General features: G+C 64.4%; 31 protein-coding genes and 2 pseudogenes. 12 read left to right on the top strand and 21 right to left on the bottom strand.

The window, feature by feature from the left end; translation table 11 throughout:
• Positions 1–51: 51 nt before the first annotated feature.
• A complete protein-coding gene (locus IVA82_RS26520; RefSeq protein WP_247385248.1) occupies positions 52–231 on the bottom strand; it encodes a hypothetical protein in 180 nt (59 codons plus the stop codon).
• Positions 232–411: 180 nt separating this feature from the next.
• Positions 412–1,926, bottom strand: coding sequence for a caspase family protein (locus IVA82_RS26525; RefSeq protein WP_247387442.1), 1,515 nt, complete (start codon positions 1,924–1,926; stop codon positions 412–414).
• A gap of 559 nt (positions 1,927–2,485) precedes the next feature.
• Here IVA82_RS26525 and IVA82_RS26530 point away from each other — a divergent pair.
• The 3 genes and pseudogenes from IVA82_RS26530 (at position 2,486) to fabA (ending at position 6,002) form a co-directional block, all read left to right on the top strand.
• On the top strand, positions 2,486–4,033 hold the full coding sequence (locus IVA82_RS26530; protein ID WP_247387443.1) for a DEAD/DEAH box helicase: 1,548 nt from the start codon (positions 2,486–2,488) through the stop codon (positions 4,031–4,033).
• 112 nt (positions 4,034–4,145) lie between these two features.
• Complete coding sequence (locus IVA82_RS26535; protein ID WP_247387444.1) at positions 4,146–5,213, top strand: GGDEF domain-containing protein; 1,068 nt, start codon at positions 4,146–4,148, stop codon at positions 5,211–5,213.
• Positions 5,214–5,475: 262 nt separating this feature from the next.
• Positions 5,476–6,002, top strand: a pseudogene (fabA, locus tag IVA82_RS26540) (bifunctional 3-hydroxydecanoyl-ACP dehydratase/trans-2-decenoyl-ACP isomerase).
• 2 nt (positions 6,003–6,004) lie between these two features.
• On the opposite strand, the gene IVA82_RS26545 reads toward fabA, so the two are convergent.
• The 9 genes from IVA82_RS26545 to IVA82_RS26585 all read right to left on the bottom strand — a co-directional run bounded on the left by IVA82_RS26545 (position 6,005) and on the right by IVA82_RS26585 (position 14,850).
• Positions 6,005–6,472 carry a TfoX/Sxy family protein gene (locus IVA82_RS26545; protein ID WP_247387445.1) on the bottom strand — a complete coding sequence of 156 codons (468 nt, stop codon included), beginning with the start codon at positions 6,470–6,472 and terminating at the stop codon, positions 6,005–6,007.
• 103 nt (positions 6,473–6,575) lie between these two features.
• On the bottom strand, positions 6,576–6,917 hold the full coding sequence (locus IVA82_RS26550; protein WP_247387470.1) for an iron-sulfur cluster assembly accessory protein: 342 nt from the start codon (positions 6,915–6,917) through the stop codon (positions 6,576–6,578).
• Between the two features lie 125 nt (positions 6,918–7,042).
• The gene (locus IVA82_RS26555) at positions 7,043–7,414 is read right to left on the bottom strand and encodes an SUF system Fe-S cluster assembly protein (protein WP_008558582.1); all 372 of its coding nucleotides are present in this window, start codon (positions 7,412–7,414) and stop codon (positions 7,043–7,045) included.
• On the bottom strand, positions 7,411–8,658 hold the full coding sequence (locus tag IVA82_RS26560; protein ID WP_247387446.1) for a cysteine desulfurase: 1,248 nt from the start codon (positions 8,656–8,658) through the stop codon (positions 7,411–7,413). Before IVA82_RS26560 ends, IVA82_RS26555 begins: the two co-directional genes overlap by 4 nt.
• Positions 8,655–9,959 (bottom strand): Fe-S cluster assembly protein SufD, encoded by a 1,305-nt coding sequence (gene sufD / locus IVA82_RS26565; RefSeq protein ID WP_247387447.1) that lies wholly within the window; start codon positions 9,957–9,959, stop codon positions 8,655–8,657. The genes IVA82_RS26560 and sufD overlap by 4 nt, the downstream gene beginning before the upstream one ends.
• An 11-nt stretch (positions 9,960–9,970) precedes the next feature.
• Positions 9,971–10,723: a Fe-S cluster assembly ATPase SufC gene (gene sufC / locus IVA82_RS26570; RefSeq protein ID WP_247387448.1), complete on the bottom strand. Its 753-nt coding sequence runs from the start codon at positions 10,721–10,723 to the stop codon at positions 9,971–9,973.
• Between the two features lie 131 nt (positions 10,724–10,854).
• Positions 10,855–12,351: a Fe-S cluster assembly protein SufB gene (gene sufB / locus IVA82_RS26575; protein ID WP_247387449.1), complete on the bottom strand. Its 1,497-nt coding sequence runs from the start codon at positions 12,349–12,351 to the stop codon at positions 10,855–10,857.
• A 116-nt stretch (positions 12,352–12,467) separates the two neighbouring features.
• Positions 12,468–13,607, bottom strand: coding sequence for a cysteine desulfurase family protein (locus IVA82_RS26580; protein ID WP_247387450.1), 1,140 nt, complete (start codon positions 13,605–13,607; stop codon positions 12,468–12,470).
• Between the two features lie 52 nt (positions 13,608–13,659).
• The gene (locus tag IVA82_RS26585) at positions 13,660–14,850 is read right to left on the bottom strand and encodes an acyltransferase family protein (RefSeq protein WP_247387451.1); all 1,191 of its coding nucleotides are present in this window, start codon (positions 14,848–14,850) and stop codon (positions 13,660–13,662) included.
• Positions 14,851–15,029: 179 nt separating this feature from the next.
• On the opposite strand from IVA82_RS26585, the gene IVA82_RS26590 reads away from it, so the two are divergent.
• Together IVA82_RS26590 and IVA82_RS26595 are read left to right on the top strand one after the other, a co-directional pair.
• Entirely contained in the window at positions 15,030–15,881 is an 852-nt protein-coding gene (locus IVA82_RS26590) for a LytTR family DNA-binding domain-containing protein (protein WP_247387452.1), read from the top strand.
• Between the two features lie 316 nt (positions 15,882–16,197).
• Positions 16,198–16,845 (top strand): alpha/beta hydrolase, encoded by a 648-nt coding sequence (locus IVA82_RS26595; protein WP_014495555.1) that lies wholly within the window; start codon positions 16,198–16,200, stop codon positions 16,843–16,845.
• 123 nt (positions 16,846–16,968) lie between these two features.
• Here IVA82_RS26595 and IVA82_RS26600 read toward each other — a convergent pair whose 3' ends face one another.
• The 3 genes from IVA82_RS26600 to IVA82_RS26610 all read right to left on the bottom strand — a co-directional run bounded on the left by IVA82_RS26600 (position 16,969) and on the right by IVA82_RS26610 (position 19,192).
• A complete protein-coding gene (locus tag IVA82_RS26600; protein WP_247387453.1) occupies positions 16,969–17,292 on the bottom strand; it encodes a multidrug efflux SMR transporter in 324 nt (107 codons plus the stop codon).
• Between the two features lie 10 nt (positions 17,293–17,302).
• Entirely contained in the window at positions 17,303–17,977 is a 675-nt protein-coding gene (locus IVA82_RS26605; protein ID WP_247387454.1) for a glutathione S-transferase family protein, read from the bottom strand.
• Positions 17,978–18,088: 111 nt separating this feature from the next.
• Positions 18,089–19,192 (bottom strand): anhydro-N-acetylmuramic acid kinase, encoded by a 1,104-nt coding sequence (locus IVA82_RS26610; RefSeq protein WP_247387455.1) that lies wholly within the window; start codon positions 19,190–19,192, stop codon positions 18,089–18,091.
• 167 nt (positions 19,193–19,359) lie between these two features.
• Here IVA82_RS26610 and tyrS point away from each other — a divergent pair, with 167 nt between their 5' ends.
• The 4 genes and pseudogenes from tyrS to IVA82_RS48820 all read left to right on the top strand — a co-directional run bounded on the left by tyrS (position 19,360) and on the right by IVA82_RS48820 (position 24,640).
• Positions 19,360–20,613, top strand: a complete 1,254-nt coding sequence (gene tyrS / locus IVA82_RS26615) for a tyrosine--tRNA ligase (RefSeq protein WP_247387456.1) — start codon at positions 19,360–19,362, stop codon at positions 20,611–20,613.
• 57 nt (positions 20,614–20,670) lie between these two features.
• Entirely contained in the window at positions 20,671–21,930 is a 1,260-nt protein-coding gene (locus IVA82_RS26620) for an MFS transporter (RefSeq protein ID WP_247387457.1), read from the top strand.
• A gap of 219 nt (positions 21,931–22,149) precedes the next feature.
• Positions 22,150–22,587 (top strand): DoxX family protein, encoded by a 438-nt coding sequence (locus tag IVA82_RS26625; protein WP_247387458.1) that lies wholly within the window; start codon positions 22,150–22,152, stop codon positions 22,585–22,587.
• A gap of 364 nt (positions 22,588–22,951) precedes the next feature.
• A pseudogene (locus IVA82_RS48820) lies at positions 22,952–24,640 on the top strand (methyl-accepting chemotaxis protein).
• A gap of 270 nt (positions 24,641–24,910) precedes the next feature.
• On the opposite strand, the gene IVA82_RS26645 reads toward IVA82_RS48820, so the two are convergent.
• Positions 24,911–28,720: a DUF3971 domain-containing protein gene (locus IVA82_RS26645; RefSeq protein ID WP_247387460.1), complete on the bottom strand. Its 3,810-nt coding sequence runs from the start codon at positions 28,718–28,720 to the stop codon at positions 24,911–24,913.
• Positions 28,721–28,915: 195 nt separating this feature from the next.
• On the opposite strand from IVA82_RS26645, the gene IVA82_RS26650 reads away from it, so the two are divergent.
• Both IVA82_RS26650 and IVA82_RS26655 read left to right on the top strand, forming a co-directional pair.
• Positions 28,916–29,605, top strand: coding sequence for a peroxiredoxin (locus IVA82_RS26650; protein ID WP_247387461.1), 690 nt, complete (start codon positions 28,916–28,918; stop codon positions 29,603–29,605).
• A 111-nt stretch (positions 29,606–29,716) separates the two neighbouring features.
• Positions 29,717–31,084 carry a M23 family metallopeptidase gene (locus IVA82_RS26655; RefSeq protein WP_247387462.1) on the top strand — a complete coding sequence of 456 codons (1,368 nt, stop codon included), beginning with the start codon at positions 29,717–29,719 and terminating at the stop codon, positions 31,082–31,084.
• Between the two features lie 72 nt (positions 31,085–31,156).
• Here IVA82_RS26655 and IVA82_RS26660 read toward each other — a convergent pair whose 3' ends face one another.
• The 6 genes from IVA82_RS26660 to IVA82_RS26685 form a co-directional block, all read right to left on the bottom strand.
• Positions 31,157–32,392, bottom strand: coding sequence for an ABC transporter substrate-binding protein (locus IVA82_RS26660; RefSeq protein ID WP_247387463.1), 1,236 nt, complete (start codon positions 32,390–32,392; stop codon positions 31,157–31,159).
• Positions 32,393–32,500: 108 nt separating this feature from the next.
• Positions 32,501–33,412 (bottom strand): DMT family transporter, encoded by a 912-nt coding sequence (locus tag IVA82_RS26665; RefSeq protein WP_247387464.1) that lies wholly within the window; start codon positions 33,410–33,412, stop codon positions 32,501–32,503.
• A 133-nt stretch (positions 33,413–33,545) separates the two neighbouring features.
• The gene (locus tag IVA82_RS26670) at positions 33,546–34,427 is read right to left on the bottom strand and encodes an NAD(P)-dependent oxidoreductase (RefSeq protein ID WP_247387465.1); all 882 of its coding nucleotides are present in this window, start codon (positions 34,425–34,427) and stop codon (positions 33,546–33,548) included.
• A 1-nt stretch (position 34,428) separates the two neighbouring features.
• Positions 34,429–35,560, bottom strand: a protein-coding gene (prfB, locus tag IVA82_RS26675) for a peptide chain release factor 2 (protein WP_247387466.1) whose coding sequence is annotated in 2 segments (ribosomal slippage) — positions 34,429–35,490 and positions 35,492–35,560 — 1,131 coding nt in all. Because the reading frame shifts where the segments join, the coding sequence is not laid out codon by codon here.
• 108 nt (positions 35,561–35,668) lie between these two features.
• Entirely contained in the window at positions 35,669–38,167 is a 2,499-nt protein-coding gene (locus IVA82_RS26680) for a penicillin-binding protein 1A (protein ID WP_247387467.1), read from the bottom strand.
• Between the two features lie 244 nt (positions 38,168–38,411).
• Positions 38,412–39,704, bottom strand: coding sequence for an N-acetylmuramoyl-L-alanine amidase (locus IVA82_RS26685; protein ID WP_247387468.1), 1,293 nt, complete (start codon positions 39,702–39,704; stop codon positions 38,412–38,414).
• Between the two features lie 702 nt (positions 39,705–40,406).
• Between IVA82_RS26685 and IVA82_RS26690 the strand changes: the two genes are divergently transcribed.
• Positions 40,407–43,508 carry a ribonuclease E/G gene (locus IVA82_RS26690; protein ID WP_247387469.1) on the top strand — a complete coding sequence of 1,034 codons (3,102 nt, stop codon included), beginning with the start codon at positions 40,407–40,409 and terminating at the stop codon, positions 43,506–43,508.
• The last annotated feature ends 633 nt before the right edge of the window (positions 43,509–44,141 follow it).

Here is a 44,141-nt window from a genome sequence, read left to right on the forward strand (position 1 = left end):
TCACCTCGATGCTGGAGGGATCGATTTCATGGTTGATGACACTTTGTCCCATCAGCCATCGATGCAGCCAGTGGCCGTCGAGACCCGCCTCGTAGCACGTACCGGCCGGCCATCTGCGGCCGCCTTCTTGCGCATGTCGGCAAGCCGGGCCGTCAAGGCGGCCAGGTCGCCGCCACCGATCGTATAGCGGCTCAGCTTCTGCGATCCCGGCAGCAACACGCCGAGTTCCATTTCGCTTGGCTCAGTTCAAAAGCCAGGCGCCGGAGCGTAGCGGAGGCCTCGAAGGATGGACGGCCCAGCTGCATCCGGGCGTGCATCCTTCGAGGCTCCCTGCACGATGCTTCGCACCGCGCAGCTCGCGCCTCAGGATGACGGATTGAGAGTGTACACGCTGGATCGCCGCGCGCTTCGTCAATTGTTGCTGCGGTTCGCGGTGCGGAAACTCTTGATCTCCGACACGCTGCCGTCGCGATAGGTCAGCTCCACCGAGATGAACTGCGTTGCCGGTGCAAGCTTCATATAGAGCGGCATGCCCGCGCTGATCGCACTGGGGTCGCGCATGTCACAGCCCGGCATCTTCAAGAGCTGGTTGGGAACGGCGGTATCGATGCCGATGTGCACCTCGCGAATGGCGCAGCGGTACGACACCAGATGCGTGTAGTAGACCAGCAGCCCGTTGAACTCGCGGAACGACAGCCAGCTTGTCGCGGTCATGTCGAGGATCTTGCGCTGGTCGCGAACGAGCGCGGCCTCGGGATCGAACCTGATCGGGAACGGGCCCTGCATGTCGCCGGATTGATCGACATAGCGAACCTCGATCGTGCCGGCCGCAGCGTCGGGCGGCAGTTCGATCGACGGGTTCGGCATCCGCTTGCGGGTGCGCGGATCGAGCGTATCGATGAAGCCTGTCTCGCGGAAATCACCATTGCCCGCCATGCGCCAGGAAATTCCAAGCGTTGGGTCGGCGAAGGAGAACACCACGCTCCAGCCGCCGTTGTGGCGCGAGAAGCTCGCGATCGGCGCATTGGTCGTCTCCTCCTTCGGCACGCGCGGCACCGAGACCGGCGGCGGCGCCGCGACCTTCTGCGGCGGCGGATCGGCCGGTCGCGCCGCGGCGTCCTTTGCGATGCCGCTGAGAAAGACGTCATCGACCATCTGGTCGAAATAGACCGGCACCTGCCTGTGCTTGACAGTGTCGGCCATTTCGCTAACGAGACGACGGGTGCGTTGTGCCACTTGCACCAGGTTCTCGCCGGGCTGCAACAGCTCTTTGGCAAAGGTCCGCGTGAACACCGAATTGGGATCGGCGTCGTCATTGGAGAGGCGATCGAGCGCGGTCTGGCGCGGACCTGCCGAGAACACCGAGAACACGCCTTCGGGCAATTGCACCATCGGGGCAAGCCCGCCCCCGCCGGCCACCGCGCGGGTGCCCTTGCGCTCGAACGGGTTGTTGCGGCAGGCGTCGAACACCAGGATCGAGGTCCGTGCCTTCTTGTTCTGTAGCCGCTCGACGATACGGTCGGCCAAAACGGACGCGTCGCGCACCAGCTCTTCCTGGCCTTCCGTCGCAGCCGGCACGTCGATCGGCAGCAGGTAGTTCTGTCCGGCGATCTCGAAACCGTGGCCGGCATAGAAGAAGAAGGCCGTGTCGCCGGGCTCGATTGCCCTGTCGAAGGCGAGCAGCGCTTCGGAGAACTGCTGACGGTTCTGGTTCTCCGCGACCATCACCGAGAAGCCGAGCTGCTTCAGCGTGTCACCCATGGTGCGGGCATCGTTCACGGCCTTGAGCAGCTTTGGGACATTCTTGTAGTCGTTGTTGCCGACGACGAGCGCGACGCGCTTTTCGGCATAGGCGGGAGCCGCGAAACCGGTCAGGCCCGCCGCAAGGCCAAGGGCGGCCAGTATTCTGAAAAGCCGACGCGTCATCGAAAAAATCCCGTTGCAGAACGGCTTCCTTGCCGGCGCCCTAGAACAGCTCGTTGGCGAGCTTCGGCCGTTGTTGTCATAGTCGGTCCAGAGATACCGGCGGTTCAACCGGCCGTGGCGGCCGGCTCCATCGTTTAGCCTATGGCAGGACCAATTCGGCGAATTCTCGCTGCACCAACTCTGCGGCGCCGGGCCGCCTGGCGACCGGGTGTTCAGCGCCGCCGATGGCAAGCCCCCGGTGATTTCCGGGCCTGGGCTGCGAAAGCGGGTAGCGGCCCCAAGGCCGGACGGCCGGCCAGCCGGAAAAGCCAAGCCGAGCCTGCAATTTGAGCAAAAACCTCAGGGCTTTTAGGGCCTTCCCGCGGTTGCTCCATTGACTTTGGCCGATTCCCGCCTATGTTCCGGGTCGACGCGGCTCAGATCGAAGAGCGATTCCTGAGCCTGGCGCTTGTTCGCGTGAGTCAGCACCCCCAGCTTCTTTGAGAGCGCGCCGTTTTGGGGTGGAACGCGACAGCCTTATTACCCTCGATTCCGAACGGCGGTTTCGACCAGAGGCTCAATGTCTTTTACCCATCTCGGACTATCCGAAAAAGTCCTCGCCGCAGTGGCGGCCACAGGTTACACCACCCCAACCCCCATTCAGGAACAGGCGATCCCCCACGTCCTTGCCCGCAAGGATGTGCTCGGCATCGCCCAGACCGGCACCGGCAAGACAGCAGCCTTCGTGCTGCCGATGCTTACCATTCTCGAAAAGGGTCGCGCCCGGGCGCGCATGCCGCGGACCCTGATCCTGGAGCCGACCCGCGAGCTCGCGGCGCAAGTCAAGGAGAACTTCGACCGCTACGGCGCCGGCCAGAAGCTCAACGTCGCGCTGCTGATCGGCGGCGTTTCGTTCGGTGACCAGGACGCCAAGCTGACGCGCGGCGTCGACGTGCTGATCGCAACCCCCGGCCGGCTGCTCGACCATACCGAGCGCGGCGGTCTGCTGCTCACCGGCGTTGAACTGCTCGTCATCGACGAAGCCGACCGCATGCTGGACATGGGCTTCATTCCCGACATCGAGCGCGTCTGCAAGCTCGTCCCGTTCACGCGGCAGACCCTGTTCTTCACCGCGACCATGCCGCCGGAAATCCGGCGCATCACCGAGACCTTCCTGCACAATCCGCAGAAGGTGGAAGTTTCGAAGCCCGCCACCACCGCCGTCACAGTCACGCAGTGCCAGGTCCCTGCCGGGCGCGAGGCGCACGAGAAGCGCGAATTGCTGCGACGCCTGCTGCGCGAGGCCAAGGATCTCAAGAACGCGATCATCTTCTGCAATCGCAAGCGCGAAGTCGCCGTCGTTCACAAATCGCTCCAGAAGCACGGCTTCAGCGTCGGCGCCCTGCACGGCGACATGGACCAGTCGGCCCGTACCGCGGCGCTCGAACAGTTCCGGAAGGGCGAGCTACCGCTGTTGGTGGCCTCCGACGTCGCCGCCCGCGGCCTCGACATCCCTGAGGTCAGCCACGTCTTCAATTTCGACGTCCCCCACCATCCCGACGACTATGTTCACCGCGTCGGCCGCACCGGCCGCGCAGGCCGTACCGGTGTCGCGATTTCGCTCGTGACGCCGCTCGACCAGAAATCGATGGTGGCGATCGAAAAGCTGATCGGCCAGAGCATTCCGCGCGCCGAAGGCGACTTCGAGGTGCACGCCGGCACGTCGGAACAGAGCGAGCGTCCGCGCGAGTCGCGTGGGCGGGAACGCGATCGCTCCCGCGGCGGACGCGGCAAATCGCGTCGCGGCCACGAGCCGCGTGGCGAGGCACCTCAGCCCACCGAGGCAAGACCCTCGGTCGACGCCAGGCCTGCGGCCGATGCGCGGCCCGCACGCGAGGCAAGACCTGCTCGCGAAGAACGGCCCGCAGGCGAAGCACGGACGCCCCGTGAAGCACGGCCATCATCCGAGCCGCGCAGCGGCTCGCGCCAACAAGCCAATGCGCCCCATGTGCCGTCAATCGGCCGTCCCGAGCCGCGCCGCCAGCGCGAAGCCGATTCCGAGCCTGGCGATCACTCGCATCTTCCGGCATTCCTGCTGCGGCCGGTTCGCTCGCCGGCAGGCGCCTGAGCGCTCCAGCGAACGGCCGTTTACCGGCCGTTCACGATCGTCCGTTAGCCTACGAACATAATTTAAGCATTGCAGCGATCGGCGGCGCACCGGTCGCCGTGGGGAATGTTCAGTGGTCAACGTGCTCGATGAACACGAACGCACGATGGCGTTCGCCGAAGTGGCGCTCGGTCAAATCCGCTCGCTCCGGCAAACCGCAATCCCCCGCAATTACGAAATCTGGTACGTCTACGCCACCGGCTACAACGCCCCGCTCAACAAGATTATCAACGAGACGTTGGCGCGCAGCGGCAAGCTGACCGAAGCCGATCTCGAGCAGATCTACGAGACCTATCTCTCCCACATCAAGACCACCGATCGCATCGACAAGGTGGGCGCGCGCGTCATCGGCGAGATCGACGACGTGATGAAGGTGCTGAGCGACGCGCTCGGCATGACCGGCTCCTACGACGCCAGCCTGTCGGGCGCGACCGAAGAATTGTCGTCGGCCACGAGCCGCGAGCAGATCAAGGCGGTCGTCGAGAGCCTGGTGCGCTCAACCAGCGAGATGCGCGAGACCAACAAGACGCTGGAAGACCGGCTGACGCTATCGAAGAGCGAGATCAGCAATCTCCAGCAGAGCCTCGAGGCAATCCGGGCCGAAAGCCTGACCGATCCGCTCACGGGCCTGGGCAATCGCAAATATTTCGATCGCATGATCGGCATGGCCGTGCAGAGCGCGCCCGCGAGCGGTGAGCCGCTGTCGCTGCTGCTGTTCGACATCGATCACTTCAAGTCGTTCAACGATTCCTATGGCCATCTCACCGGCGACCAGGTGCTGCGCCTGGTCGGCCTGTCCATGAAGCAAACCATCAAGGGCCAGGACGTTACCGCGCGTTATGGCGGCGAGGAGTTCGCCGTTCTGCTGCCCAACACCGCGCTGCGCCAGGCCCTCACGGTCGCCGATCACATCCGCCGCGCGGTGATGGCGAAGGAATTGAAGAAGAAATCGACCGGCGAGGTTCTCGGTCGCGTCACCATCTCCGTCGGCGTATCCATGCTCAAGCCGGGCGACGACACCGACGCGCTGATCGAACGCGCGGATGCCTGCCTCTACGCCGCGAAGCGCAACGGCCGCAATCGCGTGATCTGCGAAGCCGATCCGGAATACGCGATCGAGACGCACAACCGAGTGGCGTGACGTTTCCTGCACAAGCGCGCATGACCCTCATGGTGAGGAGCCGCAAAGCGGCGTCTCGAACCATGCAGGTCCCGCTCTCACCCACGGCCATCCTTCGAGACGCGCGCAAGAGCGCGCTCCTCAGGATGAGGTGGTCATATGCTGCGACATCCCATTCCTGAAAGTTGGCCTCGGTTCTTGACATTCTCGGGGACGACCGACATCTGGATCTGCGTCGCCACCGTACTGCGCCTGACCACAAGCATGTAGAGGTCCTGTCGCCTTGGCCAACCCACACGATTTTCATGTGCCGCAACCGTCCTAAAGGACGAGCTGCTGAGATCGAGCGAAGGCGGCTATTTCGGTCCGGGCAACGCGCAATTGCCGGCACCGCCCATGCTCATGATGGACCGCATCACAGAGATCAGCCTGGACGGCGGCGAATTCGGCAAGGGTCACATCGTTGGCGAACTGGACATCGTCCCTAGCCACTGGTTCTTCGATTGCCACTTTCGCGGCGACGCCGTGATACCGGCCTCTCTGGGCCTGGACGCCATGTGGCAGATGATCGGCTATTGGCTCGGCTGGTCGGGCTCGCCGGGCAAGGGCCGCGCCATCGGCGTCGGCGAGGTGGAGTTCACAGGCGAGATCACGCCGGACACGCGATGCGTGCGTTATGAGGTCGCCATGCGCCAAGTGAGGCGCGGCAGGCTGGTCCTGGGATTTGCCGACGGCCGCGTGCTTGCCGACGGCGTTTGCGTTTACATCGCCAAGGATATGAGGGTTGGCCTGACCAAGGCCGTGGACTGAGTTCAAGCGCTCCGCTTGGCTGGCTTGCGAACCGGGCTCGTGCTGGCCCTCTTCTTCGGCGCTTTCGCAGGCTTGGCGGCCTTCTTCGCCGGCTTGTTCACCGCTTTCTTTGGCGTGCTCTTCGACGTGCTCTTCGCTTTGGGCCGCTTCTTCGCCTTGGCGCGCCCAGCGGCGGCGAGAGCCGCCCTCGCCCATTGCGCAAGCTCCTCGGAATCGTCGAACAGCCGTGCGGGCAGCTCCCAGTAGGAGTTGACCAGCACGGTCTTGGCGCGGGTCTGGTACTGGAACGGCTTTGACCCTTCGGCCTCATAGTCCGGGATGGTCTGCTCGTCGGCGCGGAAGAACAGGCCGGCGCGCAAGGCCAGCGCGAAGTTGATGCCGTCGGCGGAGATGCCGTAGCCGGAAAACATCTTTCGTATGGTGACGGGGCCGAAATCGGCGAAGAGGTCGATCAGGAATTCGCGGTCCATGGCCGAACTCTCTCTCCATCGTCCCATCGTCGTCCTGGCCTTGTGCGCAGTTGTTGCGCACAAGGCCAGGACGATAGCGGAGTGATTTGCGAGAAACGGACGCCTACCCGTCGATCTTCGCTGGCCGCAATTCGACCGATTCGCCGCAGCCGCAGGCGGAGATCTGGTTGGGGTTGTTGAAGACGAACTGGGCCTGCATCTTGTCGGCCTTGTAGTCCATCTCGGTGCCGAGCAGGAACAGCACGGCCTTGGGATCGACCAGGATCTTGACGCCCTTGTCCTCGACGATCTCGTCGGTCGGGCGGATGTCATGGGCGTACTCGACCGTGTAGGACTGCCCGGCGCAGCCGCCGTTCTTCACACCGACGCGCAAGCCCACGATCTCGGAATCGGCGCGCTGGGTCAGTTCGGTAATCCGCTGCGCGGCAGCGTCCGTCAGCCGCATCACCTGCGGGCGAGGCCGCTTCGGCTTGACTGGAACTGATGATACCTGGGTCATATCTGTTATGTGGTCCGTTCGGATGCGATTTCAATCCAGCAAGTTCAGTGCCAACGCGCGTTTCGCCGCACTTACCACATATTGAGCACGAGGCGGGCCTCGTCGCTCATGCGCTCGGGCGACCACGGCGGCTCCCAGACGACCTTGACGTCGACCACGCCGACGCCGGGAACACTGGCGACCGCGTTCTCGACCATGGTCGGCAGTTCGCCGGCAGCTGGACAGTTCGGCGTCGTCAGCGTCATCTGGACATCGACCGAACGATCGTCCTTGATCTCGACCTTGTAGATCAGGCCGAGCTCGTAGATGTCGGCCGGAATTTCCGGGTCGAACACGGTCTTCAGTCCGGCGATGATCTCGGTGGTGAGACGCTCGGTCTCCTCCGGCGGCAGCGCCGACTGGGTTTCCATCGGATTGGCTTTGATTTCGGCCGTATCACTCATGCGAACATATCCCGCGCCTTCAACAGCGCCTGAACCAGATGATCGACTTCTTCCCGCGTATTATACATGCCGAACGACGCCCGGCATGTGGCGGTTACGTTGAACCGCTCTAAAAGCGGCATCACGCAATGGGTGCCGGCGCGCACCGCGATGCCCTGGCGGTCGATCACGGTGGCGACGTCGTGGGCATGCGCGCCCTTGAGCTCGAACGAGATCACCGGCCCCTTGCCGCGAGCGGTGCCGATCAGGCGCAGCGAGTTGATCTCGCGCAGGCGGTCCTGGGCGTAGGTGACGAGGTCGTGCTCATGCGCGGCGATGCGCTCCTTGCCGATCGAATTGACGTAGTCGATGGCGGCGCCGAGGCCGACGGCCTCGACGATCGGCGGAGTGCCTGCCTCGAACTTGTGCGGCGGGTCGCCATAGGTGACCCAATCCTTCGCGACCTCGCGGATCATCTCGCCGCCGCCGTTGAAGGGCCGCATCGCGACGAGGTGCTCGTGCTTGGCATAGAGCGCGCCGATGCCGGTCGGGCCATAAACCTTGTGACCGGTGAACGCGTAGAAATCGCAGTCGAGGTCCTGCACGTCGATGGGCAGGTGCACCGCGCCTTGCGCACCGTCGACCAACACGGGAATGCCGCGGTCGTGAGCCAGCCGCACGACCTCCTTGATCGGAACGAACGTCCCGAGCGCGTTCGACATCTGCGTGATGGCGACCAGCTTGGTCTTCGGCGTCAGCAGCTTCTCGAACTCGTCGATCAGGAAGTTGCCTTCGTCATCCACGGGCGCCCATTTGATCACTGCGCCGTGGCGTTCCCTGAGAAAATGCCAGGGCACGATGTTCGAATGATGCTCCATGATCGAGAGGACGATCTCATCGCCCTGCTTGATGTTCGGCTCGCCCCAGGACGACGCCACAAGGTTGATCGCCTCGGTGACGTTGCGGGTGAAGATGATCTCCTCGGTGCGGCTCGCATTGACGAACTGCGCGACTTTTGCCCGCGCGCCCTCGTAGGCCTCCGTCGCGGCATTGGCGAGGTAGTGCAAGCCGCGATGCACGTTGGCGTATTCGGACACATAAGCCTGCGTCATGCGATCGAGCACGGACTGCGGCTTCTGCGCCGAGGCGGCGTTGTCGAGATAGACCAGCGGCTTGCCGTAGACCTGCATGGCGAGCGCCGGAAAGTCCTGGCGCACGCGCGCGACGTCATAGGCTCCGTTCTTGACCGCCGGATGCGTGCTCATGACCGCCGCTCCAGCCAGCGCTCGGCGATGCCGATCACGTGCTCCCGGAGATTATCATCGGCGATCTGCTCGATCGCCTCGCCGACGAAGGCCTGGATCAGCAGCGCCTGGGCCTGCTTCTCGGGCAGGCCGCGTGCCTTCAGGTAGAACAGCAGGTTGTCGTCGAGCGCGCCGGCGGTGGCGCCGTGGCCGCAGGAGACGTCGTCGGCGAAGATCTCGAGCTCGGGCTTGTTGTCGGCTTCGGCTTCATCCGAGAGCAGCAGCGCCCGGGTCATCATCTTGCCGTCGGTCTTCTGCGCGTCGGGACGGACGATGATGCGGCCCTGGAACACCGAATGGGCACGGTCGTCGATCACGGCGCGGAAGATCTCGCGGCTAACGCAGTCCGGCACGGCATGGTCGACCACCAGCGTGGTGTCGCCGTGCTCGGTCTTCTGCAACAGGTTCACGCCATTAATCGAGAGGTCGCTGCCCTCGCCCGCCAGCGTGATGAAGCCCTGGAGCCGGCTGACCGCCGCGCCGCTGGTCATGTTGAAGAAGTTGACCTTGGTGCTGGCACCGACAGTGACGAATTGCGAGGTGATGTTCACCGCGTCAGGCGCATCGTCCAGCAGGCGGATATGCGCGACGTCGGCATCGTCGCCGATCGAGAGGATGACGGCATCATTGACCTGGTAGGCCTTGGCGCCAGCCGCGACAAAGCTCTCGATGATGGTGGCGCGGGCGCCCTTCCCGACCGCGACCTGCGAGCGGGTGAAAGCCGAGGCCGAGGCAGCAGTGGCGACATGAATGATCTGGATCGGCGCAGACAGCTGCGCGCCATCGGCAATCGACAGCACGACTCCATCGGTCGCCATGGCCGCGTTAAGCGAGATCACAGCATCGGCCGACGCAGTCTTCAGGAGAGCGGCGTCTTTCTCCAATGTCTCCTGCAGAGTTTTGAAGCCCATCTCGGAGGCGAGCGCTTTCACGTCCGACAGACCGGCCGCGAACACCCCATCGACCAGCACCAGCTTGCGCGCGCCGGCGACCGCATGCGCCTTCACGGCGTCGGCCGCGCTGGCCAACGCGGATGCATCGGGGCTAGCCGCCAGCGGCAGCACCTCGCCGACCAGCGCACGCAGATCGGTGTATTTCCATTCCTCGATCCGGCGGTGCGGCAGGCCGAGACGCTCATAGGTCTCGAACGCATCGCGGCGGGTCGCGATCACCGCGGGCGAACCCGGCAGCCGGCCTTCGGCGCTGGTGAAGAGATCGCTCACCGCGCGGCCACTCCCGGTCTTTGCCACAGCAACGTTCATTGCAAAATTCCTTACGCAGCGTCCTCGAACTGGGTGTAGCCGGACGCTTCCAGCTCCAGCGCCAGTTCCTTGTCGCCGCTCTTCACGACACGGCCACGCGACATCACGTGCACGAAATCAGGCACGATGTAGTTTAACAGCCGCTGATAATGGGTGATGACGACCATCGCGCGCTTGGGCGAGCGCAGCGCGTTGACGCCATCGGCCGCGATGCGCAGCGCGTCGATGTCGAGGCCGGAATCCATCTCGTCGAGGATGCACAGGCTCGGCTCGAACAGCGCCATCTGGAGCACCTCGTTGCGCTTCTTCTCGCCGCCGGAGAAGCCGACATTGACGCCGCGCTTGAGCATGTCCTGCGGGATGTTCAGCGATTTCGAGACCTCGCGGACCTTCTTCAGGAAGTCCGGGGTGGAATATTCGCTCTCTCCGCGCGCCTTGCGCTGTGCGTTGAGCGCGGTGCGCAGGAACGTCATGGTGGCAACACCGGGGATTTCCACCGGATACTGGAAGGCAAGGAACACGCCCTTGGCGGCGCGCTCGTCCGGATCCATCTCCAGGAGATCCTCCCCCTTGAACAGGATCTGGCCATCCGTGACTTCATAGCCGGGCTTGCCGGCGATGACATGCGAGAGCGTCGACTTGCCGGAGCCGTTCGGCCCCATGATCGCGTGGACTTCGCCCTCGTTCACGGTCAGTGTCAGCCCGTGGAGGATCTCACGCTCCTCCACACGCACCTTCAGGTCTTTTACTTCAAGCAAAGCCATTGTTTTGTTCCATCTATCCCCTCGTCCTGAGGAGCGCTGAAGGCGCGTCTCGAAGGATGAGGCCAACAATCTTTCCGATATCCATCCTTCGAGACGGCCGCTTTGCGGCCTCCTCAGGATGAGGGGCGGAGCTATCCGACCGAACCTTCCAGCGAGATCGAGATCAGCTTCTGTGCTTCCACCGCGAATTCCATCGGCAGCTGCTGAAGCACGTCCTTGACGAAGCCGTTGACGACGAGGCCAACCGCCTCTTCCTGGGAGAGGCCGCGCTGGACGCAGTAGAACAGCACGTCCTCGGAGATCTTCGAGGTCGTGGCCTCGTGCTCGAACGTCGCCGACGAGTTCTTGGCCTCGATGTACGGCACGGTGTGCGCGCCGCATTTGTCGCCGATCAGCAGCGAATCGCAGGCAGTGAAGTTGCGCGCGCCGGTGGCTTTTCGGTGCGCCGTCACGAGGCCGCGATAGGTGTTCTGCGACATGCCGGCGGCGATGCCCTTGGAAATGATCCGGCTCGACGTGTTCTTGCCGAGGTGGATCATCTTGGTGCCGCTATCGACCTGCTGGTAGCCGTTCGAGATCGCGATCGAGTAGAACTCGCCGCGGGAATTGTCGCCGCGCAGGATGCAGCTCGGATACTTCCAGGTGATGGCTGAACCAGTCTCGACCTGGGTCCAGGAAATCTTCGAATGGTTGCCACGGCAGTCGCCACGCTTGGTGACGAAATTGTAGATGCCGCCCTTGCCTTCGGAATTGCCGGGATACCAGTTCTGCACCGTCGAATATTTGATCTCGGCGTCGTCGTGCGCAACGAGCTCGACCACGGCGGCATGCAACTGGTTCTCGTCGCGCTGCGGCGCAGTGCAGCCTTCGAGATAGGAGACGTAGGAGCCCTTGTCCGCGATGATCAGCGTGCGCTCGAACTGGCCGGTGTTGCGTTCGTTGATGCGGAAATAGGTCGACAGCTCCATCGGGCAGCGCACGCCCGGCGGCACGTAGACGAACGAGCCGTCGGAGAACACCGCCGAGTTCAGCGTCGCGTAGAAATTGTCCGAAGTCGGCACCACGGAGCCGAGATATTTCTGCACCAGCTCGGGATGCTCGCGGATCGCCTCCGAAATCGGCATGAAGATCACGCCGGCCTTCTTCAGCTCCGCCTTGAACGTGGTCGCCACCGAGACCGAATCGAAGACCGCATCGACCGCGATCTTGCGCCGGGCCGGATCTTCCTCGCCTACCTTCGGCTCGACGCCTTCGAGCATGGCGACTTCGCGCAGGGGAATGCCGAGCTTCTCGTAGGTCTTGAGAATCTCCGGATCGATCTCGTCGAGCGAGGTGATCGTCTTCTTCGGCTTCGGCGCCGCGTAATAATACAGGTCCTGGAAGTCGATCTTGGGATAGTCGACGCGGGCCCAGGTCGGCTCGGTCATGGTCAGCCAGCGCCGATAGGCTTCCAGCCGCCACTGGAGCATCCAGGCGGGCTCGTTCTTCTTCTCGGAGATGAACTTGACGGTCTCTTCCGACAGCCCCTTGGGGGCCTTGTCGGACTCGATCAGGGTCTCAAACCCATAACGATACTGGTCGACGTCGATGCGCTTCACGCGCTCGACCGTCTCTTGTACGGCTGGCATTCCATCCTCCGCTCGCGGTTTCAAGGACCGCGGTGGATCATCAAACTCGGACGACTATTACGATATTTCTTGGCGTGAAGCACGCGCTTAGAACCGTTCAAGCCGTGTTTCGTCGCTTAGCCCTTAAGTAGGGTATTCCCGAGCTTTCGCCAAGTCTCTAACGCCCGATTGATGTCCTCTGGTCCCGTGGACCAGCCCAGACTGAGGCGCACTGCTCCCTGGGCGATGGCGGGATCGAATCCCATGGCCGAAAGCACGTGCGACGGCTGCACCTTCCCGGAGGAGCAGGCCGAGCCTGAGGACACTGCGATCCCTTCGAGGTCGAAGCCAATGACGGCGGTCTCAGCCTTCAAGCCGGGGGCCGTGAACAGCGTGGTATTCGGCAACCGCGCAACATCCTGCGAAAAGATCGTCGCCCCGGCAATCGCCCGGAGACCATTTTCCAAACGATCTCTGAGGGTTGTCATCCGCTCCGCATCCTCTGGCAGAGCCACAAGCGCCGCTTTCACCGCTGCACCAAAGCCGGCAATACCAGCGACATTCTCGGTCCCTGCCCGTCGGCCGAGTTCCTGCCCGCCACCGCGAAGCGCGGGCTCCAAGCCGGTAATCCCCCCAGCCACGACCAGCGCGCCGACTCCCTTGGGGCCGCCGATCTTGTGCGCAGAAAAGGTTGCAAGGTCCGCGCCTATCGCATTGATATTGAAAGGCATTTTTCCAAGCGCCTGGATCGCGTCAACGTGCAGCAGGCCTCCGGCCTCGTGAACGATTCGCGCAGCCTCGGCGACGGGCTGAAGCGCGCCGGTTTCATTATTGGCCGCCATCATGGAGACCAGCGCCGGCGGGCCGCCGCCGAGCAGTTCCTTCAGATGTCCGAGATCGATCACACCTGACCGCGTCACTCGGATCTGGCCCACCGCACCGACCCGGAACCGACCTCCAGCCAGTACCGAGGCATGCTCGACCGCCGAAACCAGGAGTCGCTGCACCGGGCCGCCGGATGCCCCTTTGAGCCCAGACGACAGCGCCAGCGCATTGGCCTCGGTCCCGGCCGAGGTGAAAACAACGTTCCGTGGCAATGCTCCGACGGCGCTTGCAAGCGCCACGCGGGCCTCTTCGACCAGGCGCCGGGCCTCCCGCCCCTCGGCATGGACCGAGGACGGATTTCCTATGAGATCGAAGGCGGCGACCATCGCCGCCCGCGCCTCGGAGCGCAGCGGCGTGGTCGCGTTCCAATCGAGATAAACGCGGGTCGGCATGACGCCCTCTTAGCACCTTTTGTCCTTGCGCCAATCGGAAGCCGGTTCGCAATCAGGCCGGCTGCTGCGCGATCGCGGCCGGGCGGCGCCGCTCCATCCGCAAACCGAACAACGGCCGCAGCCAGGCGATCCGCCGTACCACCTCATAGGTGACCACGCAGGTGAGCGCGGTGCCGGCAATGACGATGAAGGCCTCGCTTCCGGCCGACAAACCGCTGCCCTGCAGTACGTGCGCGATCATGATGATCGCGGTCTGGTGCACGATGTAATAGGGAAAGATCGCGTCGGTCAGGTAGCGGCGCACGGCGCCGTCGGCCGTGAAGTGGCGCCGCGCAAAGCCCAACACAGCAGCCATCGCCAGCCACTGATAACAACCATACGCCGAACTCGCGAACCACCTCAGCATCGCCGACGGCTCGAACAGGCCGGCACGAAGCAGAATGAATACGACGAACAGGCTTGCGGCGACGGCCAGGGCAATCCACCGCTGACGTTCGATGTCGCGCCAGATGCTGTCCTCTTTCGCCAGCAGAAAGCCAATCAGGAACGCGGTCGCATGGTCCGCATGGTTGTACCAGTCGCCGAACAGTGCGTGCGTCGACGGGAAGACCGGGAACAGGAACAGGCGCCAGGCCGCGAACAAAAGGCACGGCAGGACCAGCAGACCGGGTCCGCTGAGCAGGACAGCCAGTCTGGCACCGAGCCGATCGGCCAGCACCGGCCACAGCCAGAGCACGCCGACCAGCGCGACGGTGTAGACCCACAGATAGACCACGAACCAGAGATGGTTCCAAGTCGGCAGCACGATGCAGGGGTTCGGGCAGAATTGCGCGCCGAACGCCAGATAATGCCGGAGGTAGAAATCGGCGAAGCCGGCGGGGTAACCGAGGCTCTCAACGATCTGGAGGTAGGACTGCGGCGGCACGATCACGAACATGCCAAAGATCAGTGGGATCAGGAGCCGTGTCGAGCGCGCGCCGACGAAGGCGCCGAGATTGTACTTGCCCAGCATGAAGCGGGTGGCGACACCGGAAACCAGGAACAACAGCGACAGCCGCCAGGGATTAATGACCAGCATCAGGGGCTCGAGCCAGCTCAGTCGGTGCACGCTCTTGATGTGAAATCCCCAGGACACGTAGAGCATGCCAACGTGGTAGAAGATCAAAAGCCCAAAGGCTAAAATCCGTACCCAGTCCAGATCGATGCGCCGTTCCGAAGTCGAGAGTTGCTGTGGTGTTGACATGGTTTTCTGCTCCTTGAGGGGACGCCAAACGCGGTTCTTCGGCCATGGCTGACACTGAAAATGCCTCACAAACCGAGCGCGTCGAGCCGGTTTGGGATCAGGACCGGGAGCGAAGGGATGAAGTGCCGCGCGCAGGGACGAGCGGCGGGGCTTCGGGGACCAGCGGCAACGATTGGACGATGTTCGTCGCGATCGCCGCAGTCTCGCTCGCGATCGGAATCGTGAATGCACTCTCCGGCGCGCAGGACGCCGCTTGGCGCGGCGGCAGCTCCGATGTTGGCCGGCGGCTGTTCTTTGAGCTCTCAAGCATCGCCGTCATCCTGCTACTGCTGCCGATACTGGTGCGCGCGGTGCAGCGCATCCGCCGCGCCTCGGGCCTCATGCGGGTCGGGATCGGCGTCGCCACCCTGCTCGGCTTCTCGGCCCTCCACATCACCGGCATGGTCTGGATCCGGAAGCTTGCGCTCTGGCTTGCCGGAACCGCCTACGACTTCCATTTCTCGCTTGCGACGATCCTGTACGAGTTTCGCAAGGACAGCGTGGCCGTTTTCCTGATCGGCAGCACGCTCTGGCTGCTCGAAAGCCGGCGCGAGCTGAAAAGGGCTGCAACGGCCATCCCGCCCGCGCTGGCGCCGCAACAATCCCCACGCCCCGATCTGATCTGGCTCAGGGACGGCACGAGCCGCTTTCGCGTCGCGCCCCGCGATATCCTGTGGGTCGCCTCGGCCGGCAACTATATCGAATACAGCCTCGCCGACGGCACCCAGCACCTGATCCGCGGCACCCTCGCGATGGCCGAGAGCGAGCTGTCGCGCCTCGGCATCGTGCGCGTCCACCGCACAAAACTTGCCAATCTCGACCGGGTGAACAGTGTCGACCTCAAGCCATCGGGGGACTTCGAGCTCACCTTCGATAACGGGCAGACGCTTGGAGGCAGCCGCCGCTACCGGCCGGCGGTCGCCTCGCTTGGGGCCGTGGGGCACCCACGTGAATCGCCGGGGGAACGTGCGAGGGACGATAAACCCACATGATTCCAATTACTTGACCGAGGCGCAGGAGTTCAACGCCGGCCGTCATCGTTACTCCTGATCCGCATGACGGCGCTCATGACATCGCCATGACCAGCTAAGTTCTTGAGCCCATTGAGAGATGCCGAAGATGCTTGCTTTTTGACCCACGCCTCATGTTAGAACGCGCGCGTCAGTTCACCGCGCGCCGCTCGCGCATCATCCGAGGGCGCCGCTCCACCCTTTCATTCGCGGTTTGGTCGGCACATCTGCCGATGAAATCCGCACAATCGATTGGTTGCTGAGGACCGTCTTCAAGGAATCAATCAAGAGATCATCCATGCCCGAAGTCATTTTCACCGGCCCTGCTGGCCGTCTCGAAGGCCGCTACCATCCGGCCAAGCAGAAGAACGCGCCCATCGCGATGATTCTGCATCCGCATCCGCAGTTCCACGGCACGATGAATCATCAGATCGTGTACCAGTGCTACTACGCCTTCGCGCATCGCGGCTTCTCCGTGCTGCGCTTCAATTTCCGCGGCGTCGGCCGCAGCCAGGGCTCGTTCGACCACGGCACCGGTGAATTGTCGGATGCCGCTGCTGCGCTCGACTGGGCACAGACGATAAATCCCGAAGCGCGCGCCTGCTGGGTCGCCGGCTTCTCCTTCGGCGCCTGGATCGGCATGCAGCTGCTGATGCGCCGCCCCGAGGTCGAGGGCTTCATCTCGATCGCGCCGCCGGCCAACCTCTACGACTTCTCGTTCCTTGCGCCCTGCCCGTCCTCAGGCTTGATCGTGCATGGCGAGAAGGATGCGGTGGTGCCGCCCAAGGACGTCAACACGCTGGTCGAGAAGCTGAAGACGCAGAAGGGCATCGTGATCGACCAGCAGGTCATCCCCGGCGCCAATCACTTCTTCGACGCCAAGCTCGAGCCGTTGATGGAAACCATCACCGCCTATCTCGACATGCGGCTCGCCAACGTGCGCTGAGGCCTGTAGCTGAGCCTTGTAGCCCGGATGGAGCGAAAGCGAAATCCGGGAAGCTCCATCCGCGGAGACAAGGCCCCGGATTGCGCTTTCGCTCCATCCGGGCTACGAAGCTAGAGCTCGGCTCTAGGCCAGCTTGAGCGCCGCGATCCCCATCAGCACCAGCACTATTCCCGCGACCTTCATCGCGCTCAGCGCCTCGCCGAACAGCACGACGCCCATCACGAACGTGCCGGCGGCGCCGATGCCGGTCCAGACCGAATAGGCGACGCCGACCTCGAGCACCTTCAGCGCCCGTCCGAGCAGGAAGACAAAGGCCGCGAGCAATCCGAGTGAGGCGATGCTCCAGCCAGGCCGCGTATAGCCTTCCGCATACTTCATCGAGATCGCCCAGCCGACGTCGAGGACGCCTGCGACCCCCAGAATGAGCCACGCCACAGTTGGCGACATCGGCGCGCGCTCAGGCCGCTAGCTTCAGCAAATGCGCATCGTGACGCGCCAGGAAGGCGCGCAGCAGCTGCGGATAATCCGCCCCGACGGCGTTGCGCACGCTCGGACGCTTCGCAAGCTCGGCTCGCCACGCCTGCACCTTCGGCAGATCCTTGAAGATGCCGAGCTCGGTCAATTCATCGAACACGTCGAAATATCGGAAGATCGGCGCAAACACGGCGTCGACCAGGCTGAACGCATTGCCGGCGAAGAATGGGCCTGCGCTTAGCGCGGCCTCGACACGCGCGAATTTTGCCGCCAGGGCCTGGCGCTTGCTCTCAAAGGTCGCCGGATCGGTCGTGGTCTCCAGCCCCCAGAGGTCACCGAGGATCGCCGAGCCGAACTCCATCCACGCACGGTGATGGGCGCGCGCCAGCGCGTCCACCGGATGCAGCTCGACGCCCCCTTTCGTCTCCTCGATGTATTCGCAGATCACATTGCTCTCGAACAGCGCGACCTCGTCCTTGGCGGTCACCACCAGCACCGGCACCTTGCCAAGCGGCGAGAGCTTCAGGAACCATTTCGGCTTGTTGGCCAGATCGATGTCGATCCGCTCGAACGGCACGCCCTTCTCGTTGAGCGCGATCACGGCGCGCTGCACGTAGGGGCAAAGCTTGTGGCTAATCAGTTTGAGCGAGGCGGTCATGGCAATGATCCCGGCGGTTGGATGCAACTGCATCAAATATAGATGCACCTGCATTCACTTGTCAAGTTCGATGCATTTGCATCAACCGGCATTGATCTCAGGACTTGGACCTCAGGGCCGCGCCAACACGCCGCCGGTCATCGGCATCGGCACGCCGGTGGTGGCCGGATAGGACAGCGGCAGGCCCTTCAGGCCGCGGGCGGCGAGAAAGCCGAAGGCCTGCGCCTCGATCGCATCGGAGGCCCAGCCGAGCGCTTCGGCGGGCTCCACCGTCGCCGACCCCACCCGCTCACGCAGCATGCGCAGCATGGTCAGGTTGCGCGCACCGCCGCCGCAGACGATCCAGCTTCGCGGCCGCCGCGGCAGCAGCGGGATGATGCGCGCGATCGCGGCTGCGGTGAACGCGGTCAGCGTCGCGGCGCCGTCGGCCGGCGGCACCTCGCCAAGCCTGAGCGCGGCAAAATCGTTGCGGTCGAGCGATTTCGGCGGCGGCGCTGCGAAGAACGGCAGCTCCAGCGCCCGCGCGATCCAGGCCTCGTCGACCTTGCCGAGCGCGGCGAATTTTCCTTCCGCATCGAACGCCTGGCTCATGGTGCGGTACATGAAATCGTCGAGCAGCGCGTTGCCGGGCCCGGTATCGCAGGCGATCAGCGTGTCGTTGCCGTCGATATAGGTGATGTTGGAGACGCCGCCGATATTGACCACCACGATCGGCCCTTCGCGCTCCAGCGAATGGGCCAGCGCCCGGTGGTAGACCGGCACGAGCGGCGCGCCCTGGCCACCGGCCTCGACGTCGGCCGCCCGAAAATCATGCATCACCGGAATATGGATCGCCTTCGCAAGCGCCGGCGCATCGCCGATCTGTACGGTCAGCCGCCTTTCGGGGCGATGCAGCACGGTCTGGCCGTGGAAGCCGACGATGTCGATGTCCTCCGGCTTCATCCGGTGCTGAGCGACGAACGCGGCCACCGCGTCGGCATGCGCCAGCGTCACCGCGCGCTCGGCCTCGGCCAAGACCCCTGGCCGGGCATCACGCTGCGGCAGGTGCACGGCCTCGCTGAGCGCCTGGCGCAGCAGATTGCGCTCGGCCGGGGTGTAGGGCCGATAGCCGGTCGGCCCGAACGCCTTCACCTGCTTTCCGTCGGTTTCGATCAGCGCGACGTCCACCCCGTCAAGCGAAGTGCCGCTCATCAAACCGAGTGCCGTTAACATCATCTTGGGCAGCATCCTCAACAGACCCGCTCTGGCATGCCGATCTTGTGCCAGGGCGGAACATCTTATAATGCCACAGCGCCAAGTGGCGGGCTGCAATCAGGTTCCGATGTAAGACCCTTAAATTGCCCCCAAAACAGTAAACCAAGAATTGTCAGGCTGGCCGACAAATGACTGCATTCAAATCGGATTTCCTCAATACCTTGCAGGAACGTGGATTCATCCACCAGTGCTCCGATTTCGAGGGGCTGGACGCGCTTGCCGTCAAGGGCGAGGCGACCGCCTATGTCGGCTACGATTGCACCGCGCCCTCGCTGCATATCGGCAACTATCTGACCATGATGCTGCTGCACTGGCTCCAGCAGTCCGGCAACAAGCCGATTACGCTGATGGGCGGCGGCACCACCATGGTCGGCGATCCCTCCGGCAAGGACGAGACGCGCGCGATCCGCACCGTCGCCGAGATCGAGGCGAACAAGGCCTCGATCCGCGGCGTGTTCACCAAGGTGCTGCGCTACGGCGATGGGAAGAGCGACGCTATCATGCTCGACAATGCCGAATGGCTGACCAAGCTCAACTATATCGAGATGCTGCGCGACGTCGGCCGCCACTTCTCGGTGAACCGCATGCTCACCATGGATTCCGTGCGGCTGCGCCTCGAGCGCGAGCAGGAGATGAGCTTCATCGAGTTCAACTACATGGTCTGCCAGGCCTACGACTTCGTCGAGCTTGCGAGGCGCACCGGCTGCCAGTTGCAGATGGGCGGCTCGGACCAGTGGGGCAACATCATCATGGGTGTCGATCTCGGCCGCCGCATGGGCACCCACCAGCTGTTCGCGCTGACGACGCCACTGCTCACGACCGCATCCGGCGCCAAGATGGGCAAGACCGCGCAGGGCGCGGTCTGGCTCAACGCCGACCAGTTCTCGCCGTATGATTTCTGGCAGTTCTGGCGCAACACCGAGGATGCCGATGTCGGCAAATTCCTGAAACTGTTCACGACACTGCCGATGAGCGAGATCAGGAAGCTCGAGGCCCTCGCGGGCTCGGAGATCAACGAGGCCAAGAAGGTGCTCGCCACCGAGGCGACCGCGCTGCTGCACGGCCGCGACGCCGCCAATGAAGCGGCCGAAACCGCGCGCCGCACGTTCGAGGAAGGCTCCCTCGCCGAGAGCCTGCCGACAGTCGAAATTCCGCGCGGCGAGCTGGACGCCGGCGTCGGCGTGCTCAACGCCTTCGTCAGAGCGGGCCTCGTCGCCTCCAACGGCGAGGCGCGACGCCAGATCAAGGGCGGCGGTCTGCGCGTCAACGACGACTCCGTCGCCGACGAGAAGATGACCCTCACCCCGGCAAGCCTCACGCCGGAAGGCGTGATCAAGCTGTCGTTCGGCAAGAAGAAGCACGTCCTGATCAAGCCTGCATAGGCGTATGAGATTTTCGCTGCTTGTCAGGGTGCGCCGAAGCGCGCTCCCTGAACGGCAATGGATCAGAACACGCCCAGGGACGCGGCCGGGGAACATCGCGCCGCTGCGCAGCAAGGCGCCGTGCGCACCGCGCTCGTGGTGCTCGCGCTCTGCTTCACGCTGGCCGTACTCGGCCGCGGACTCAGCGAGAGCTTTACCGTCTTCCTGAAACCGATCTCGGAAAATTTCGGCTGGGATCGCGCCCAAATCGTCTCGATCTATTCGCTGACATGGCTCGTCAGCGGACTGACCGCGCCGCTGGTCGGACGCCTGTTCGATCATTCCGGTCCGCGCATCGTCTACGCGCTCGGCCTCCTGCTGCTCGGCTCGGCCTTCCTGATTGCCGGCCGCGCGCAGTCGCTCTGGCAATTTCAACTCTCGATCGGATTGTGCGTCGGCGTCGGCGTGGCCTTCATCGGCAACGTGCCGAACTCGATCCTGCTCGGCCGCTGGTTCGGACCGCGCCTGCCGACCGCGATGGCGGTGGTCTATTCGGCGATGGGCGGCGGCGTGCTGGCGCTGCTGCCGGCCTCGCAGCTCCTGATCGACCATCTCGGCTGGCGCGAGACCTACCAGCTGTTCGGCTTCGCCGCGCTCGGCCTGCTGGTGCCGCTCGTGCTGCTGCCATGGCGGCTGTTCGCCTCGGGCTCGCCGCATGTCGCGAAGAAGACCGATCCGGATTTCGTCGATCATGGCTGGACGCTTCCAAGCGCGATGCGCCATCACGCCTTCTGGGCGCTGTTCTCGACCTTCTTCTTCACTGCCGTCGGCATGTATGCGATCGCCGCGCAGATCGTGGCCTATCTGATCGATGCCGGCTTTCCGCCGCTCCAGGCCGCAACTGCCTGGGGCTTTTCCGGCGTGGTGCTGGTGTTCGGCATGCTCGGCGTCTCCGCGCTCGACGGCCTGATCGGGCGCCGGCCGTCCGTGCTGCTGAGCTACGCGATTTCGATCCTCGGCATCTTCCTGCTCTGGCTGTTGCAATACTCCGCCAACCTTATCCTGCTCACCGGCTTCGTCGTCTGCTTCGGCAGCATGATGGGCTCGCGCGGCCCGCTGATCACTGCGACCGCCATGAAGATCTTTGGGGGCAAGCGCGTCGGAACGATCTACGGCACCATCTCGATCGGCAGCGGACTTGGCTCGGCGTTTGGCTCCTGGAGCGGCGGCCTGATCCACGACGCGACCCATGGCTACAACGCGCTGCTCATTTTCGCACTTGCGAGCGTGGTGCTCGGGATGATCCCGTTCCTGGTCGTGCCCGCATTGCGGCGCTAGGTGTCCCAGAGGTAACCTGCGATCATTCGCGTTACCGGACAATTACGCACTGATGCGATGCGGAACACACGCGAAAAATGCGATTCCGTTGGGCTGAAATCCCAGCCTGCGGTGTTTTGTCTGACATGACGAAAATGTCAGTCTGAATTGAGCTTGAGCGGCTTGCGGGGTGGAACCGAATGCGGTCCAAGTCGCTGCATTGGATGGAGGCACAAACCAATGAACGTTACCTTTCTCTCTCGCTACGAACCGGTTCTCCTGAGCCTGTTTCGCTTCGTCACCGGCCTGTTGCTGTTCCAGTACGGCGTGGCCAAGCTGTTCAAGTTTCCGGCGCTCCCCTACTTCGCCGACATCCCGCCGCTGATCTACGCGGCCGGCATGCTCGAGCTAGTGCTCGGTGCGGCCCTGATGCTCGGCCTGTTCACCCGGCTCTCGGCTTTCATCCTGTCGGGCGAAATGGCCTTCGCCTACTTCATGGGCCACATGTTCAAGAGCGGCTCGCCGGTGCTCCTGCCCCTGCTCAATGGCGGCACCGCCGCGATCCTGTTCTGCTTCGCCTGCCTCTATCTCTCGGCGGCCGGCGGCGGGTCGGTCAGCGTCGACGCGCTGACGCGCAAGGAAAGTGATGCGGCGGGCGACGCCTACGCACGGCGCTGACGCACCGGCGATTGACCCGCGAGTCAAGAGATGGCACCGGCGAGTTTGCCGGTGCCGGCTCAGCGTGTCCCCAGCACATTCCAGATGATGGCCAGCACTGCTAAGAGCAGCACGGACATGATGATGCGATGAACGAATCGGTTCATTGCCGCTCCGTCCAGGCTGGGTAGCCACACAAATCCAGGATCATTCTGCTCCGATGCATGACCGGGCGCAGGCCGGCACACGGCCCTTTTGCCTGCATGCTTGTGCACGCTGCTGCGCATGCTGCACGCGCGGCAGCGCGCCGCACGCGTCCATTCATGATTGGTAAGAACTTCATGCTACCGACGCGGGTACTAACAACCGTTCCGTCGAGGCCGTGATGCAGCTGCTCAGTCATCTGAAGATCCGTACCAAGCTCGCCAGCATGGTCTGTCTCGCGGCACTCACGGTGACTGCCATCATCGGGGTGTCGTCCGTCCTCAGCAAGAGCCGCATGCTGGAGGACCGCGCCGAGCAGATGCGGACCGCGGTCGATACAACCTCGCCCAATCGCTTGAAGAGGACGTTGGCGCCGGCAAGCTGACCCAGGCTGAAGCGAAGACCCAGTTCCACCTGCGTGGCCGCCGCATGAGCTTCAACGGCGGCCAAGGCTATCCCGTGGTCTATAACGCCGATACCTCGATCCTGATCAACGCCGCGAACCAGCAGCTCGAAGGCAAGACCACGGGTGCGAAGGACTCCAACGGCATCCTCATTGCCGATGCGATCATAAGGGCCGGCAACCAAGCCCCGCAGGGCGGCGTAACCTCCTATCTCTATCCCCGTCCCGGCCAGACCGAGCCGGTCCGCAAGACCGTTTTCGCGCGCAAGTTCGCGCCCTGGAACGCGACGATCAGCTACGGACTCTATGTCGACGACATCGACGCCGACGTGCGGGCCTTGACGCTGGAGCTCGGCGCGATCGGCATCGGCCTGATGCTGCTGATGGCCGCCCTGTCCTGGCTGATCGCCCGCGACGTGCTCGGCGCGCTCGACCGCCAGAAGACCCGCATGCAGGAGATTTCCGAAGGCGCCCCATCGACAAGCCGGTCGAGGAAACCGGCCGCGGCGACGAGATCGGCCGCATGGCCGAGACGCTCGAAGTGCTGCGGCAGACCGCTCTCACCGCGCGTAACCTGGAGACCGAGCAGGTCGCCATCAAGACACGCAGCGAGCAGGACAAGCGCGACGCCCTGATCGCGCTGGCCGACCGCTTCGATGCCTCCGTCGGCCAGCTCGTCGGCCTGATGGCCTCGGGCTCCGGCGAGCTGGAGACCACCGCCAAGTCAATGTCGTCGACCGCCGAGGGCACCAACCGCCGCGCCGCCGTGGTCGGCTCGGCCGCCACCGAGGCCAGCCAGCGGGTCCAGACCGTTGCGGCCGCCGCCGAGGAGCTCTCCTCCTCCATCACCGAGATCAGCCGCCAGGTGGCGCAGTCGGCCGAAGTCACGGGCCGCGCGGTGGACAGTGCACGCCGCACCGACACCATCGTGCGCGCGCTGTCCGACGGCGCCCAGCAGATCGAGCATGTCGCTGAGCTGATCTCGAACATCGCGGCGCAGACCAATTTGCTTGCGCTCAACGCCACCATCGAGGCGGCGCGCGCCGGCGAAGCCGGCCGCGGCTTGCCGTGGTCGCCTCCGAGGTGAAGTCGCTCGCCAGCCAGACCGCGGAAGCCACCCGCGAGATCGGCGACAAGATCGCCCAGATCCAGGGGGCGACCAAGGAAGCGGTCGATGCCATCGGCGGAATCACCGCCACCATCGAGGAGGTCAGCCGGATCGCCACTTCGATCGGCGCCGCAATCGAGGAGCAAGGCGCTGCCACCGCCGAGATCGCCCGCAGCGTCTCGCAGACCGCCGAAGCAACCAGGGAAGTCACCACCAATATCGGCGTCGTCAGCACCGCGGCGAACGAGACCGGCAACGCCGCCGTCATGGTGCTCGCGGCAGCCTCGAACCTCTCCAAGCAGGCCGAGCAGCTCTCCGGCGAAGTCGGCACCTTCCTCGCCGGCGTGCGCGCAGCGTAGGCGGCGGGCGCCGCCTCGTCTTAAACTCCGTGCTGATTGGTCCGATAGGTCAGGCCGCGAGTTCGTTTACCTCTCCCGCTTGCGGGAGAGGTCGGCGCAAAGCGCCGGTGAGGGCTTTCTCCTCGTTGGGAGTCTCTCTGCGGAGATACCCTCTCCCCGACCCTCTCCCGCAAGCGCCGCAAGCGGGAGAGGGAGTGCACCTCGCTTCGTGTCCACAATCGAATCTGAATATGTGCGAGCTATAATAAGGCAGCCCGCTACAGCCCGCTTCTATCGCCGCGCAAGAGTGCAACCGCTCGACAGCTGCCGCGTCGTGCCGGTCGAGCCGTCGCTCGACTGCGAGGGGAATTCTTCGAACGGCGAGTTCTGCTTGCCGGTGTTGAACTCGAAGATCTTTCGGAACAGGCCCGGCGCCATCGCCGAGATCGGGTTGACGCGCATCACCGGCGCGGCGGGCGTGCCGACGACCTCATAGGTCACGCCGATCAATCCCTCATTGTTGCCACCGCCGAGGAAGATGCCGAACAGCGGGATCTGGCCGAAGATGTTGTTGACGCCATACATCGGCACGAAGGTACCGCTCATGCACACCTGATTGCCGGGATAGTCGATCGAGCCCTCGATGGTGCCGCCGATCATCGGTCCCTTGATGACGCCGTCGCGGATCGTGAGCGCGCCGTTCTGCCGCGTGAACTCCGCGCGCAGCGCCGTGAAGGACACGCCACTCTGCGCGCCGTTGGGACCGCCCGCCGCAACGCGATCGAGCTGATCCATTCCCTTCACCGTGAAATCGCGCACATTGATCAAGCCTTCCCTGGAGACAGGCTCTGACGTCGGCGGCTCCATCGCCACCACCAGCTGGCCGCCAAAGACCTTGTTGGTGGTGTCGGTAAAGCGCAGCAGCGCGCCGGCATCGTTGGTCTGGAGATAGATCACCTCGCGGGCACCCTGCGCGCGGCCGCCGCGCAGGTCGGCCGCCACCGGCACCGGCGTGTTGCCGCCGATCTTGCCGCTCAGCGTGAAGGCCTTGATGGCGCCATTGCGCTTCGACATCTTGGCATCGACGCTGCGCATCGCTTCGCCGTTGAAGCCGGCGACTGCGCCGAGCTTCACGTCGATATCGAAATCGATGTTCTTCAGCTTGCTCTTGCCGTCATCCTTGGAATTGCCCGAGATCGCCGACTTCAGGAAACCGCGGCCGTCGAACACGTCGCCGCGCATGTTGCCCCTGACCACGCCATCCTGACCGCGCTCCACCTTCAACGAGGCCTTGTCGCCGTCGGACGGCGAGTAAGTCGGGAAGTTCGCGTTCATGAGGTCGCCATTCGGGTCGACCTCGAGCGAGCCCTTGATCGAGGCGCCGCCGCCTTCGATGACGATGTCCTCGAAGCGCGTCGACTGCGCCGTCGGCACCACCTTGAAGCTGGCCTTGCCCGATTTACCCGGCAGCTTGACCCAGCCGGGAAGGATATTGTCGAGCTTGACCGAGGTCAGGTCGGCCTCGACGCCGAGCTTGGTGGTCTGGTCGGCGCCGCCGGCGATCTTGCCCGATAGTTTGATCGGCAAGGAACCGCTGACGGCAGGGCTCAGGTCAAAGCCGAGGCGCGCGCGGCTGGCGTCGTCCAGCGTCGCCTGCAATCTGACATCCGCGTCGCCCTCGGTCGGCTTGCGATAATCGAGCGAGGCCGCCTGCCCGTTGATCTTGACGTCGCCCTTGACCTGATAGCCCTGGTTGTTGGCGACGATCTTGAGTGTGTTAGCTTCCAGCTTCTGGTTCATCACCAGCTTGTCGGCGGCAAAGCCGTTGAGGTCGGCGCTGACGGTGTAGCTGGTGTCGGCCTTGGTCAGCTCGCCCTTGACCGGCAGGCCGAGCTGGATGTTCGCCGAGAACGTCCCCTTGCTGGTGTTGGGATCGACGAAGGTCGCCGACAGGTCGCTCAGGCGATCATTGGACAGAATTTCGGCCGCCGCCGCGACCGGTCCATCAGCGCGGAATTTGCTCCGCGACGGCGAGGGTTTTGGCGCCATGTCGGGCACCTCAAAGATGAAATCGGAGATCGTGATCTTGCGGCCTGCGGGCGTATCGGCAATGCCCTGTCCGATATTCACGGTCGCGGTACGCCCGGTCACATGAGCCTTCAGATCGGCGTCGTGCACCACCGGCATCCCGTCGACAGGGCGGACCGCGACGCCACTCGCCACGATGTTGACCGACAGGCCGTCGTCGGGAATGGGCGGGCCCTTGCGCGGAAGGTTCTTCACCGGCGAGTTGACGCCGATCTCGATGCGCTGGAGCGTGCCGCGCTCGATCCGCTCGATCACCCATTCGCGCAGCTCGGGAACGACGAGCGTCGGCCACATCCGCTTCAGTGCGGAGGCCGACATCGGCGTTCCCGCAAAGCCCAGCGTCAGCCGCGGCTCGCCGGAATAGTCGATGGCGCCGGTGCCGGCGACGCCGATCTCACCATTGGATATATCGGCCTGCGTCAGCAGCAGCCGCTTGTGGTCGGTGTCGAAGCGGAAGCCGATTGCGATGCGGTTGAAGACGAGCGGCGGCTCGTTGTCGATGCCGCCGAGGAGGATGGAGCCGCCGCTGAAGCCGAGCTGCCAGTCGTTGATGTTGCCGTTCGGCGGCTCGAGATGCGCGAGCAGCGTGACCCGGTTGGCACCCGAGAGGATCTTGAAGGGGGCAATCAGCACCCGCCGGCTCGAATCCCATTCGACATTGATCTCGGCCGAGTCGATCGCCATCGGATAGTCGGGCGTGTCGGTGTCGATGATATTGCCGGTCCCGACCGCGATCTTGCCGCGGAAGAAGGTCGGCACGCCATCACGGCCGAGCTCGCCCTTGAGTTCGCCCGTCAGAGGCAGGTCCGCCGTGTAGGTGAGGTCCTTCACCCGCAAGGCCAGGAGAATATTGGACGTCGAGACCTTGTCGGCGCGGATGTCGACCGAGCGCACGCCGTTCTCGGTGGGGCCGATCGTGGCGCGCAGCGACCACGGGTGCGCCCCCTCTTCGCCGAGGCTGAGCGTCACGCCGCCGCGGCTCGGCCGGCGCAGGCTGAGGCTGATGTTCTCGAAGGTCCATTTGCCGCCGCGCTGCTGATCGTCGACGATCAGATTGCCGTTCTTCAGACCGATCTCGTTGAGGTTCTGGCCGTCGAGGCCGGTCATGCTCAGACTGTCGAGCCAGTCGAGGCCTTGAAGAATTCCGCTCTGCGCGGCGGTCTGTGGGGCGGCTTGGGCTGCGTCCTGGCTCGCAGGCGCGGTCGCGAAAGGCGGCGGCGGAACCCCATTACGCGGGAATGTCGGTGGCAGGCCCGCGTCCTTCTTGGATGCGACGCCGGTCGCGAGCGGCTTTGCAGTGTCGCCGGCCGAGACCGTGACGGTCCCGTCAGGCGCGATCCGAATCGCAAGCTCGGCATCGACGAGATTGAGACTTTCGGCGCGCAGGTGACCCATCAGGAGCCCCGCACCCGACAGCTTCACCTCCGCCTTCGGCGCGCTGGCGACAATGGCATGATCGTGGTCACGGACGATGATGTCGCGGATGCGCACGGCGATCCGGATCCGCCCGGCACGTTCGATCTGGGTGCCGCCGACCTCAACGGTGTTGCCGTGGCCGATATTGTCCTCGATCGCCGCTGCCAGCAAGGGCGTCGCGATGTCGAGGTTGATGGGACCGGCACCAAGCCGCCACCACAGCGCCCCGAAACAGCCGACGAAGATGACGATGAGGGCACCGATGACGACAACCAGGCGCTTGAGCCAGCGGTCAGCCGCGAGCCACCGCCGAAACGATCCAAAGCCGTCGCCGAAGCGATGGATGCCCGAATTGGAACGGGACAACAGCCGGCGCGCCCGATGGCCCGCCGCTGCTTCCTGATCCGCATCCCAGTCGGCTTCCCATTCCGGCGGCTCCTGTCCGCCACCGCGCCGATCGAAATCGCGATTGTGATCCTGGGGCGACGTATTCCTTGCCATTGCCTCTCGATACAGGCGCCCGTCATAGGATTGAGCGCCGCCGGGACCGCAGCCGTCGGCGGGGATCGATGCTCCCCCGCCCGGCATTGCCGCCATACCTCGAATGTTCCTGCTGTTCGTCATTTCGCCCCGGCAGCGCGTTCAACGAGCAGTGGGGTGTCGCGTGGAAATCCTTGTAACCATACTCCGGCGTCGCCAGACTTGCCCAGCCAAGGGCTTGAATCCGGCTGACCGGACGAGAGCTGCAATACCGCTTTGGTTGACCCGCCGAAAGCGACGAAAGGAAGGCGTATGTCCAAGAAATCCCGAAAGAAATCGTCCAAAACGCCCTCCGGCAGTCCGACGGCTAAAAAGAAGGCCCCGACAACGCGGGCATCGACTCAAACAAAGTCCGCGAAAACACAGCGGACGCCGGCAAGCAAATCAACCAGGACAACAGCAAAAGCAGCATCGCATAAGGCCGCATCGAAACAGTTAAATTCTTCCGAATCGGCCTCCTCGCCCGCGGCGACGAAATCCGCCCTGGCCGAGGGCCGTAAGGCTCCCGCCTTCCGCCTGCCCCGCGACGGCGGCGACGTGGTCACGCTGTCGGATTATGCCGGCCGCAAGATCGTACTGTTCTTCTATCCCCGCGCCGATACGCCCGGCTGCACGAGGGAGGCCATCGACTTCACGCGGCTGGCGGACGCTTTCGCCGCCGCCGGTACTGCCGTGCTCGGCATCTCCGCCGATCCGCTAAAGGCGCAGGAGAAGTTCCGAGACAAGCACAGTCTCGGCATCCCCCTCATCTCCGATGAGAAGCACGAGATGCTGGAGGCGTACGGCGCCTGGGGCGAAAAATCCATGTATGGCAAGACCTTCCTCGGGATTCTTCGCACCACGGTGCTGGTCGGCACCGACGGCAAGGTGGCCAGGATCTGGCGCAACGTTCGCGTCGACGGCCACGCCGACGAGGTGCTGGCGGCAGCAAGAAGTCTTTAACCAGCTCTTTAAGTTTGAGTGTTCCCATTTCCGGAAAATTAACCATGACCGGCACAGATTGCTGCGGCAGTTAAAGCCGTACGGACTCATCCGACCGGCGCGGGAGTGCCGATGTCGAAAAGTTCTGCCCAATATTCGCAGTACCCCCAACATCATTCCCACGATCACGGACGGGCCTTCCAGCGGCGTCCTGCCGCCACTGCGATAGCCGCCGCAGCACCCCTTCCCGCGACCGACGACGCCTACACCATCGTCCATGCCGGCAAGCAGGTCCGCTTCGGACCCGTGGTGTTCTGGATCGTGGTCGGCACCGTGGTGCTGCTCGGGCTCTGGTCGGCGGCGACCGCCACCTATTTCGCCTTCCGCGACGACGTCCTGACCCGGCTGATCGCCCGCCAGGCCGAGATGCAATACGCCTATGAGGATCGCATCGCCGAGCTGCGCGCCAAGGTCGACCGCACCACCAGCCGGCAGCTGCTCGACCAGGAACAGTTCGACCAGAAGCTCGATCAGATCATGAAGCGCCAGACGGCGCTGGAGTCCCGGGCCACGGCGCTTGGCGCCATGCCCGACGTGACCGGATCCATCCCTCGTTCGGCGCCGCAGCGCGGCGATTCGAGCCAGAGCACGACGCAAGGTTCGCCAAAGCCGTCGCCGATCAGCGACACTGTGATCTTCGTAGCTCCGCCCGATCGCGAAGCGCGCCTTGAATCGCGCGCTCCGGCCGTTGCGGCCCTGCCGGTCAATCAATTCGCCAAGAACCAGGGTTTCGACAACGTCCTGGTCCGGCTCCAGACCGCGCTCGATCAGGTCGAGCGCCGCCAGATGGCGGCGCTCAGCGCCGTCGAGGAAGGCATGGACTCTCGCATGCGCCGAATGCGCGGCGTCGTCAGCGATCTCGGCCTCAACCTCGCCAACCTCGAATCTGCTGTGCCGCGCACGGCGATGGGCGGCCCATTCGTACCGGTCAAGCTGACGGCCAATTCCGGGCCGTTCGAGAAGCAGCTCTATCGTATCAACGTCACCCGCGCCGAGATGGACCGGCTCAACCGCACGCTCGCGCTGGTGCCCTATCGCAAGCCCGTCATCGGCGAGGTCGAGTTCACCTCGGGCTTCGGCGTGCGCAGCGACCCCTTCCTCGGGCGGCCCGCGATGCATACCGGCCTCGATTTCCGCGCGGCCACCGGCGATCCCGTTCGCGTCACAGCCAACGGCAAGGTGGTGTCAGCCGGCTGGTCCGGCGGCTACGGGCGCATGATCGAGGTCGACCACGGCAATGGACTTGCCACCCGCTATGGCCATCTCTCTGAGATCAACGTCAAGGTCGGCGAGATCGTGAAGATCGGCCAGGTGGTCGGACTCGTCGGCTCGACCGGACGTTCGACCGGCCCGCATCTGCACTATGAAACTCGCATCGAGGGCGAGGCGGTCGATCCGCAGAAGTTCCTGCGCGCCGGCGTGCGCCTGAGCGCGGGCTAGCGTTAGACCGCCTGTGACGCGCACTATTCATCCCGAGCGTCTGCCGGACCTCCGATTGCAAGCGCGCCCTGATTACTGGCCGCGCTCGTGGCCGACCTCGCCGGTGATGACGTCGCCGAACAGCTCCCAGGCCTGCCCGTTGAAGCGCATCAGCTGCATCTGCTCGATCGGGAAATAATCGCCGGCCGAGGTGTTGACGATGATTCCCGGCAGCATCAGCTCGGTGTGGAAGTTCTTGAGGCTGGCGGCCTGCTTTATGACGTTCTCGCGGGTGAGATTGTCCCCGCACTGCTTTAGGACCTGCGCCATGGCCTCGGCCTGCACATAGCCATAGACGTTGTTGGAATTGGCCTTGTCGCCGTCCGGATAATATTTGTCCATGAACTCACGCCATTTCACCACCGCGGGATCCTTGTCCCAGGTCGGATCAGTCGGGTCCTTCAGATAGATGGTCGAGATGATGTCCCTGGAATAGTCGAGGCCCGCGGGCTTCAGCACTGAGGCGACCGACGTCGCGGTGTTGGCCAGAAAGAACTTCGGCTTCCAGCCGAGTTCGCCGACCTTCCGGATCGCCTGCGCGGAGCCCTTCGGCGCGGCCCAGGAGAAGAAGATGTCGGCCCCGGAGTCGTGCAGAGCGACGATCTGCGAGTCGATCGAGGGATCACTGACCTCGTAGGACTTGTCGGCAATGATCATGCCGGCCTTATCGCCGAGCCCGTCCTTCAGCCCCTTGAACTGGTCCTTGCCGGCGTCGTCGTTCTGCCAGAACACTGCGATCTTGCTGTTGGGGAAATTGTCGCGGATGTATTTTGCGTAGATCCGCCCCTCGCTCTGGTAGTTCGGCTGGAATCCCATGGTCCACGGGAAATTCTTGGGGTCGCCGAACTTCGTGCCTCCGGAGGCGACGAAGAGCTGCGGCACCTTCTTGGCGTTCATGTATTTCATGATCGCGGAATTGGAGGGCGTGCCGAGCGGCTGGAAGATCAACAATACCTCATCGCTCTCTACGAGCTTGCGCGCCTGCTCGATCGCCTTCGGCGGAGAATAGGCGTCGTCATAGCCGATGAAGTTGATCTTGCGGCCGTTGATGCCGCCCTGGTCGTTGATCATCTTGAAGAAGGCGCCCTCGGTCTTGCCGATGACGCCATAAGACGACGCCGGCCCGCTATAGGGCATGATGTTGCCGATCTTGATGTCGGTGTCGGTCGCTCCGGGGTCGTACTTCTTCTGCGCCGAGGCCGGTGTCATGGCCAACAGACCGGCAACAAGCATGGCGAGGGCAGCAAGGCTTTCGCGACGACCCGGCATCGTTCTCTCCCCGACATTTGTAGTTCTTGTTTTGAGAGAGTGTCGCAAGCAGGCTTGCCGCTGGCAAGCGCCTGGATTTTCCGCGACGTGAAACGGCGGAGCAGGAACCTACGCGATGCGGCGCGGCAGCCTCAGTACGCGCCCGTCGATCACGAGCAAGGCGCTTCCGATGACGATTGCGCCTGCGATCTCGCGCATCGAGATCGGTTCACCGAGCACCAGCCAACCCAGTAGAATGGCGGTGACGGGAATGAGGAGCGTCACCAGCATGACATTGGACGCGCCCGAGCGCTGCAGGATCTGAAAGAAGATGATGTAGGCGAGCGCGGTCGACAGGCCGGCAAGGCCGAGCACCGCGAGCCAGGTCGTCGGGCCGGGCATCGCCAAGTGCCATGGCTGTTCCATCGCGGCGGCGACGATCGCCATCATGAGTGTCGAGGCCATCAGTTGAAACGTTGCCGTGCCCAATGGGGCTGCGCCCTTCAGCAATCGCCGCGCCGCCAGCGCTGCAAAGCCATAGCTAAGCGCCCCGCCGAGACAGAGCAGAATGCCGAGCCGCTGCCCCGTAGTTGCCTCCACGCCCCATCCTCTTAGAATGATCACGCCAACGAGCCCCAGCGCCACGCCGGCCAGGCGTCGCATCTGCAACGCCTCCTCTCCCGCCGCCGCCATGACGATCACCGTGAACAGTGGCGTGGTGGCATTCAGGATCGACGCCAATCCGCTCGGGATAAAAGTCTGGCCGATCACGATCAGCGAGAACGGAATCACATTGTTGAGCAATCCAATCGCGAAGAATGGTCTCCAGCCGATCAGGCCCTGGGGAAAGCTGATGCCCCGGATACGGAGCAGCGGCAGCAGAATGGCCGCGCCAAGCGCGACGCGCAGAAACACCAGCGTCAGCGGCGGCAATTCCCGTAAGCCCGCGCCGTTGAAGAAGAACGAGCCGCCCCAGAGGATCGAGAGCACCACGAGCAGCGACCAGTCTCGCGCGTCGATCCGGTTGTCGTTGTGGGGCATCGCGTCCAAAGTCCGGTCAGACCTACCGCCTAGGAAAGTTCGGCGGGAGACGCCACCCGATTTCCGATGAGTCTTTTGGGGTCTCACACTCGGACGTATGAAGCGACAGCGCCGCCCGATGTCGCAGCTCCGGCTAGGAAGTCTTCTTCGGCTTCGACACCAGCTCGATCATCTTGCCTTCATCGTCGTCGGGCATCGCTTTTTTTGCCCGCGCATAGGCCTCCACCGCGGCACGCGCCACCAGCGGCTTGTCCGCCAGCAGGCTCTCCGCGAGCTTCACCGCATACGCGGCATCCTTGTGCCGCAGCGCGGCCGTGAACGTCGCGCCGGAAAAATCGCGCGCGACCATGCGCCTGGAGTGACGCTGCACCTGGGGGCTGGCGGCGACGCCTGATAGAATCGACTCCAGCACCAGGTTCATGTCGAGGCCGGCCTGCTCGGCGATCGCGAGCCCTTCGGCGAGACCGGCGATCTGGATCGCGCCCATCAGATTGTTGATGAGCTTGTAGACCGTGCCGGAGCCGACTGCGCCGAAATGGCGGATGGTCGAGCCGATCGGTTCGAGATAGGGCCGCGCGCGCTCGAGATCGGCCGCGTCAGCGCCGACCAGCAGCGTCAGCTTTCCGCTAGCGGCCGCATCCGGCAATCCCGTCACCGGGCAGTCGATATAGATGACGCCGCGCGCGTTCAGTTCACGGCCCATCTCGCGCGCGTGATCATAGGAGACGGTGGAGCATTCGATCGCGATCGTGCCGGCCTTCGCCGTCTTCGCCGCGCCCTTGGGTCCGAGCCAGACAGCGCGTGAAGCCTCGTCATCGGCGACCATGGTCACGACGGCGTCGGCATCGATCGCGGCGTCCTCCGGCGAGGTCGCCCAAAGCGCGCCGCGCGCGATCAGGTCTTCCGCTTTCGCCTTGCTGCGATTCCAGAGCGTCACCGTGAAGCCGGCATCGAGATAGCGGCCGGCCATGCCATGGCCCATCCGTCCAAGCCCGATGAAGGCGACGCGGGTCATGCTAGTCCACGTCCTCGATCTCGCCGGTGGCGGTGCCGAACGCGCGCTGCGCCAGCGTCGCGGCCATGAAATCATCGAGCTCGCCGTTAAGCACGCCCGATGTGTCCGAGGTCTGCACGCCCGTGCGCAGGTCCTTCACCATCTGGTAGGGCTGCAGCACGTAGGAGCGGATCTGGTGGCCCCAGCCGATATCGGTCTTGGCGGCCTGGTCGGCGGCGGCTTTCTCCTCGCGCCTCTTCAGCTCCATCTGGTAGAGCCGCGCGCGCAGCATGTCCCAGGCCTGCGCCCGGTTCTTGTGCTGGGAGCGACCGGCCTGGCAGACCACGGCAACGCCAGTCGGGATATGCGTCAGCCGCACCGCCGACTCGGTTTTGTTGACGTGCTGGCCGCCGGCGCCGCCCGAGCGCATGGTGTCGGTGCGGACGTCGGATTCCTTGATGTCGATCTTGATGCTGTCGTCGATGACCGGAAACACGGCGACCGACGAGAACGAGGTGTGCCGCCGCGCGTTGGAATCGAACGGCGAGATTCGCACCAGGCGATGCACGCCGGCCTCGGTCTTGAGCCATCCATAGGCGTTGCGACCGGAGACCTGGATGGTTGCGGACTTGATGCCGGCCTCTTCGCCGTCGGACTCCTCCATAACCTCGACCTTGAAGCCGTGGGTCTCGGCCCAGCGCGTGTACATGCGGAGGAGCATCTGCGCCCAGTCCTGGCTCTCGGTGCCGCCGGCGCCGGCATGGACTTCGAGATAGGAATCGAAACTATCGGCCTCGCCCGACAGCAGCGCCTCGAGCTCGCGCCTTGCCACTTCCTTCTTAAGGGCTTTCAGTGCGGCTTCGGCCTCGGCCACGACGCCTGCATCGCCTTCGGCTTCGCCGAGCTCGATCATGCCGATGTCGTCCTCGAGCTCCTGCTCGACTTTGCCGATGCCCGCGAGCGAATCCTCCAGCGAGGTTCGCTCCTGCATCAGCTTCTGGGCCTTCTGGGGATCGTTCCAGAGGTTGGGATCTTCTGCGAGCTTGTTCAGCTCAGCGAGGCGCGCCGTCGATTTCTCGACGTCAAAGATGCCTCCTCAGCAGCCCGACTGACTGCTTGATCTCTTCTACCAACCGTTCGATTTCGGCGCGCATGTCGTTCTCTGGTCTCGCGGAATTGTTCCCGCGTCTAAGTGCAACGCCGATGTAGCGGCGGCGGCTGCAATGCGCAACCGCCCGCCACCCAAACGCCGGCGTTATTCGCTAGTACAGCCCGCCGGTGCCCGGACGCATGAAGAAGCCGGAATCTGGCGGCTGCTGTTGCTGCGACGCGCGCCCGTCGGCGTCGGCAACACCGATGACCGAGTAGTTGTCCGGCGGCGCCGTGCCCGGCTTGAAGGCTTCGAGAATGGTTCCGCCAGTCTCGCCGGGGCCGGCGCGCATACCGGTCTTGGCCACGACCCGAACCAGCTTGATGCCGGCGGGCACCTTGAACGGGACCGCCTGCTTGTCGGCGAGCGCAAGCTTGAGGAAATCGCGCGCGATCGGAGCCGAGAGATGGCCGCCGGTCGCGGCGTTGCCTTTGCCGAGCGGACGCGGCTTGTCGTAGCCCATATAGATCGCGACCGCGACGTCCGGCGAGAAGCCGACGAACCAGGCGTCCTTGGCCTCGTTTGTGGTGCCGGTCTTGCCGGCGATCGGCTTGCCGACCTCCTTGACCACGGTGGCGGTGCCGGCCTGGACCACGCCTTCCATCAGCTCGGTGATCTGGTAGGCGGTCATGGAATCCAGCACCTGCTCGCGGCGGTCGATCAGCTGCGGCTCGGCCTGGTTCTTCCAGCCGCCCGGGGCGTCGCAGCCGCGGCATTCGCGCTGGTCGTGCTTGAAGATGGTGCGGCCGTAGCGGTCCTGGATACGGTCGATCAGCGTCGGCTTCACGCGGCGCCCGCCATTGGCGAGCATCGAGTAAGCCGTGACCATGCGCATCGCAGTCGTCTCGCCGGCGCCCAAAGCGTAAGAGAGATAGTTTGGCAGCTCGTCATAGACGCCGAAACGGCGGGCATATTCGCCGATCAGGGGCATGCCGATGTCTTGGGCAAGCCGCACCGTCACAGTGTTGCGTGACAGCCGCAGCGCATTGCGCAAGGTCATAGGCCCGTTGTACTTGCCAGCGTCAAAGTTTTCCGGCCGCCATACGCCCGCACCCTGCCCCTGATCGATTTCGATCGGCGCGTCGAGCACCACGGTCGAGGGCGTGTAACCGTTGTCGAGCGCCGCCGAATAGACGATCGGCTTGAACGACGAGCCCGGCTGCCGATAGGCCTGGGTGGCGCGGTTGAACTGGCTCTGGTCGAACGAGAAGCCGCCGACCATGGCGAGCACGCGGCCGGTCCAGGGATCCATCACCGCCATCGCGCCGGATACTTCAGGGATCTGGCGCAGACGGTACTGCCCCTCGACGGGCTGGCCGTCCTTATAGAGCGGATCGGCATAGATCACGTCACCGGGCTGGAGCACCTGCGACACCGCGCTCGCCGCCCTGCCCTTGGCAGGCCCCGCGGCCGCCTTCGCCCATTTGACGCCATCGAGTGTGATCAGGCCGGTCTCGCGCTGCTTGCTGATAGCGCCGCCGAGCTCGCGGTTCGGCTGAAAGCCGATCCGCGCCGACTGGTCGCTGGTCTCCAGCACCACTGCCATTCGCCAGGGCGAGATGTCGGAGAGCGATTTGATCTCGGCGAGCTTCACGCCCCAGTCGCCCGAAATATCGAGCTTGCTCATCGCGCCGCGATAGCCCTGCTGCTCGTCATAGTTCACGAGGCCCGTGACCATGGCCTTGCGCGCCATGACCTGGATCTTCGGATCGAGCGTGGTGCGCACCGACAGCCCGCCCTCATAGAGCTTCTTCTCGCCATAGCGCTCGAAGATGTCGCGCCGGACTTCCTCGGCGAAATACTCGCCGGCGAAGGTGTGGGCGCCGTTGGCGCGGTTGGTGACGACGAGGGGCTCCTTGCGCGCCTTTTCGGCGTCGGCCTGCTTGATCCAGCCGTTCTCCTGGAGGCGGTCGACCACGTAGTTGCGGCGCTCGATGGCGCGGTCGCGGTTACGCACCGGATGCAGGGTTGCCGGCATCTTCGGCAGCGCGGCGAGATAGGCGGCTTCGGCAACCGTGAGCTCGTTCACCGATTTGTCGAAATAAACCAGCGAAGCGGCCGCGATGCCGTAGGCACCGAGGCCGAGGTAGATTTCGTTCAGGTACAGCTCGAGGATCTTGTCCTTCGAATAGGTCTTCTCGATCCGCATCGCCAGCAAGGCTTCCTTGATCTTGCGGGCGAAGGAGACCTCGTTGGTCAGGAGGAAGTTCTTGGCGACCTGCTGCGTGATCGTGGAAGCGCCCTGCGGACGCCGGTTCGAGCCGTAGTTCTGGATGTAAACCAGGCCGGCGCGCGCCATGCCGGTGTAGTCGATGCCGCCATGCTCGTAGAAATTCTTGTCCTCGGCCGCGAGGAAGGCGTTGATCACGAGCTTCGGCACCGCCTGGATCGGCAGGTACAGCCGCCGCTCCTTGGCGTATTCGCCAAGCAGCGAGCCGTCGACCGCGTGCACGCGGGTCATCACCGGCGGCTCGTAATCCTGAAGCTGAGAGTAGTCCGGCAAATCCTTGGAGAAATGCCAGATCAGGCCTGCCACGGCACCGACACCAACAAGGAACAACACGGTTCCCGCGGCGAACAGGAAGCCCATGAACCGCACCAGCAAGCGCATTATCTGTTTATCCGTTCAATCCCTGGATCAGCCGAGATCAGTCCAAGATCAGCTCAAAGACGCCCAAAACAGGCGCCCACCTCACGTCGCGTCGCGAATTCACCAGCCTACTCAATCACATCAGTGCCGGACCTGAAGACGCTCGCCGAACGGGATTCTCGTCGATTCCGGCCCCCTGCGGCGTTTTTATAAGGCGCCCGCTGTGGCCAAACTAGGGCTTTGACGGCAGGACCGGAAAACCCTTTCAATTCGAAGACCCGGCTGTGGCCATCCGCTTGGCCAGAAACCCGTCGATCGCCTGCGCCATCGAGGTCACGGCGCGGGACCGCCAGCCCTCGGAGACCAGATGCTCGAGGTCTCCCTTATTGGAGACATAACCGATCTCGACCAGCACCGACGGCACGTCGGGTGCCTTCAGCACCCGGAAACCGGCCGACTTCAGGGGATGTTTGTGCATCCGCACCGTCGACTTCATTTCGCCCATCAACAGACGAGCGAAACGGTTTGAAAAGGTGCGAGTTTCGCGCTGCGTGAGGTCGATCAGGATGTCGGCGACATCGGTCGGCTCCTCGGCGAGGTTAAAGCCGGCGATCGCATCCGCCCGGTTTTCCGCGTCGGCGAGCCGTTCGGCCTCGGCGTCCGAGGCCTTGTCGGACAGCGTGTAGATCGTGGCGCCCTGCGCGTCGCCCTCGGCACGCGGCAGCGCGTCGGCGTGGATCGACACGAACAGCGCGGCCTTCAGGCTGCGGGCAACTTTGACCCGGTCGTTGAGTGGGATGAAGGTGTCATCGTCCCGCGTCATCACCACGCGGTATTTGCCGGTCTTCTCCAGCCGGTCGCGCAGCGCACGGCCAAAGGCCAGCACCAGATTCTTCTCGCTTTCGCCGTTCGACTGCGTGCCATTGTCGATGCCGCCATGACCGGGGTCGATCACGACCACGGCGCGGCCATCGGCCTTCTGCGCGGATTCCGGCGCTGCAGCGGTCGAAGCCGCGGCGGGCGGCGCCTCGCCGACCGCGGGCCGCAGCTCGGGGCGGTTTTCCGGGGCCAGCGATTGCACGAAGGCAGCGCGATCGACCTCCTCCAGCTCCAGTACGAGTCGGGCCGGCTGACCGTTGGCCGCCTCCAGCACGTAGGAATTGGCGATCTTGGCTGGTCCCGCCAGATCAAACACGATTCGCGAGCCGCCGGGCATCACGAGCCCATAGCGGAACGCCTTTACCAGTCCTCGCCCCCCGGTTCCCGTGCCCGAGGGCAGCTGAAAATTGAGCTGGGGCACATCAACCACCACGCGGTACGGATCGGCGAGCGTTGCTGCGCGGAAGCTGACGGTCTGATCGAGGTCGAGAATGAAGCGGGTCTGCTTGCCGTCGCCGGCCAGCCGGGCGGCCGAGGCGATCGGAAAATTCGTCACGGCAACAGAGGGTTGCGGCTGACTCTCGGCCGCGCTGAGGCGTGCGGAATCGGCACATGGCCAGGCTGCGGCGCACAGCAGTGCACACCCCAGCAGAACCCTTTGACTTGCGCGGCTCGCCACCGATTCCGTGCCTCCGAGCAGCCCTCTTAACGCAATAGAACCACAGGGTTAATCGATCCTTAATGACGGAGATGCGAAACTCGCTGACTGTGACCGGCTTGCGACGGTCCCTTGCACGGCCGGCCCATTCCTCGTATGTACGAGGTGCTGACGGCCATTATTTCCGGTTGTGTCGCATTCAGCCTCCCGGTGCTGCGCCGGAACTCTCAAGGTTTGGGAATTCCAGCGTTTTCCGTTCCCCCCGAAGGCCAGCGCGGTGCGCGGCAGGGCGGTGGATCGGGTCAAGTCCCGGCGGCAGACGGTTTCCGGTTACCCCTGTGTTTCCGGGACAGTTCTGACAGCGACGTGGCCCATTACCCGATCCCTTAATTCCAAGGGAGCGGTTCGATCTTCGGGATGAGCGCTTCCGCGCCACGCCTGGCCAGCAGCAACTGATTGAGGGGCGGCCTCGCCGCCCAATGTTTCATACGGGCCGACGCTTGATGCGCCAGACTGTGCCGACGAATTCTGAAGGACCATTCGCGACGCTGCGGAGTAAAACTCCCGCGCGCCGCCTTGGCCCTCCGGCTTCCGATTCGGCAAGGCGCGAGAGACGGTGTTTCGGCCTTCCCCTCACCCCCGAATCAGGTGGACCGTCGCGTCACCCGGCAGCGCTAATCGCGCCCACGGTGAATCGCGCCCGCCGCCGCCAAGAGTTAAGACATGCCCAACAAGATGTTGATCGACGCCACCCACCCGGAGGAGACCCGGGTCGTCGTGGTCCGCGGCAATCGCGTCGAAGAGTTTGACTTCGAGACCGCGCAACGCAAGCAACTGCGCGGAAACATATACCTTGCCAAGGTCACCCGGGTGGAGCCTTCGCTCCAGGCCGCTTTCGTCGAATACGGCGGCAACCGCCACGGCTTCCTCGCCTTCAGCGAAATCCATCCTGACTACTACCAGATCCCGGTCGCCGACCGGCAGGCCCTGATCGAGGCCGAGGAGCAGGCTCACCGCGAGGCCGAGGAAGAGAGCGAGAACCGCTCCCACGGCCGCCGCCGCTCGCGCCACCGCAACTCCCGCCGCCGCAGTCACGGCGAGCGCGTCCAGAGCGATATCGTCGGAGGCCTCGAGGCCGGCGCCGATCCCGCCGCCCTGCCGATCGAGGGCGAGGCGCTGCCGGAGCACGCGCAGGGTGAGCATCTGCACGCCGAGGCGCATCATCACGGCGAGCACGAAGCTCACGAACATGATCATGACGATCATGGGCACGACGATCATTATCATGCTCATGATGACGATCACCATCACGCGCGCGATCATGATGACCATGGCCATGAAGGCGGGCACGATCATAACGACCACGACCATGATCACACCGGCGAAGCCCCCGCGCCCGTCGCAGCCATTGGCGCCGAGCCTGCGGTCGCTGCCGAGCGCCAGGAAGAAGCCGCTGTGTCCGAAGCGCACGCCGAGGCTCTGGCCGAAGCCGTGACAGCAGCCGCTGAGCCGGCCGATGCCGTGTACACGGCCGGCGAAACCGCCGAGGCTCCGCATCACGAATCCGAAGCGAGGGCCGACGAAGACGACGAGGATGAAGACGGCGAGGAAGCCGAAGATGAAGTCGTCGAATCCGTCGGCGGCGACGACGTGCTCGAGGAGGTGCCGGAGCGCACCTTCCGTCCGCGCCGCCAGTACAAGATCCAGGAAGTCATCAAGCGCCGCCAGGTGATGCTGGTGCAGGTCGTCAAGGAAGAGCGCGGCAACAAGGGCGCTGCGCTGACGACCTACCTGTCGCTCGCCGGCCGCTATGCCGTGCTGATGCCGAACACCGCGCGCGGCGGCGGCATCAGCCGCAAGATCACCAGCGCCCAGGACCGTTCGCGCCTGAAGGAAGTGGTTCAGGATCTCGACGTTCCCGAGGGCATGGGCATCATCCTGCGCACCGCGGGCGCTGCCCGCACCAAGCCCGAAATCAAGCGCGACTTCGAATATCTGATCCGGATGTGGGAGACGGTGCGCGACCTCACGCTGAAGTCGCAGGCCCCGACCCTCGTCTACGAGGAAGGCTCGCTGATCAAGCGCTCGCTGCGCGACCTCTACAACAAGGAGATCGACGAGATTCAGGTCGCCGGCGATGCCGGCTACCGCGAAGCGCGCGATTTCATGAAGATGCTGATGCCCGCCAATGTCAGCGCGGTAAAGCAGTATCGCGACGGCCAGCCTCTGTTCTCGCGAATGGGCGTCGAAAGCCAGCTGGATGCGATGTTCTCGCCGACGGTACAGTTGCGGTCCGGCGGCTACATCGTGATCAACCAGACCGAGGCGCTGGTCTCGATCGACGTCAACTCCGGCCGCTCGACGCGTGAGCACCATATTGAGGACACCGCGCTCAAGACCAACCTGGAAGCGTCCGAAGAGGTCGCCCGCCAGCTTCGGCTTCGCGACCTCGCCGGCCTGATCGTCATCGACTTCATCGACATGGACGAGAAGCGCAACAACCGGGCGGTCGAACGCAAGCTGTCCGACTGTCTCCGGCAGGATCGCGCGCGCATCCAGGTCGGACGCATCTCGCATTTCGGCCTGCTGGAAATGTCGCGCCAGCGCATCCGCGCCAGCGTGCTGGAATCCTCGACCGATCCCTGCCCGCATTGCGGCGGCACTGGTCACGTGCGTTCGGTGTCTTCGGTTGCGCTGCAGCTGCTGCGCGGCCTCGAAGAGATCCTGATGAAGGGCGCGACCCACAATCTCGTGGTCCGCACCCGCACCGACGTCGCGCTCTATGTGCTGAACCACAAGCGCGGTCATCTGCGCGACCTCGAAAACGGCTTCAAGGTCACCCTATCGGTCATCGCCGATCCGAGCGTCAGCGGACCGAATGCCTATCTGATCGACCGCGGCGAGCAGGTGCATACGCTCGAGGCCGCCAAGGCATTGCTGGCGGCACAGGCGGCCGCAAGCCCGCCGCCCATCGCCGAAGAGGCCTATGACGACGAGGAGTTCGATTCCGAACTCGAATCCGAGGTCGAGACTGAAGAGACCGAAGGCCTCGCCGAGGAACAAACCGGTGAAGCCGCAACCGAACAGGATGGCCAGCGCCGCAAGCGCCGCCGGCGTCGGCGCGGTCGCGGCGCCCAGCGCGACGGCGAGTTGCGCGAGGATAGCGCACCCACGCTTGCCGAGCCGGCACTCGCTGCCGGCGAAGCAGACGAGGACGCGGAATCCGAGCAGGATGGCGAGGAGACCGAAGAACAGCAGGCCCGCGGCGACCAGCAGGGTGCCGGCGATCGCAGCAGGCGCCGGCGCGGCCGGCGCGGCGGACGCCGCCGGCGCGGCGGTGGCGAGGAAGGCCTTGCCGGATCCATCGGTGACGAACTCGCTGCCAGCCCGCCGTCGGAGGCGACCGATGCGGTTGCCGATTTCGATAGCTTCTCGCAGCAGCCTTCGCCGTCCATCGCGCACACCGAGGCAGCCGGGGACACGCAGGCCACCCAATCCGAGCCGCTGACCGAGGTGCCGGCGGACACGCCCGCTCCGATCGAACGGGCCCAGGCCGAGCCAGCTCACGTCGCGCCGGTGTCTCCTGCCACATCGGACGACTCTGCATCCGACGACAAGGCGGCGCGCCGCCGCTCTACGGTCCGGGAAAAGGTGAGCTTCCTGTCGAGCAGCCAGCCCGAGCCGGCGACACCGGCTGCGTCAGCACCTGAGCCAGTTGCCCCGCCCGCGCCGGCTCCCGAACCCGCAGCGGAGACGGCAGCCGAACCACCGGCCGCACCGCGTCGCGCCGGCTGGTGGTCGCGCCGCTTCGGCGGCGGCGAATAGGCCCGGCAGCAATCGGGATAGGGGGACGCCTCGCGGCGTCGCCCCTCCCACACCACCGTACGTACGGGTCCGTATACGGCGGTTCGGTGGATTATGCGGGTCTCGGGGCCGCGACGGAAGCCAAGCCGAGTGACCTGATGTATGGTCCGGCCGCGCGTTGCAAGAGGTTTCGTCAACCTGGCAGATGCGGTCTTGCATCAATGTATCCGGCCTCTGATTGGAGCGTGTTGTGCTCCGGGCCATCATGGATATCAGCGCGCATTCGAGCTGATTAGCGGACAGGCCTCGAAGGGGCCATTCGGGTCACCAGTGTTCGCATGCGCCGGGAAGACCGATTCTCCATCGTCGTCTCAATCCTCTCGCAGACCTCGGCGGGTAAGGGATGTTGGTTACGTCATCGATAGCTCCTCACTTCGCACTGTTCCTTTGTTCGTGCCTGGCGGTCGTTCCTTCGTCCCGGCCTGCGCGCGCAGACGCGCCGCGCGCAAGGGCCGTCAAGGCCGGCCGTCGTGCTGTTCTGACGGCTTGCTCGATCGCTGCCAGGCTGCGCCTTGACGGCCCCGAGCACGGCGCGAGGATCAAGCAGGTCGGGACGCCATCTCATCTGTCTTGACGCACTCGAAGGCGCGCCCC

It is taken from the genome of Bradyrhizobium sp. 142 (assembly GCF_023074015.1).
Taxonomy (GTDB): domain Bacteria; phylum Pseudomonadota; class Alphaproteobacteria; order Rhizobiales; family Xanthobacteraceae; genus Bradyrhizobium.

Bases quoted from the DNA above. Each gene is read 5' to 3' on its own strand.
- IVA82_RS26520 (WP_247385248.1), bottom strand. From the start codon at position 231: ATGGAACTCGGCGTGTTGCTGCCGGGATCGCAGAAGCTGAGCCGCTAT.
- IVA82_RS26525 (WP_247387442.1), bottom strand. From the start codon at position 1,926: ATGACGCGTCGGCTTTTCAGAATACTGGCCGCCCTTGGCCTTGCGGCG.
- IVA82_RS26530 (WP_247387443.1), top strand. From the start codon at position 2,486: ATGTCTTTTACCCATCTCGGACTATCCGAAAAAGTCCTCGCCGCAGTG.
- IVA82_RS26545 (WP_247387445.1), bottom strand. From the start codon at position 6,472: ATGGACCGCGAATTCCTGATCGACCTCTTCGCCGATTTCGGCCCCGTC.
- IVA82_RS26550 (WP_247387470.1), bottom strand. From the start codon at position 6,917: ATGCGGCTGACGGACGCTGCCGCGCAGCGGATTACCGAACTGACCCAG.
- IVA82_RS26555 (WP_008558582.1), bottom strand. From the start codon at position 7,414: ATGAGTGATACGGCCGAAATCAAAGCCAATCCGATGGAAACCCAGTCG.
- IVA82_RS26560 (WP_247387446.1), bottom strand. From the start codon at position 8,658: ATGAGCACGCATCCGGCGGTCAAGAACGGAGCCTATGACGTCGCGCGC.
- sufD (WP_247387447.1), bottom strand. From the start codon at position 9,959: ATGAACGTTGCTGTGGCAAAGACCGGGAGTGGCCGCGCGGTGAGCGAT.
- sufC (WP_247387448.1), bottom strand. From the start codon at position 10,723: ATGGCTTTGCTTGAAGTAAAAGACCTGAAGGTGCGTGTGGAGGAGCGT.
- sufB (WP_247387449.1), bottom strand. From the start codon at position 12,351: ATGCCAGCCGTACAAGAGACGGTCGAGCGCGTGAAGCGCATCGACGTC.
- IVA82_RS26580 (WP_247387450.1), bottom strand. From the start codon at position 13,607: ATGCCGACCCGCGTTTATCTCGATTGGAACGCGACCACGCCGCTGCGC.
- IVA82_RS26585 (WP_247387451.1), bottom strand. From the start codon at position 14,850: ATGTCAACACCACAGCAACTCTCGACTTCGGAACGGCGCATCGATCTG.
- IVA82_RS26590 (WP_247387452.1), top strand. From the start codon at position 15,030: ATGTTCGTCGCGATCGCCGCAGTCTCGCTCGCGATCGGAATCGTGAAT.
- IVA82_RS26595 (WP_014495555.1), top strand. From the start codon at position 16,198: ATGCCCGAAGTCATTTTCACCGGCCCTGCTGGCCGTCTCGAAGGCCGC.
- IVA82_RS26600 (WP_247387453.1), bottom strand. From the start codon at position 17,292: ATGTCGCCAACTGTGGCGTGGCTCATTCTGGGGGTCGCAGGCGTCCTC.
- IVA82_RS26605 (WP_247387454.1), bottom strand. From the start codon at position 17,977: ATGACCGCCTCGCTCAAACTGATTAGCCACAAGCTTTGCCCCTACGTG.
- IVA82_RS26610 (WP_247387455.1), bottom strand. From the start codon at position 19,192: ATGATGTTAACGGCACTCGGTTTGATGAGCGGCACTTCGCTTGACGGG.
- tyrS (WP_247387456.1), top strand. From the start codon at position 19,360: ATGACTGCATTCAAATCGGATTTCCTCAATACCTTGCAGGAACGTGGA.
- IVA82_RS26620 (WP_247387457.1), top strand. From the start codon at position 20,671: ATGGATCAGAACACGCCCAGGGACGCGGCCGGGGAACATCGCGCCGCT.
- IVA82_RS26625 (WP_247387458.1), top strand. From the start codon at position 22,150: ATGAACGTTACCTTTCTCTCTCGCTACGAACCGGTTCTCCTGAGCCTG.
- IVA82_RS26645 (WP_247387460.1), bottom strand. From the start codon at position 28,720: ATGGCGGCAATGCCGGGCGGGGGAGCATCGATCCCCGCCGACGGCTGC.
- IVA82_RS26650 (WP_247387461.1), top strand. From the start codon at position 28,916: ATGTCCAAGAAATCCCGAAAGAAATCGTCCAAAACGCCCTCCGGCAGT.
- IVA82_RS26655 (WP_247387462.1), top strand. From the start codon at position 29,717: ATGTCGAAAAGTTCTGCCCAATATTCGCAGTACCCCCAACATCATTCC.
- IVA82_RS26660 (WP_247387463.1), bottom strand. From the start codon at position 32,392: ATGCCGGGTCGTCGCGAAAGCCTTGCTGCCCTCGCCATGCTTGTTGCC.
- IVA82_RS26665 (WP_247387464.1), bottom strand. From the start codon at position 33,412: ATGCCCCACAACGACAACCGGATCGACGCGCGAGACTGGTCGCTGCTC.
- IVA82_RS26670 (WP_247387465.1), bottom strand. From the start codon at position 34,427: ATGACCCGCGTCGCCTTCATCGGGCTTGGACGGATGGGCCATGGCATG.
- IVA82_RS26680 (WP_247387467.1), bottom strand. From the start codon at position 38,167: ATGCGCTTGCTGGTGCGGTTCATGGGCTTCCTGTTCGCCGCGGGAACC.
- IVA82_RS26690 (WP_247387469.1), top strand. From the start codon at position 40,407: ATGCCCAACAAGATGTTGATCGACGCCACCCACCCGGAGGAGACCCGG.